This is a genomic window from Amycolatopsis ruanii (assembly GCF_003385175.1).
Classification (GTDB): Bacteria; Actinomycetota; Actinomycetes; order Mycobacteriales; family Pseudonocardiaceae; genus Amycolatopsis_E; species Amycolatopsis_E thermalba.
In genome coordinates, this window is the sequence record NZ_PQHY01000022.1 from 1 (window position 1) to 55,719 (window position 55,719).

60 protein-coding genes are annotated in these 55,719 nt (G+C 72.6%); 26 read left to right on the forward strand and 34 right to left on the reverse strand.

All coding sequences use genetic code 11. The features are described from left to right. Positions 1-248: 248 nt before the first annotated feature. The 4 genes from tatB to sigE form a co-directional block, all read right to left on the reverse strand. The gene (gene tatB, locus D0D28_RS14460) at positions 249-659 is read right to left on the reverse strand and encodes a Sec-independent protein translocase protein TatB (protein WP_094006870.1); all 411 of its coding nucleotides are present in this window, start codon (positions 657-659) and stop codon (positions 249-251) included. Between the two features lie 102 nt (positions 660-761). Beyond that, complete coding sequence (locus tag D0D28_RS14465; protein WP_094006871.1) at positions 762-2,285, reverse strand: S1C family serine protease; 1,524 nt, start codon at positions 2,283-2,285, stop codon at positions 762-764. Positions 2,286-2,366: 81 nt separating this feature from the next. Next, entirely contained in the window at positions 2,367-3,020 is a 654-nt protein-coding gene (locus D0D28_RS14470; RefSeq protein WP_116110919.1) for an anti-sigma factor family protein, read from the reverse strand. Then, positions 3,017-3,634 carry an RNA polymerase sigma factor SigE gene (gene sigE / locus D0D28_RS14475; protein WP_094006873.1) on the reverse strand — a complete coding sequence of 206 codons (618 nt, stop codon included), beginning with the start codon at positions 3,632-3,634 and terminating at the stop codon, positions 3,017-3,019. The genes D0D28_RS14470 and sigE overlap by 4 nt, the downstream gene beginning before the upstream one ends. 190 nt (positions 3,635-3,824) lie before the next feature. On the opposite strand from sigE, the gene D0D28_RS14480 reads away from it, so the two are divergent. The 3 genes from D0D28_RS14480 (at position 3,825) to D0D28_RS14490 (ending at position 5,762) form a co-directional block, all read left to right on the forward strand. After that, the gene (locus D0D28_RS14480) at positions 3,825-4,463 is read left to right on the forward strand and encodes an O-methyltransferase (protein ID WP_116110920.1); all 639 of its coding nucleotides are present in this window, start codon (positions 3,825-3,827) and stop codon (positions 4,461-4,463) included. Between the two features lie 129 nt (positions 4,464-4,592). Next, the gene (locus D0D28_RS14485; RefSeq protein WP_116110921.1) at positions 4,593-5,366 is read left to right on the forward strand and encodes a helix-turn-helix transcriptional regulator; all 774 of its coding nucleotides are present in this window, start codon (positions 4,593-4,595) and stop codon (positions 5,364-5,366) included. A 24-nt stretch (positions 5,367-5,390) separates the two neighbouring features. Next, entirely contained in the window at positions 5,391-5,762 is a 372-nt protein-coding gene (locus D0D28_RS14490; RefSeq protein WP_094006876.1) for a VOC family protein, read from the forward strand. A gap of 238 nt (positions 5,763-6,000) precedes the next feature. Here D0D28_RS14490 and D0D28_RS14495 read toward each other — a convergent pair whose 3' ends face one another. Beyond that, positions 6,001-7,158 (reverse strand): MFS transporter, encoded by a 1,158-nt coding sequence (locus D0D28_RS14495; protein WP_116110966.1) that lies wholly within the window; start codon positions 7,156-7,158, stop codon positions 6,001-6,003. Between the two features lie 108 nt (positions 7,159-7,266). On the opposite strand from D0D28_RS14495, the gene D0D28_RS14500 reads away from it, so the two are divergent. After that, the gene (locus D0D28_RS14500) at positions 7,267-8,196 is read left to right on the forward strand and encodes a LysR family transcriptional regulator (RefSeq protein WP_116110922.1); all 930 of its coding nucleotides are present in this window, start codon (positions 7,267-7,269) and stop codon (positions 8,194-8,196) included. Between the two features lie 158 nt (positions 8,197-8,354). On the opposite strand, the gene D0D28_RS14505 is transcribed toward D0D28_RS14500, so the two are convergent. Continuing rightward, complete coding sequence (locus tag D0D28_RS14505) at positions 8,355-9,776, reverse strand: leucyl aminopeptidase family protein (protein ID WP_116110923.1); 1,422 nt, start codon at positions 9,774-9,776, stop codon at positions 8,355-8,357. Positions 9,777-9,849: 73 nt separating this feature from the next. Continuing rightward, a complete protein-coding gene (locus D0D28_RS14510) occupies positions 9,850-10,017 on the reverse strand; it encodes a DUF3117 domain-containing protein (protein ID WP_081617745.1) in 168 nt (55 codons plus the stop codon). A gap of 168 nt (positions 10,018-10,185) precedes the next feature. Between D0D28_RS14510 and D0D28_RS14515 the strand changes: the two genes are divergently transcribed. Then, positions 10,186-10,980 (forward strand): enoyl-CoA hydratase-related protein, encoded by a 795-nt coding sequence (locus D0D28_RS14515; RefSeq protein ID WP_116110924.1) that lies wholly within the window; start codon positions 10,186-10,188, stop codon positions 10,978-10,980. Between the two features lies 1 nt (position 10,981). Here D0D28_RS14515 and D0D28_RS14520 read toward each other — a convergent pair whose 3' ends face one another. Genes D0D28_RS14520 through D0D28_RS14535 form a run of 4 tightly spaced genes read right to left on the reverse strand, consistent with a single transcriptional unit; the run spans position 10,982 to position 13,245 of the window. Further along, positions 10,982-11,548, reverse strand: a complete 567-nt coding sequence (locus D0D28_RS14520; RefSeq protein ID WP_116110925.1) for a DNA-3-methyladenine glycosylase I — start codon at positions 11,546-11,548, stop codon at positions 10,982-10,984. Then, the gene (locus tag D0D28_RS14525; RefSeq protein ID WP_116110926.1) at positions 11,545-12,000 is read right to left on the reverse strand and encodes an SRPBCC family protein; all 456 of its coding nucleotides are present in this window, start codon (positions 11,998-12,000) and stop codon (positions 11,545-11,547) included. Before D0D28_RS14525 ends, D0D28_RS14520 begins: the two co-directional genes overlap by 4 nt. Then, positions 11,997-12,299, reverse strand: coding sequence for a DivIVA domain-containing protein (locus tag D0D28_RS14530; protein ID WP_094006882.1), 303 nt, complete (start codon positions 12,297-12,299; stop codon positions 11,997-11,999). Before D0D28_RS14530 ends, D0D28_RS14525 begins: the two co-directional genes overlap by 4 nt. A gap of 1 nt (position 12,300) precedes the next feature. Next, positions 12,301-13,245 (reverse strand): glucosyl-3-phosphoglycerate synthase, encoded by a 945-nt coding sequence (locus tag D0D28_RS14535; RefSeq protein ID WP_094006883.1) that lies wholly within the window; start codon positions 13,243-13,245, stop codon positions 12,301-12,303. A 47-nt stretch (positions 13,246-13,292) separates the two neighbouring features. Here D0D28_RS14535 and D0D28_RS14540 point away from each other — a divergent pair, with 47 nt between their 5' ends. Next, on the forward strand, positions 13,293-13,964 hold the full coding sequence (locus D0D28_RS14540) for a lysophospholipid acyltransferase family protein (protein ID WP_094006884.1): 672 nt from the start codon (positions 13,293-13,295) through the stop codon (positions 13,962-13,964). A 241-nt stretch (positions 13,965-14,205) separates the two neighbouring features. Here D0D28_RS14540 and D0D28_RS14545 read toward each other — a convergent pair whose 3' ends face one another. From D0D28_RS14545 to dapE, 3 genes are read right to left on the reverse strand one after another with little or no spacing between them, the layout of a single operon-like run. Then, positions 14,206-14,772, reverse strand: a complete 567-nt coding sequence (locus D0D28_RS14545) for a TIGR00730 family Rossman fold protein (RefSeq protein ID WP_094006885.1) — start codon at positions 14,770-14,772, stop codon at positions 14,206-14,208. After that, complete coding sequence (locus tag D0D28_RS14550) at positions 14,773-15,543, reverse strand: TIGR00730 family Rossman fold protein (protein WP_094006886.1); 771 nt, start codon at positions 15,541-15,543, stop codon at positions 14,773-14,775. Between the two features lie 25 nt (positions 15,544-15,568). Next, complete coding sequence (gene dapE / locus D0D28_RS14555) at positions 15,569-16,645, reverse strand: succinyl-diaminopimelate desuccinylase (protein WP_094006887.1); 1,077 nt, start codon at positions 16,643-16,645, stop codon at positions 15,569-15,571. Between the two features lie 34 nt (positions 16,646-16,679). Between dapE and D0D28_RS14560 the strand changes: the two genes are divergently transcribed. From D0D28_RS14560 to D0D28_RS14570, 3 genes are read left to right on the forward strand one after another with little or no spacing between them, the layout of a single operon-like run. Next, positions 16,680-17,114, forward strand: coding sequence for a hypothetical protein (locus D0D28_RS14560; protein ID WP_094006938.1), 435 nt, complete (start codon positions 16,680-16,682; stop codon positions 17,112-17,114). 15 nt (positions 17,115-17,129) lie between these two features. Further along, entirely contained in the window at positions 17,130-18,110 is a 981-nt protein-coding gene (dapD, locus tag D0D28_RS14565) for a 2,3,4,5-tetrahydropyridine-2,6-dicarboxylate N-succinyltransferase (RefSeq protein WP_116110927.1), read from the forward strand. Positions 18,111-18,141: 31 nt separating this feature from the next. Then, positions 18,142-19,083, forward strand: a complete 942-nt coding sequence (locus D0D28_RS14570) for a CHAD domain-containing protein (protein ID WP_240323207.1) — start codon at positions 18,142-18,144, stop codon at positions 19,081-19,083. A gap of 369 nt (positions 19,084-19,452) precedes the next feature. On the opposite strand, the gene D0D28_RS14575 is transcribed toward D0D28_RS14570, so the two are convergent. Continuing rightward, a complete protein-coding gene (locus D0D28_RS14575) occupies positions 19,453-20,829 on the reverse strand; it encodes an FAD-dependent monooxygenase (protein ID WP_116110929.1) in 1,377 nt (458 codons plus the stop codon). Positions 20,830-20,899: 70 nt separating this feature from the next. Between D0D28_RS14575 and D0D28_RS14580 the strand changes: the two genes are divergently transcribed. Next, positions 20,900-21,496, forward strand: coding sequence for a TetR/AcrR family transcriptional regulator (locus D0D28_RS14580; RefSeq protein WP_116110930.1), 597 nt, complete (start codon positions 20,900-20,902; stop codon positions 21,494-21,496). Here the strand turns inward: D0D28_RS14580 and dapC are convergent. Both dapC and fdxA read right to left on the reverse strand, forming a co-directional pair. Continuing rightward, a complete protein-coding gene (dapC, locus tag D0D28_RS14585) occupies positions 21,490-22,584 on the reverse strand; it encodes a succinyldiaminopimelate transaminase (RefSeq protein ID WP_116110931.1) in 1,095 nt (364 codons plus the stop codon). The two genes, D0D28_RS14580 and dapC, sit on opposite strands and share 7 nt — an antisense overlap. Continuing rightward, on the reverse strand, positions 22,581-22,901 hold the full coding sequence (fdxA, locus tag D0D28_RS14590; protein ID WP_020420964.1) for a ferredoxin: 321 nt from the start codon (positions 22,899-22,901) through the stop codon (positions 22,581-22,583). The genes dapC and fdxA overlap by 4 nt, the downstream gene beginning before the upstream one ends. Positions 22,902-23,018: 117 nt before the next feature. Between fdxA and D0D28_RS14595 the strand changes: the two genes are divergently transcribed. The 5 genes from D0D28_RS14595 to D0D28_RS14615 are packed head-to-tail and all read left to right on the forward strand — an operon-like array spanning position 23,019 to position 26,967. Next, positions 23,019-23,765: a GNAT family N-acetyltransferase gene (locus D0D28_RS14595; RefSeq protein WP_116110932.1), complete on the forward strand. Its 747-nt coding sequence runs from the start codon at positions 23,019-23,021 to the stop codon at positions 23,763-23,765. Then, positions 23,762-24,757, forward strand: a complete 996-nt coding sequence (gene cofD / locus D0D28_RS14600; RefSeq protein ID WP_094006939.1) for a 2-phospho-L-lactate transferase — start codon at positions 23,762-23,764, stop codon at positions 24,755-24,757. The genes D0D28_RS14595 and cofD overlap by 4 nt, the downstream gene beginning before the upstream one ends. After that, positions 24,750-26,081, forward strand: coding sequence for a coenzyme F420-0:L-glutamate ligase (locus D0D28_RS14605; RefSeq protein WP_162831070.1), 1,332 nt, complete (start codon positions 24,750-24,752; stop codon positions 26,079-26,081). Before cofD ends, D0D28_RS14605 begins: the two co-directional genes overlap by 8 nt. Beyond that, positions 26,078-26,608: an NUDIX domain-containing protein gene (locus D0D28_RS14610; RefSeq protein WP_116110934.1), complete on the forward strand. Its 531-nt coding sequence runs from the start codon at positions 26,078-26,080 to the stop codon at positions 26,606-26,608. The genes D0D28_RS14605 and D0D28_RS14610 overlap by 4 nt, the downstream gene beginning before the upstream one ends. Further along, positions 26,605-26,967, forward strand: a complete 363-nt coding sequence (locus D0D28_RS14615) for a GntR family transcriptional regulator (protein ID WP_094006896.1) — start codon at positions 26,605-26,607, stop codon at positions 26,965-26,967. Before D0D28_RS14610 ends, D0D28_RS14615 begins: the two co-directional genes overlap by 4 nt. Positions 26,968-27,117: 150 nt before the next feature. Here D0D28_RS14615 and D0D28_RS14620 read toward each other — a convergent pair whose 3' ends face one another. Next, positions 27,118-28,014 (reverse strand): DNA-3-methyladenine glycosylase family protein, encoded by an 897-nt coding sequence (locus D0D28_RS14620; protein ID WP_116110935.1) that lies wholly within the window; start codon positions 28,012-28,014, stop codon positions 27,118-27,120. Then, a complete protein-coding gene (locus D0D28_RS14625) occupies positions 28,014-29,093 on the reverse strand; it encodes a sugar phosphate nucleotidyltransferase (protein ID WP_116110936.1) in 1,080 nt (359 codons plus the stop codon). The genes D0D28_RS14620 and D0D28_RS14625 overlap by 1 nt, the downstream gene beginning before the upstream one ends. Before the next feature lie 206 nt (positions 29,094-29,299). Here D0D28_RS14625 and D0D28_RS14630 point away from each other — a divergent pair, with 206 nt between their 5' ends. Beyond that, positions 29,300-29,578 (forward strand): hypothetical protein, encoded by a 279-nt coding sequence (locus tag D0D28_RS14630; protein ID WP_094006899.1) that lies wholly within the window; start codon positions 29,300-29,302, stop codon positions 29,576-29,578. Between the two features lie 7 nt (positions 29,579-29,585). Here the strand turns inward: D0D28_RS14630 and D0D28_RS14635 are convergent, their stop codons facing one another. After that, positions 29,586-30,458, reverse strand: a complete 873-nt coding sequence (locus D0D28_RS14635; protein ID WP_094006900.1) for a glycosyltransferase family 2 protein — start codon at positions 30,456-30,458, stop codon at positions 29,586-29,588. Between the two features lie 107 nt (positions 30,459-30,565). Between D0D28_RS14635 and D0D28_RS14640 the strand changes: the two genes are divergently transcribed. Next, a complete protein-coding gene (locus D0D28_RS14640; protein WP_116110937.1) occupies positions 30,566-31,099 on the forward strand; it encodes a hypothetical protein in 534 nt (177 codons plus the stop codon). Positions 31,100-31,212: 113 nt separating this feature from the next. On the opposite strand, the gene D0D28_RS14645 is transcribed toward D0D28_RS14640, so the two are convergent. Next, entirely contained in the window at positions 31,213-32,361 is a 1,149-nt protein-coding gene (locus D0D28_RS14645; protein WP_116110938.1) for a glycosyltransferase family 4 protein, read from the reverse strand. 42 nt (positions 32,362-32,403) lie between these two features. Continuing rightward, positions 32,404-33,453, reverse strand: a complete 1,050-nt coding sequence (locus D0D28_RS14650; protein WP_094006903.1) for a glycosyltransferase family 4 protein — start codon at positions 33,451-33,453, stop codon at positions 32,404-32,406. Positions 33,454-33,471: 18 nt separating this feature from the next. Between D0D28_RS14650 and D0D28_RS14655 the strand changes: the two genes are divergently transcribed. Genes D0D28_RS14655 through D0D28_RS14665 form a run of 3 tightly spaced genes read left to right on the forward strand, consistent with a single transcriptional unit; the run spans position 33,472 to position 37,996 of the window. Further along, a complete protein-coding gene (locus D0D28_RS14655) occupies positions 33,472-34,377 on the forward strand; it encodes a glycosyltransferase family 2 protein (protein ID WP_094006904.1) in 906 nt (301 codons plus the stop codon). Positions 34,378-34,413: 36 nt separating this feature from the next. Further along, complete coding sequence (locus D0D28_RS14660) at positions 34,414-36,918, forward strand: glycosyltransferase (protein ID WP_116110939.1); 2,505 nt, start codon at positions 34,414-34,416, stop codon at positions 36,916-36,918. Continuing rightward, positions 36,911-37,996 carry a glycosyltransferase family 4 protein gene (locus tag D0D28_RS14665; protein ID WP_116110967.1) on the forward strand — a complete coding sequence of 362 codons (1,086 nt, stop codon included), beginning with the start codon at positions 36,911-36,913 and terminating at the stop codon, positions 37,994-37,996. Before D0D28_RS14660 ends, D0D28_RS14665 begins: the two co-directional genes overlap by 8 nt. A 116-nt stretch (positions 37,997-38,112) precedes the next feature. Here D0D28_RS14665 and D0D28_RS14670 read toward each other — a convergent pair whose 3' ends face one another. Then, positions 38,113-38,853 (reverse strand): SDR family oxidoreductase, encoded by a 741-nt coding sequence (locus D0D28_RS14670; protein WP_116110940.1) that lies wholly within the window; start codon positions 38,851-38,853, stop codon positions 38,113-38,115. Positions 38,854-38,930: 77 nt separating this feature from the next. On the opposite strand from D0D28_RS14670, the gene D0D28_RS14675 reads away from it, so the two are divergent. Beyond that, positions 38,931-39,473 carry a TetR/AcrR family transcriptional regulator gene (locus D0D28_RS14675; RefSeq protein ID WP_094006908.1) on the forward strand — a complete coding sequence of 181 codons (543 nt, stop codon included), beginning with the start codon at positions 38,931-38,933 and terminating at the stop codon, positions 39,471-39,473. On the opposite strand, the gene rfbD is transcribed toward D0D28_RS14675, so the two are convergent. Beyond that, positions 39,445-40,344 carry a dTDP-4-dehydrorhamnose reductase gene (gene rfbD, locus D0D28_RS14680; protein WP_198958299.1) on the reverse strand — a complete coding sequence of 300 codons (900 nt, stop codon included), beginning with the start codon at positions 40,342-40,344 and terminating at the stop codon, positions 39,445-39,447. The genes D0D28_RS14675 and rfbD overlap by 29 nt on opposite strands. A gap of 2 nt (positions 40,345-40,346) precedes the next feature. Next, positions 40,347-41,339, reverse strand: a complete 993-nt coding sequence (gene rfbB / locus D0D28_RS14685; protein WP_116110941.1) for a dTDP-glucose 4,6-dehydratase — start codon at positions 41,337-41,339, stop codon at positions 40,347-40,349. Between the two features lie 107 nt (positions 41,340-41,446). On the opposite strand from rfbB, the gene D0D28_RS14690 reads away from it, so the two are divergent. Genes D0D28_RS14690 through D0D28_RS14700 form a run of 3 tightly spaced genes read left to right on the forward strand, consistent with a single transcriptional unit; the run spans position 41,447 to position 44,724 of the window. Then, complete coding sequence (locus D0D28_RS14690; RefSeq protein WP_116110942.1) at positions 41,447-42,751, forward strand: LCP family protein; 1,305 nt, start codon at positions 41,447-41,449, stop codon at positions 42,749-42,751. A 53-nt stretch (positions 42,752-42,804) separates the two neighbouring features. Further along, a complete protein-coding gene (locus D0D28_RS14695) occupies positions 42,805-44,016 on the forward strand; it encodes an LCP family protein (RefSeq protein ID WP_116110943.1) in 1,212 nt (403 codons plus the stop codon). A gap of 9 nt (positions 44,017-44,025) precedes the next feature. Then, complete coding sequence (locus D0D28_RS14700) at positions 44,026-44,724, forward strand: TIGR03089 family protein (RefSeq protein ID WP_094006940.1); 699 nt, start codon at positions 44,026-44,028, stop codon at positions 44,722-44,724. Here D0D28_RS14700 and D0D28_RS14705 read toward each other — a convergent pair. The 3 genes from D0D28_RS14705 to D0D28_RS14715 form a co-directional block, all read right to left on the reverse strand. Beyond that, positions 44,721-45,146, reverse strand: a complete 426-nt coding sequence (locus D0D28_RS14705; RefSeq protein WP_094006913.1) for a DoxX family protein — start codon at positions 45,144-45,146, stop codon at positions 44,721-44,723. The two genes, D0D28_RS14700 and D0D28_RS14705, sit on opposite strands and share 4 nt — an antisense overlap. Positions 45,147-45,267: 121 nt before the next feature. Further along, complete coding sequence (locus tag D0D28_RS14710; RefSeq protein WP_162831071.1) at positions 45,268-45,807, reverse strand: DUF3558 domain-containing protein; 540 nt, start codon at positions 45,805-45,807, stop codon at positions 45,268-45,270. Between the two features lie 250 nt (positions 45,808-46,057). Then, positions 46,058-47,227, reverse strand: a complete 1,170-nt coding sequence (locus tag D0D28_RS14715) for an acyl-CoA dehydrogenase family protein (protein WP_094006915.1) — start codon at positions 47,225-47,227, stop codon at positions 46,058-46,060. A 97-nt stretch (positions 47,228-47,324) separates the two neighbouring features. Between D0D28_RS14715 and D0D28_RS14720 the strand changes: the two genes are divergently transcribed. After that, positions 47,325-48,992: a class I adenylate-forming enzyme family protein gene (locus D0D28_RS14720; protein WP_116110945.1), complete on the forward strand. Its 1,668-nt coding sequence runs from the start codon at positions 47,325-47,327 to the stop codon at positions 48,990-48,992. On the opposite strand, the gene D0D28_RS14725 is transcribed toward D0D28_RS14720, so the two are convergent. Next, on the reverse strand, positions 48,989-50,023 hold the full coding sequence (locus tag D0D28_RS14725) for a F420-dependent hydroxymycolic acid dehydrogenase (protein ID WP_116110946.1): 1,035 nt from the start codon (positions 50,021-50,023) through the stop codon (positions 48,989-48,991). The genes D0D28_RS14720 and D0D28_RS14725 overlap by 4 nt on opposite strands. A 216-nt stretch (positions 50,024-50,239) precedes the next feature. Between D0D28_RS14725 and D0D28_RS36175 the strand changes: the two genes are divergently transcribed. Next, positions 50,240-50,515, forward strand: a complete 276-nt coding sequence (locus tag D0D28_RS36175) for a cutinase family protein (RefSeq protein ID WP_198958295.1) — start codon at positions 50,240-50,242, stop codon at positions 50,513-50,515. A 64-nt stretch (positions 50,516-50,579) separates the two neighbouring features. On the opposite strand, the gene purE is transcribed toward D0D28_RS36175, so the two are convergent. From purE to D0D28_RS14755, 5 genes are all read right to left on the reverse strand, one after another. Then, positions 50,580-51,053, reverse strand: a complete 474-nt coding sequence (gene purE / locus D0D28_RS14735) for a 5-(carboxyamino)imidazole ribonucleotide mutase (RefSeq protein ID WP_116110968.1) — start codon at positions 51,051-51,053, stop codon at positions 50,580-50,582. A 34-nt stretch (positions 51,054-51,087) separates the two neighbouring features. Further along, on the reverse strand, positions 51,088-52,269 hold the full coding sequence (locus D0D28_RS14740) for a 5-(carboxyamino)imidazole ribonucleotide synthase (RefSeq protein WP_116110947.1): 1,182 nt from the start codon (positions 52,267-52,269) through the stop codon (positions 51,088-51,090). A gap of 7 nt (positions 52,270-52,276) precedes the next feature. After that, positions 52,277-53,419, reverse strand: coding sequence for a glycosyltransferase 87 family protein (locus D0D28_RS14745; protein ID WP_094006919.1), 1,143 nt, complete (start codon positions 53,417-53,419; stop codon positions 52,277-52,279). Further along, a complete protein-coding gene (locus tag D0D28_RS14750; RefSeq protein WP_116110948.1) occupies positions 53,394-54,725 on the reverse strand; it encodes a glycosyltransferase 87 family protein in 1,332 nt (443 codons plus the stop codon). Before D0D28_RS14750 ends, D0D28_RS14745 begins: the two co-directional genes overlap by 26 nt. 65 nt (positions 54,726-54,790) lie before the next feature. Beyond that, the gene (locus D0D28_RS14755; RefSeq protein ID WP_116110949.1) at positions 54,791-55,612 is read right to left on the reverse strand and encodes a GGDEF domain-containing protein; all 822 of its coding nucleotides are present in this window, start codon (positions 55,610-55,612) and stop codon (positions 54,791-54,793) included. Positions 55,613-55,719: the final 107 nt, after the last annotated feature.

The following is a 55,719-nucleotide window of genomic DNA, read 5'->3' on the forward strand; positions in this document are numbered from 1 at the left end:
GCCGGGCGGGGGTTGTGCAGGGCTGCCGCGCGGCCCTTGGGGTAGTCGGTGCTGTTGCGTTGCCGGGCGGGGGTTGTGCAGGGCTGCCGCGCGGCCCTTGGGGTAGTCGGTGCTGTTGCGTTGCCGGGCGGGGGTTGTGCAGGGCTGCCGCGCGGCCCTTGGGGTAGTCGGTGCTGTTGCGTTGCCGGCCGGCGGTTTTCGGGCACGCTCCCAAAAAAAGAGCGCCCCGTCAGGGGCGCCTTCTTTGCTCAGGTGGCGTCGGGGTCCACCGGTGGCTTCTCGCCTGGCTTGAGTGGCTCCGGCTCCGCCTTGGTGGCCGGGCTGGCCGCCGCGGGGTAGCCGTTCGGCTTCACGCTTCCGCCCGACAGGCCGTTGATCCCGAGCGGGTCCGGGTCACCGTCGAAGAGGTGCTGCGTCACCGCCCGGCGCGGGTCGAAGTTGCGCAGCTGCCGCAGGTCCTCCAGCGGCTTCTGGAACTGCTCGAAGTCCGAGCCCATCTCGTCCTTCAGCTGCTGCCGCGCGCCGTTCGCGAAGTCGCGCACCTTCCGCACGCTGCGGCCCAGCCACGCGGCCGCCTCGGGCAGTCGCTCCGGGCCGAGGATGAACAGGCCCGCGACGATCAGGACGAGGATCTCGCCCCAGCCAACGCTTTCGAACATTCGCGAACCTCCGCCTCACACGGCCGTAGCTCTCCCAGGTTACCTCGGCGACAGCCCCGGTCCACCGCTGATCGAGGAGTTCACGTCTCGGCCACCGCGCCGTCAGTCCGAGCCCAGCGTCACGTCGACCATCAGCGTCCGCCCCTGCCGCACCAGCTGCACCGGCACCGTTTCGCCGATCTCGTGCTGCCGCACCGCCACCGTCAGCTCCGCGGCGTTGCGCACCAGCCGGTCACCGAGCTTGGTGATGACGTCGCCCTCCGCGATGCCGGCCCGCGCGGCCGGACCACCGTCGGCGACGTTGAGCACCTGCGCGCCCTCCGACGTCTCCGCCGCCACCGACGCCGCGTTCACCCCGATGTCGGCGTGCTTGACCTGACCACTGCTGATGAGCGTCCGCGCGATCTTGATGGCGTCGTCGGCCGGGATCGCGAACCCGATGCCGATGCTGCCGCCCGAACCGTCCTGACCACCATCGGTGCGGATCGACGAGTTGATGCCGACCAGCGCGCCCGTGGAGTCGACCAGCGCCCCGCCCGAGTTGCCGCGGTTGATGGGCGCGTCGGTCTGGATGGCGTCGTAGGTGACCGGCGGCTCGCCGTTCTCCCCCGCCGCGGTGACCGGCCGGTGCAGCGCGCTCACGATGCCCGAGGTCACGGTGTTCTCCAGCCCCAGCGGCGAGCCGACGGCGATCACCGAATCGCCCGGTTCGAGGCTGGCCGGGTCGCCGATCTGCAGCACCGTCGGATTGGACACGGCCACCTTGATCACGGCCAGGTCCGTCTTCGGGTCCGTCCCGACGACCCGCGCCTCGGTGCGGGTGCCGTCGGTGAACACCGCGGTGATCTTGGCCTGCGGATCGCTCGTGGCCAGCGAAATGACGTGGTTGTTGGTGATCGCGTAGCCCTGCGGGTCGATCATCACGCCCGAGCCGACGCTGCCGGACTGGCCGGACTTGACCTCGATCGAGATGACCGCGGGCGCGACGCGCTGCGCGATGTCGGCGATCGAGCCGGGCGCGCGTTCCTTGCCAGCCTCGGCCTCGGAAATCGTCGCCGAGCCGGTCAGCGAGTCACCCGCGCCGCCGAGCCACCAGCCGATCAGGCCGCCGACCGCGCCGATGAGCAGGCAGATCACCCCGAGCAGGCCCAGCGCGACCGGCTTGACCCGGCGGCCGAACAGCAGCTCCGGCAGCGACAGCTGGGCGCTGCGCGGACGGTCGGCGTCGGAGTCGTCGGAGTCGTCGGGATCGAGCGCCGGGCGGGACAGCACCGCGGCCGAACCCGGATCGCGCCACGGGTCGGTCATCCGGGACCACAGCGGCGGCTCCGGCTCACCGCCCGGGTGCCTGCCGTTGTCCCCGGCGGGCCGCTGGAGCCGCACGTCCTCCGCGCCGGGCGGGCGGCCGAAGGCCTCGGCCAGCGACTCCGGCGCCGGCGGCGTGGACGCGATCTTGTCGCCGTTGCGCGTGCCGGGGGTGTAGAGCTTGTCGAAGGCGCCGTCCACGCCGTGCGGGCGGCCGAACACACCGGCCTCCGCGGGATCCACCGGCGGCCGGTCCAGCGGGCGCGGCGCCAGCCGCGGTTCCGCGCCGGCGCTGTCCTGTGGTGGATTCGGCTGACTCATCGTTCCCCGGGTGGCTGGCTCGTCGTGCTGTCGGCGCGACCCTACGCCACCGATTGTCCCGCGCGGGCGGTGAAGGGCGCGTCAGCGACCGGCCACTGGGGCAGGGGTGGTGGTGGTCGTGGTGGTGGCCGGTGCGCTCGGCTCGCCGCCGAGCTGGGCACGCAGCACGCCGGGCGCGGGGGCCTGCCCCGGCTCCGGGTTGGCCTGGGTCGGATCGCCGCCGGTCGACGAGGTCACCACGAGCGCGAGCGCGCTCAGCACCAGGCCGGACACGGCCACCCCGGCACCCTGCGCGACCCGGCGCCGCACCGACGGTTGACGCTGCCCGCCCAGCACGGCGGAACCGCTACCGAAAGGCGCGCTCGACCCGAGCGGCGCCGACGACCCAAAAGGGGACGATTTGAGGCCGGCGACGCGGTCCGGCCGCTGGATCGCGACCAGCTGGCCGTCCTCGGTCACCGCGAGGTTGTCGGGACTGGTGGGCAGGTCGGTGTCCTGCGGGATGTTGCGCAGGCTCGCCAGCAGGCTGGCCGGCATCGACGGTGCTCCCGCGTGCCGGACGGCCGCGCGCACCTGGCGCTGCGACGTCACCTCGGCCGCGCAGATCGGGCAGCGCGCGACGTGCGACGCGGCACGCTCGCGGGCGCCCAGGCTCATCTCGCCGTCCACGAAGGCGACGACGGCGTCGGGAAGCAGGTGAGACTCGGGCAGGCCCCAGCCTCGCAGTTCGCTCATGCGGAAACCCCCACGGATTCCTCCTTGGCCGCCCGGCGCCGTTCGAGCGAGGCACGCAGCGCCTGCCGGCCGCGGTGGATCCGGCTGCGCACGGTGCCCAGCTTCACGCCGAGCGTCGCACCGATCTCCTCGTAGGAAAGCCCTTCGACGTCGCACAGCACCACGGCGGCGCGGAACTCCGGCGGCAGCTCGTCGAGCGCGGCCTGCAGGTCCGGGTCCAGGTGGGTGTCGCTGTACACCTGCTCGGGGCTCGGGTCGTCACCGACGATGCGGTCGGTGTCCTCGGGCAGCCCCTCCATGCGCACCCGCGAGCGGCGGCGCGCCATGTCCAGGAACAGGTTCGTGGTGATGCGGTGCAGCCAGCCCTCGAAGGTGCCCGGCTTGTAGGACGCCAGCGAGCGGAACACCCGGATGAACGTCTCCTGGGTGAGGTCCTCGGCGTCGTGGCTGTTGCCGGTCAGGCGGTACGCCAGGCGGTAGACGCGGTCGCCGTGCTCGCGGACGACCTCGTCCCACGACGGCGGGGTCCACGCGGACTCGTCGACCGTGACCGGGTGGCCCTCGACCTGCTCGTTCTTCAGGCTGTTCTGCATCGTGGGGGACGGCACCTCCATCAGGCTGTTCTCCCAACTGATCTGTCCAACGCGGGCCATCCGCACTGTGTTCCCGGGTACCCCTGGTGCCCGTTGAGACCCAGCTTGGCCTCTCTCCTTATGTGGGTAGTGAGACGAGACTGAGAGCCGCCTGAGAGAAGTGTGCACGTCTTCCGCGGGTTTGGTGACGACCAGCGCTAACCTTGCGCGCGTGACCTCCGAGACGCTCGCGGCGAGTGGCGGCGACCACGCCGAGGCCTACCTGCCCGACCACCCGGCCGACGCCGCGCTGCTCGCCGCACGGGCGCGCTCGGCGGAGCTGGGCTGCGCGGCGCTCGGACCCGCGACCGGGGCGGCGCTGTGCTTCCTGGCGACGAGCCTGCGGGCCCGCGCGGTGGTCGAGATCGGCACCGGCATCGGGGTCAGCGGGCTCTACCTGCTGCGCGGCATGGCGCCGGACGGGGTCCTGACCTCGATCGACATCGAGCCGGAGCACCACCAGGCGGCGCGGCGGACGTTCCGCGAGGCCGGGTACCCGCCCGGGCGGACGCGGCTGATCATGGGCCGGGCGCTGGACGTGCTGCCGCGGCTGACCAGCGGCGGGTACGACCTGGTGTTCGTGGACGCGGCGCGGGCCGAGTACCCGCGCTACTACGAGCACGGCGTGCAGCTGCTGCGGCCGGGCGGGGTGATCGCGTTCCACGGCGTGACGGACGCGGCCCGCGGCGAGCGGCGGGAGCCGGGCTCCCTCGCGGCGCGCGAACTGGCGCGGGCCATCCGCGAGGACGAACGACTGGTGCCGGCGCTGCTGCCGGTCGGCGGAGGGCTGCTGGTCGCCGCGGTGCAGTGATCGCCGCTGGTCAGCGCTGGTCTGCGCTGCGTCGCCCGGCGCTGGCAGCCGGTGACGCCCCTCGAAATTGTCGTACCCCTGGTGCAGGATCACCTCACGCGAAATGTCCGGATCGACGAGGGGGTCGTCATGCGCGAGGCAGTCGTCAGCGCCGCGCGGTTCATCACCACGCACGCGGCGGAACCGCTGGGGCTGGGGGACGTCGCCGACCACGTCGGCTACAGCCCGTTCCACCTGGCCCGCACGTTCACGCGGGAGCTGGGCATGCCGCCGTGCCAATACCTGACGGCCCGCCGGTTCGAGAAGGCCAAACAACTGCTCCTGCGGACCGACGAGCGGATCATCGACATCTGCAACGCGGTGGGGTTCTCCGCGGTCGGCACGTTCACCACCCGCTTCACCGCCGCGGTCGGCACCACGCCCGTCGAGTTCCGGCGGCTGCCGGACGTGCTCACCGGCTCACCGCCGCACCCGGTGTCGGTGCCGGGCGCGGGCGGCGGCACGGTCATGGGCACGGTCCGGCTGAGCCCGGCCGCCTTGATGGCGCTGGGCCCGAACCCGGCGGTCTACGTCGGGCTGTTCTCCAAGCGCGCCGCGCGCGGGTTCCCGGTCAGCGGCACGCTGCTGGCCGAACCGGGCGATTTCCTGCTCACCGGCGTCCCACCGGGCACGTACTGGGTGATGTCCTCGGCACTGCCCACCGGCACCGGCCCGGCGGCCCAGCTCATCCCGGGCCGCACCGTGCTCGGCGCCTGCCCGCGCGCGGTCCGGGTGTCCGCGGAGGCGCCGGTGCACCAGCGCGACGTGCACCTGGAGCTGGGTCAGGACTGGTCGCCGCCGGTCCTGATCGCCCTGCCCGCGCTGGCCTCGGCCGATGCGCAAGAACGGAGAAGACACCGGTGAGAGCGCCGCCGTAGCGTCCGGAGGGTGATCACCCACCTGCACTCGGCCACCATCCTGGTCGGCGACCAGGAGGAGGCTCTGCGCTTCTACGTCGGCACGCTGGGCTGGGAGAAGCGGGAGGACGTGCGGTTGGGGCCGGTCCACCGGTTCCTGACCGTGGCGCCGCCGGGCGCGCGGACGTCGATCGTGCTCGGGCAGCCGGAGGTCTACGAGCGCGCGGTGGCCCCGGGCGGCACCGGCATCACGGTGATCACGCCGGACGTCGCCGCCGCCTACGCCGAGATGACCGCCCGCGGCGTGCGGTTCGTGGGGGAACCGCAGGTCATGCCGTGGGGCGTGATGGCGACGTGGTTCGCCGACCCGTTCGGGAACGAGTACTTCCTGCTGGAGGGCTGACCACCGCTCGCCGGGTGGCGGCCGCCCGCAAGCTGACCACCGCCCCACCGGCCAGGGCGCGGCGCCGACCAGCCAGCGCCAGCCGAAGTGCCCGAAAACCACACTGCCGAACGTCCCGCCCGGCTCCAGCAGAAACCCCATCAACCGCCGACCCACACCCGGCAACCATCCGCTCCACGAACGCGCGACAGCCCGACCGTCCAGCACACCGAGCCCCGCCACACGCCCAGCCCACCGTTCAGACCGAAACGACCACTCGCCGAACACCGCGCCCGCGCAGGCCGACCACCGCCCCACCAGCCAGCACCAGCCACACCACCGCAGCCCCGACCAGCCAGCGCCAGCCGAAGTGCCCGAAAACCACACTGCCGAGCGTGCCGCCGACGCTGCTGCCCAGGTAGTAGGCCAGGGTGTACATCCCGGACGCCTGGCCGCGCGCGCCCTCCGGCGCCTCGGCCGCGGCCCAGCCGTTGGCCACCGCGTGCGCGGCGAAGAAACCGCCGGTGAGCACCACGAACCCGAGCACCACCAGCGGCAGCGAATCGGGCAGGGTCAGCAGGATCCCGCTCGCCATCACGGCCAGCCCGCCGAGCACCGCGCGCGGCCGTCCGAACCGGGCGACCAGCCGGCCCGCGTTCGACGACGACACCGAGCCCACCGCGTAGGCGAGGAACACCAGTGACGCGACCGCCGGGGACAGGCCGAGGTCCCCGGTCAGCCGGAACCCGGCCGCGTTGTACATCGCCACGAACGCGCCCATCGCGAGCAGCGCCACGCCGTACTGCGCCAGCAGCACCGGCCGCCGCAACGCCAGACCCATCCCGCTCAGCACGCCCCGCGACCGCTCCCCCGGCGCCCGCGCACCGGCGGGCAGCGACAGGACGGTGATCGCGCTGCACACCAGCGCCACGCCCGCGACCACGGCCAGCGCGCCGTGCCAGCCCAGCGCCTCCGCGCTGAACCCGGCGGACAACCGGCCGAGCATCCCGCCGACCGTGTTGCCCGCGATCATCGCCCCCACCGCCGCGGCCACCCCGGTCCTGCCGAGCTGCTCCACCAGGTACGCGGAGGCCACGCCCGGGAACCCGGCGATCGCGATCCCCTGCAGCGCCCGCAGCACCAACAGCACCGGGTACGAGGGCGCGAACGGCATCAGCAGGCCCAGCACGACCGACAGCGTCACCGACGCGATGATGATCGGCCGCCGCCCCACGATCTCCGACAGCGCCGCGATCGGCAGCACCGCGATCGCGAGCGCCGCGGTCGCCACCGACACCGCGAGCGACGCCGAGCCGGGGTCGAGGTGGTACTGCGCGGCGAGCTGCGGCAGGACCGGTTGCGGCGCGTAGAGCAGGGCGAACGACGAGATCCCCGCGGCGGCGACCGCGAGCTTCACCCGCCGCGTCTCCGGACGGACGGAGACGAGCACATCGACTGACACGCCCTCGAACGTAAGCCGCGCTAACAGATACTTCCAATGCGTAGAACTGGCACTATTCATACCGTGGCGTATGAAAATCCGGCTGAAGCGTCTGACCAGCAGCTGGCGGCGGAGCTGGCCCCCAGCCTGGCCCTGCTGTCCGCCCTGCGTGAGACGCGCAACATCACCCGTGCGGCGGAACGGCTGGGCGTCCCGCAGCCGACGGTGAGCCGGCGGCTGGCCGCGTTGGCCGAGATCGTCGGCGCGCCGCTGACCCGGCCGGACGGGCGCGGCGTCCGCCTGACGAGGGCGGGCGAGATCCTCGCGGCGACGGCCGCGCGGGCACTCGCCGCGGTCGAGACGGGCGTGCGGCAGACGCGGGAGGAGATCTCGCCGGATCGCGGGCACGTGGTGCTCGGATTCCTGCACCTGCTGGGCCGGTGGCTGGTCCCGTCGCTGCTGCGCGACTTCCGCGCCGACCACCCCGGGGTGCGGTTTTCGCTGGTCCAGGGCTCGCGGCAACACGTGCTGGACCGCCTCGCCGACGGTGAGCTGGACCTGGCGCTGGTGGCTCCGCTGCCGGAGACCGCGACGCTGGACAGCTTCGCCTTGTCGGAGCAGGAGCTGCTGCTGTCGGTGCCAGAGGCGCACCCGCTGGCCCGGCGGCGCCGCATCCGGGTGGCGGAGCTGGCCGGCGAGCCGTTCGTGACGCTGGAGCACGGCTACGGGCTGCGGCAGATCATCGACGACCTCTGCGCGGCGGCCGGTTTCGAGCCGCGGATCGCGTTCGAGAGCCAGGAGTCGGACACCGCGCGGGGCCTGGTCGCGGCGGGGCTGGGGGTGGCCCTGCTGCCGCGGTTCGGGCCGGTACCGCCGGCCGGGGTGGTGGAGGTGCCGCTGTCACCGCGGGTCAGCCGGACGATCGGCTTGACCTGGCGGGCGGGCGAGGAGCCGACCCCAGCGGTCGCCGCCTTCCGCGACCACGTCCGCACGAACGGCGCACGTTACGCCTGACGAGACCCGCGCGGACTCACCCGGCTACCGGCCACCGGCACTGCCACCGCCACGACGGCGCCCGGGAGCTACGCCTGATCCGAGCCCCACGACTGGCGCGAACGCCACCAGCGTCCGCGCCACGTGAGCAGGCCCATCGCCGCGACGGCGCCCCGGAGCTACCCCTGGTCCGAGCCCCACGACTCCGCGAACGCGACCAGCGTCCGCGCCGCGAAGCCCGTCGCGCCGGGGACGACCTCCGCGTAGGGCTTTTCGGCTCGGGCGGGGCCCGCGATGTCCAGGTGCGCCCACGGCAGGCCCTCGGTGAACTCGCGCAGGAACAGCGCGGCGGTGATGCCGCCCGGCCCGCCCGGCGCCTGCTTCACGTCGGCCAGCTCACCGCGCACCGCGTCGGCGTGGGCGTCCAGCAGCGGCATCCGCCACCAGGCCTCCCCCACGCTCGCGCCGGCCTCGCGGATCTCGTCGGCCAGCTTGTCGTCCGTCGCGAACAGCCCGCCGGTCCGCAGGCCCAGCGCGACCTTCATCGCGCCGGTCAGGGTGGCCACGTCGACCACGGCGTCCGGGCTGAACCGCCGGATCCCGTAGGCGAGCGCGTCGGCCATCACCATGCGGCCCTCGGCGTCGGTGTTGGACACCTCGGTGGTCCGCCCGCCGTAGTGCCGCACCACGTCGCCCGGCCGGTACGACGACCCGGACACGTGGTTCTCCGCCGCCGGCACCAGCGCCGTGACCCGCACCGGCAGCCGCAGCGACGCGATCGCCAGCGCCGCGGCGATCACCGCGCCACCACCGGCCATGTCGGTGCGCATCAGGTGCATCCCGTCGGCCGGCTTGATCGACAGACCGCCGGTGTCGAACGTGATGCCCTTGCCGACCAGCAGCAGGTGCCGCACCGCGCCGCGCGGCCGGTAGGTCAGCTCGATCAGCCGCGGCGGGCTCGCCGAACCGCCGCCGACCGCGAGCACCCCGCCGAAGCCCTGCGCGGCCAGCCACTGCTCGTCCCGGATCGTGGCGCTCAGGCCGGGCACCTCGCCGGCCAGGCGCGCGGCGGTGTCCGCCAGCCACTCCGGGTTCTTGACGTTGGACGGCGTGTTCGCCAGGTCCCTGGCCAGCGCCGACGCCCCGGCCAGCACCCGCACGCGCTCGACGATCCGCTGGTGACCGGCCTCCGGCGTGATCAGGCGCAGGGTGCGCAACGCGGGCTCGTCCACCTCCGCGGTGACCTTGAACCGGTACCCGCCGAGCAGGTCGCCCAGGGTCAGCTCCGCGACCTGCTCGCCGGTGACGTCGCCACCCAGCTCGACTTGCACGGCCTTGACGTCGGCGGCCTCCCGGGCCAGCGCCGCGCCCGCGGTGCGCCACTGCGCGGGCTCGCCCTCGCCGATCCCGACCAGCCAGCGCACGTCCCCGGCGGGGACCCGGCGGACCTCACCGGCCTTGCCGGAGTGCTCGACCCCGGCGACCGGCGCGGCCGCACCCGCGGGAACCAGGACGGCCAGGTCGGCGCCACGACGGCGCGCGTCGGCGACCTCGACGTCGATCAGGCGGCTGGGAACGGACGGCAGGGGGAACCGCGCCATCTGGCGACCTCCTGGAACTCAAGGGACTGCGGCCGCGCGTGACGTCAGCCGGTGACGACGGGACGGGACGTGCTCAGCTGGTGGCCTCCTGCAGGGCAACCCCCAGATCCTTGGCCTCTTCGGCCGACAGCTCGACGACAAGTCGCCCACCGCCCTCGAGCGGAACGCGCATCACGAGGCCCCGCCCCTCCTTAGTCACCTCGAGGGGACCATCTCCGGTCCGGGGCTTCATGGCCGCCATAGCGTGCTCCCTCCGTATCAACCGGCGCGCCCGGGTCGCGCTCCTCAAGCCAACCGGGTCAGGCCCCATTCTCCCTCATCAGGATGGGCGCGCGAACGCGGACCGATCTTTTCGTGTTTGCTTAGGTGCTGGTATCGCCCCGCACCCGAGTTTTCAGGAGGACCTCCGGTGACCACCGAGGACGTGCTGCTCACCGCCGACGCCGACGGCGTGCGCACCGTGACGTTGAACCGCCCCAAGGCTTACAACTCGCTCACCGTGGAGCTGAAGGAGCGCCTGCTCGCCGCGTTGCGCGAGGCTTCGGCGGACCCGGCGGTGCGCGCGGTGGTGCTGACCGGCGCGGGCAAGGCGTTCTGCGCGGGCCAGGACCTCAAGGAGCACGTCGGGCTGCTGCAGGCCGGCGACCCGGCCCCGCTGCGGACCGTGCAGGACCACTACAACCCGATCGTCCGGGCCATCGTCGAGATGCCGAAGCCGGTGATCGCCGCGGTGAACGGCCCGGTCGCGGGCGCGGGGGCGGCTTTCGCCTACGCCGCGGACCTGCGGGTGGCCGCGTCGTCGGCGAACTTCCTGATGGCCTTCGCCAACGTCGGGCTCGGTCCGGACTCGGGCGCGTCGTGGACGCTGCAGCGGCTGGTCGGCTACGGGCGGGCGGCCGAGCTGATGCTGCTGGCGCGCACGGTCGGCGCTGAGGAGGCGCTGTCGCTGGGCCTGGTCACGGAGGTCGTGCCGGACGAGGAGCTGGCCGGCCGGGCGCAGGCGCTCGCCGCGAAGCTCGCCGCCGGGCCGACGGTCAGCTACGCCAAGATCAAGCACGTGCTGACCGTGGCCGCGGAGGGCTCGCTGGAGGACGCGCTGGCCGCGGAGGACGCCGCGCAGACGGTGCTCGGCTCGACGGCCGACCACCGCGAGGCGGTGGAGGCCTTCGTCGCCAAGCGCAAGCCCGACTTCCAGGGCAAGTAGGTCAGGACGCGCGGAAGCAGGTCACCAGGTGGTCGTCGACCATGCCGGTGGCCTGCATCAGCGCGTAGCACGTCGTCGGGCCGACGAAGGCGAACCCGCGCTTCTTCAGCGCCTTCGCCATCGCCGTCGACTCCGGGGTGATGGCCGGGACGTCGGCCATCGTGCGGGGGCGCGGGCGCTTCCCGGTCGGCGCGAACGACCACAGCAGCTCGTCCAGCGGCTGATCCAGCTCCGCGATCGCGCGGGCGTTCGTGATCGCGGCCAGGATCTTCGCCCGGTTGCGCACGATGGACCCGTCGGCCATCAGCCGCTCCACGTCGTCGTCGCCGAACTCGGCCACCTTCTCCGGCACGAACCCGGCGAAGGCGTTCCGGAAGCCCTCCCGCTTGCGCAGGATCGTGATCCACGACAGCCCGGACTGGAACGCCTCCAGGCACAACCGCTCGTACAGCGCGTCCTGCCCGCGCAGCGGCACGCCCCACTCCGTGTCGTGGTACTCGGCGTAGTCCGGCGCCGAGTTCGCCCACGGGCACCGCGACACGCCGTCGGCGCCGATCGACTCCATCACACCTGCCCCACCGAGTAGCTCTCCGCGAACTTCGCGAACCGTTTCAGCGAATACCGCAGCCCGAGCACGAACGCGGGCTTCACGACCGGCCAGCCCAGCTGCCCCGCCGGCCCGAACGGCGGCACCAGGCTCTCCGACCAGACGAACGTGGACCGGTGCGCGCCCTTGGCGTGCACGTGGAAGGCACCGGTGCCCTTGACGACGCTGCCCAGGTGCCGGACCGTGCACCGCACCGGCGGCTCCCAGCTGGTGATCTCCATCGGATCGGTGACGCCCACCCCGCGCACCCCGGTGAACGCGCTCAGCTTCGACCCGACGCTGCGCCCGTCACCCTCGACGACCTCGACGTGCGTGCCGAGCATCCACTCGTGCTGCCGCTCCCAGTCGGTCAGCGCGAGCCACGTCGTGCCCGCGCCCGCGTGCACGTCCACGGACAGGACCAGGTCGATCATCCCGATGTCTGCCGTTCCGCCTCGAGCACGGCCACCCGGGCGCGCAGCTCGTCGATCTCGGTGCCCAGCCGCCGCATCACCCAGTCCACTTCGGACATCTTGTACCCGCGCAGGACCAGCTGGAAGCGCACCTTCTGCACGTCCTCGCCGGTGATGTCGCGGACCGGCAGGCGGGTCGGCGAGCTGCCCGGCGGCAACGGCGCGAGCTCCTCGCCGCGGCCGAACACGACGGCGGCCAGCAGGAACACCACCGCCGCCACGAGCAGCATGATCAGGAGGTAGATCAGGGCGGTCGTCACGTCAGAATCGTGACACACCCGGGCGCGGTTCGTCCCCCGAGCGCACCTGCCGCATCGGCGGCCGGTCGGCGACCAGGACCTCGGACTCCCGCGGCACCCACGTCCCGGCGTCGGCCACGAACTGGGTCAGCGTCCCGGAGCCGCCCGCGTCGATGCCGCACCGGGCCAGCGCGGTGCCGAGGATCTGCCGGGCCATGACGCCCAGCTGCAGCAGCGACCGGTTCCGGTGCTTGCGGACACCCAGGTTGACCTGGGCCAGCCCGGCCATGCCGTAGCGGGCCTCGGCGTCGAGCAGCAGCCCGATCTCCACGCCGTACCCCGCGGCGAACGGCACCGATTCGAGGAACTCGCGGGTGGCCGCGTACTCGCCGCCCAGGGGCTGGACGACCGCCGACAGCGCGGGCCGCAGCGCGGACAGCACCGGGCGGGCGAGCAGCTCGGTCACCCGGCCGCCGCCGTGGCCGGCCTCGGCCGACTCGACCCGCAGCGGCCGCCGGTAGAAGCCCTTGACCAGGTGCACGCCCTCGGTCAGCAGCAGCGGGCCGAGCAGCGCGGGCACGAACCCGGGGTCGGGGTCGACGAGGTCGGAGTCGAGGAACACGACGAGGTCACCGCTGGTCGCGGCCAGTGACCGCCACAGCACCTCGCCCTTGCCGGGCAGCGGTTCGAGGTCCGGCAGCACGTCCTCGCGGCGCACCACACGGGCCCCGGCCGCCGCGGCGACCGCGACCGTCGCGTCGGTGGAGCCGGAGTCGACGACCACCAGCTCGTCGACGAGCGTGCCGACCAGCGGCCGCACCGAGGCGACCACCCGGCCCACGGTCTTCTCCTCGTCGAGTGCGGGCAGCACCACCGACACGGTGCGGCCCGCTTTCGCCCGTACCAGGTCAGCGGGGTCGAAATCGGGCTCCTGCCACGTGCGCAGGGCGAACCAGCCGGTGTCCATGACCGCCGATCGTGCCATGCTGGAATCGACGACGAACTGGAGGAACCGTGCTTTACCAGCTGATCCGTCTCCTGGCCGTACCGGTGGTCAAGCTGATCTACCGGCCGGAGGTGCGTGGCGCGGAGAGGGTTCCGGCGTACGGCCCGGTGATCCTCGCGCCCAACCACCGGGCGGCCGTGGACACGACGCTGTTGGCGCTGGTCAGCCCGCGGCGGGTGCGGTTCCTCGGCAAGGCGGAGTACTTCACCGGCAAGGGCCTGCGCGGCCGTCTGATGGCCGCGTTCCTGGACGCGGTGGGGTTCGTGCCGGTGGAGCGCGGCAACGCGAAGGCCGGGCTGGCGGCGCTGGAGTCCGGCCGCCGGGTGCTCGACCAGGGCGGGGTGTTCGGCATCTACCCGGAGGGCACCCGCTCGCTCGACGGCCGCCTGCACCGCGGGCACACCGGGGTGGGCTCGCTGGCGCTGGCGACCGGCGCGAAGGTGGTGCCGGTGGCGCTGACCGGCACGGAGAAGCTGGTGCCGAACGGCAAGCTGTTCCCGCGGTTCGCGAAGGTGACCGTCGAGTTCGGGGAGCCGCTGGACTTCTCCCGCTACGACGGCCTGGACGCGTCGCCGGCGATTCGGCGCGCTGTTACCGACGAGGTGATGTACGCGATCGCGGAGCTTTCGGGGCAGGAGTACGTGGACAAGTACCACAAGCGTCCGGGTGAAGCTGCGTAGGCGCTACGCGCGTATCTCAAGCGCCGGCTTCGCTTCGCTACGCCCGGATGAGAAGTGCCCTCCCGAACCCGATCTTCAATTGTTCGGTTGCCGAGAAGTCGCGTCAAGGCGGGAAAGCGTGCCTTGACCCGACTGCTCGGCAACCGATTTGGCTGGGGATCGGGTTGCGGGAGAGGGGTGGCTCGGGCGGTGGGGCCGGTTTCGTTGCCGGGTGGCGGTTTGGGTCGTGGTGGTGGTGCTGTTATTGCCACTTGGCGATGTCGGGGGCCTCGTACCTCGCGAAGGCGTCCAGTAGTGCTGCTGGGTCCTCGTCCACGAAGACCAGGTCCCGGTGCTCGGCGCGCAGGAACTTCTCCGTGACCATGTGGTCGATGAAGTCGCGGAACGGGCGGTAGTACCCGCGCACGTCGACCAGGCCGATGGGCTTGCCGTGCAAGCCGAGCTGGGCCCACGTCCAGACCTCGGCCAGCTCCTCCAGCGTCCCGGCGCCGCCGGGCAGGGCCAGGAACGCGTCGGCGTACTCGGCCATCTTCGCCTTGCGTTCGTGCATGTCGGCGGTCACCACCAGCTCCGACAAGCCCGCATGCGCGATCTCGACCCGCTTGAGGTGCTCCGGGATCACCCCGATCACCTCACCGCCCGCCGCCAGCGCGCCGTCGGCGACCGCGCCCATCAGGCCGACGCTCGCGCCGCCGTAGACCAGGCCGATGCCCCGCTCGGCGAGCAGCTTGCCGAGCGCCGTGGCGGCGTCCACGTACACCGGGTCGCCGCCGCCGGAAGAACCGCAGAACACACAGATCCGCTTCACTTAGTGGGTGTCCTCCCAGGCCTTGTAGGCCTCCTCGACCATCGCCACCGCCTCGTCGACGTCGTCGGTGAGGTGCAGCAGCGCCAGGTCCTTGTCACTGATCTTGCCCTGGGCGTACACCGCGTCCCGGACCCAGTCGTAGAGCCCGCCCCAGTAGGACCGTCCGAACAGGACCACCGGGAACTTCGTCACCTTCTTGGTCTGGACCAGGGTGAGCGCCTCGAACAACTCGTCCAGTGTGCCGAAACCACCGGGCAGGCAGATGAACGCCTGCGCGTACTTGATGAACATCGTCTTGCGGGTGAAGAAATACCGGAAGTTCACCCCGAGATCGACCCACGGGTTCAGGCCCTGCTCGAACGGCAGCTCGATGCCGAGCCCGATGGACAGCCCGCCGGCCTCGGACGCGCCCCGGTTGACCGCCTCCATCGCGCCCGGCCCGCCCCCGGTGATCACCGCGAACCCGGCGTTCGCCAGCCCGGCGCCGATCTTGCGGCCCAGCTCGTACTCGGGGTGGTCGCGGGGCGTGCGGGCCGAGCCGAACACGGTGACCGCGCGCGGCACCTCGGCCAGCGCGCCGAAGCCCTCGACGAACTCGGCCTGGATGCGCATGACCCGCCACGGGTCGGTGTGCACCCAGTCGCTGGGCCCGCGCGAGTCGAGCAGGCGCTGGTCGGTGGTGGTCTGCTCGATGCGGCGCTCGCGGCGCAGCACGACCGGACCCCGCTGCTTCTCCCGCGGGTGCTCGGGATACTCGGACGCTTCGTCCACTTCTGGCCCTGTCACCCCGCCGAGCTTACTGGCCCAGGAAGTCCCGCAACACGCGCGTGACCTGCCGGATCTCCCGGGCCGCGACGTGCTCCTCACGGGTGTGCGCGAGGGTGGGGTTCCCGGGGCCGAAGTTCACCGCCGCCATGCCCAGCGCGGCGAACCGGGCGACGTCCGTCCACCCCAGCTTCGCCGCCACCTCGCCGCCCGCGGCCCGCACCAGCTCGGCCGTCGCCGGGGCGGTCAGGCCGGGCAGCGCGCCCGGCGAAAGGTCCACAACGGACAGTTCGTAGCCGTCGAACACCTCACGCAGGTGCTTTTCGGCCTGCTCCGGGCTGCGGTCCGGGGCGAAGCGGAAGTTCACCGCGAGCACCGCCTCGTCCGGCACGACGTTGCCGGCCACCCCGCCGGAGATCCGCACGGCCTGCAGGCCCTCGCGGTAGGTGAGACCGTCGATGTCCACCACCCGCGCCTGGTAGGTCTCCAGCCGCCGCAGCGGCTCGCCCAGGGCGTGGATCGCGTTGACGCCCATCCAGGCGCGCGCGGTGTGGGCGCGCTTGCCGGTCTGCCGCAGCTCGACCCGCATGGTGCCCTGGCAGCCGGCCTCGATGACCGCGTTCGACGGCTCCCCCACGATCGCCAGGTCGCCGGCCAGCCACTCCGGCATCTCCCGCTCGATCCGGCCGAGACCGTTGCGCACGGCCTCGACCTCCTCGTTGTCGTAGAAGACGAACGTGACGTCGTGGCGCGGCTCGGTGACGGTGGCGGCCAGGTGCAGGAACACCGCGTCGCCGCCCTTCATGTCGACCGTGCCGAGCCCGTGCAGCACCTCGTCGTCGCCGGAGCCCTCGCGGCGCACCGGCAGGTTCTCGTTGACCGGCACCGTGTCCAGGTGCCCGGCCAGCACCACGCGGGCGGGCCGGCCGAGGTTCGTCCTGGCCAGCACGGCGTCACCGTTGCGCACCACCTCGAGGTGCCCGGCCTGCGCGAGCAACGCGGCCTGCACCGCGTCGGCCAGCGCCGTCTCCTGCCCGGACACGCTCGGGACGTCCACCAGCGCGGCGGTCAGGTCGACGGGGTCGGCGTGCAGGTCGAGAGTCGTCATGTCCCGACTCTAGGGGGTGTCGTACCGTGGGCTGATGCGCACATGGAAGCCCCTGATCACGCTCGGTGCGCTGGCACTCGTGCTGGCCGGCTGTTCGAACGAGGCGGGCCCGACCCCGAAGGGCGGCGCCGGGCCGGCGGAAACCCCCTACGCGCTGTCGATCAAGCTCAACGCCCTGACCGCGGACACCTGCTTCCGCGACCCGGCCGGGCAGACCCCGCGCGGCTGCGGCAAGTACGTGACCGAGCTGGGCAGCACCCCGGGCCTGGTGCGCGAGCAGGCCGGCACCAAGCACCCGGACCTGGTCGCGGCGGCGAACGACCTGGAGAAGGGCATCGGCGCCTACCGCGGCAGCCACTGCGACGCCGTCGCCGAGCCGGGCGGGGCGTGCACCACGGCGCTCACCTCGATCGCCGACAGCCTCCGGTCGGTCAAGCAACTGGTGGACACCCAGCTCGTGACCGGCTGAGTTACGGTTAGGGCCGTGAGCGAGCAGAGCCCCAATCCCGAGACCACCGGTGCGCACGGCGTCGGCCTGGCCACCGTCACCACCGACGGGACCGTGCTGGACACCTGGTTCCCGCAGCCCAAGCTGGGCGAGCCCGGCACCAGCGGGACCGCGCGGCTGACCCGCGAGCAGGCCGCCGAGATCCTCGGCGAGGCCGCCGCCGCGCTGCTCGGCCCGGACGAGGCCCGCGGCGTCGAGGTGGTCGCGGTGCGCACCACGATCGGCACGCTCGCGAAGGCTCCGGCCGACGCGCACGACATCTACCTGCGCCTGCACCTGCTGTCGCACCGCCTGGTGCAGCCGCACGGGCAGAACCTGGACGGGATCTTCGGCCTGCTGGCCAACGTCGTGTGGACCAACCACGGCCCGTGCCCGGTCGAGGGCTTCGAGCAGACCCGGCTGCGGCTGCGGGCGCGTGGCCCGGTCACCGTCTACAGCGTGGACAAGTTCCCGCGCATGGTCGACTACGTGGTGCCCGCCGGGGTGCGGATCGGCGACGCGGACCGCGTGCGCCTGGGCGCGCACCTGGCCAACGGCACCACGGTGATGCACGAGGGTTTCGTGAACTTCAACGCCGGCACGCTCGGCGCGTCGATGGTCGAGGGCCGCATCTCGGCCGGTGTGGTGGTCGGCGACGGCACCGACGTCGGCGGCGGCGCGTCGATCATGGGCACGCTGTCCGGTGGCGGCAAGGAGGTCATCTCGCTGGGCGAGCGCTGCCTGATCGGCGCCAACGGCGGGGTCGGCATCTCCCTCGGCGACGACTCGGTGGTGGAGGCCGGGCTGTACGTCACGGCCGGCACGAAGGTCGTGGTCGAGGGCAAGACCGTCAAGGCCCGCGAGCTGTCCGGCATCTCCGGCGCGCTGTTCCGGCGCAACTCGGAGACCGGCGCGGTCGAGGCCGTGCCGCGCACCGGGGCCGGCATCGAGCTGAACGAGATGCTGCACGCGAACTGAACGCGGGTTTCGTTCACCTATCATTCATCTGGTGAGCACCGCTACGTTGCCCTCCCGGGTCGTGACCGTCGGTGACCTCGGCCTGCCCGGGCAACCGCTGGTCGCGGGTCCGCGGGACACCCCGGAGACGCTGCTCCGGGCCCGGATCGACGGGCAGCTGCGCGCGATGCTCAGGTACGAGCCGGGCACGCGGTCCGGGTCCGATCCCGAGGACCTGCACCAGATGCGCGTGGCCGTCCGCCGGCTCCGCAGCGCGTTGAAGCTGCTGGGGCCGGCGGGCGACGACGTGCGGGCCGAGCTGAAGTGGCTCGCCGCCGGGCTCGGTGACGTGCGCGACCACGACGTGCTGATCGGTCACCTGCGCGCGACGGTCGCGTCGCTCGGCGAGCCCGACCAGGCGGCCGGGGCGCGGCTGGTGCGGATCTTCGTGGCCGAGCGGGCGAAGGCGAAGCGGCGGCTCAACCGGTGCCTGGGCAGCGCCCGGTACGCGGCGTTGTTGCGGTCGACGGCGCGGCTGGTGCTGACGGAGCTGCAGCTGACCGCTGATCCGGCGCCGGGCCCGGTGGACGTCGGTGCCGTGGTGCGCAAGCCGTACCGGAAGCTGGCGAAGGCGGTGGCCGCCCTGCCGGCCGACCCGCCGGACGACGAGCTGCACGAGCTGCGGATCCACGGCAAGCGGCTGCGGTACGCGGCGGAGACGGCGCAGGCGGCGGCGCGGAAGAAGCAGGTCACGCGGGTGCGGGAGCTGATCAAGGCGACCAAGCGGCTGCAGGACGTGCTCGGGGACCACCAGGACGCGGTGGTGGCCGCCGCGCGGATGCGGGACCTGCTCGCGGTGGCCGACGAGCCCGCCGTGGGTTTCGTCGCGGGCCGCATCGCGGAGCGGGAACTGAGGCGCCGCGCCACCGCCCGGGCCGCCTGGCCGGCAGCACTGGCGAAGGTGAACGCGGCGGCGGCCAAGGTGTGCGGCTAGCGCCCCCACCGCCCGGCCCCCTGCACTGAGCGGCAGCTGCACCGGCCAGGCCACCGCGCGGCTAGCGCGGCCAGGCCGGCCGCCGGGGCGCCGCGCACTGACGGCACTTCACGGCCGCAGCCAGGCTGCGGCCAGCGGCCCCCACTGCCTGGCCCCCTGCACCAGGCAGCAGCCACACCGACCAGACCCCCACGCGCCCGCGCGCCGACGGCACCCACGACCGCAGCCAAAGGCTGCGGCCAACCCCCACCGCCCGGCCCCCTCCGCCAGACGGCAGCTGCACCGGCGGGCCGCCTGACCGGCGGCCCGCCGACCGCAGTCACAACCAGAACGACCACACCATCACCAGCCGCCCACGTCGGCGCGTCACTAGCGCACCAGCGTGCCCACGTACCCGTCCGGCCGCACGACCACCTCCTTCGCGGCGTACGCGGCGAAAGCGTGCCCCTCGGCGTCGACCACGTGCCGGCCCCTGGCGGACTCCCCCGGGCGCAGCACCGCGTAGGTGTGCGGCTCGTCCGTTGCCGGGCCGCCGAAGATCAGCCGGGTGGCGTGTGGGCCGCGGAACAGGTCGAACAGCCGGATCGCCTTGCCGCTCTCATCCACCAGCGGCGCGTCCGGCGCCCGGTCCCCCACCGCGAGCCCGGGCTCGTCCGAAGTCCGGTAGCTGATGTCCAGCTGCTGGGTCTCCTCACCGCGCTCGTGCGCCCGTTCGTCGCCCTCCAGGTACTTGCGCAGCAGCTCCGACGAGACGCCCAGCACCCGCTCGGCCACCCCCCGCCGCTCGGATTCGTAGCTGTCCAGCAGCTCCGGCGACCCGTCCGCGAGCTTCCAGCCCAGGTTGTACGCGTCCTGCACGCTCGTGTTCAGCCCCTGCCCACCGGTCGGCGGGTGGACGTGCGCCGCATCGCCGACCAGGAACACCCGGCCCACCCGGAACCGCTTCGCCAGCCGCACGTTCGGCCGCCACACCGTCGACCACGTCAGCTCCCCCAGCCGCACGCCGGCGCCGACTCCGTCCAGAATGGACTGCAAAGTCACCACGCTCGGCTCGACGTCCTCCTCCCCCAGCGGCGCACCGAACTGGAACAGCCCGATCCCCGGCAGCGGGCTCATCACGACCCCGCGCCCCGGATCCGCCGCCCGCGCGAACCAGTAACCGAACTCCGGGTCGAGATCGGCCTCGACGTCGCCCAGCAGCATCCGCGCCGACTCGTCCGTGACGCCCTCGAACTCGATCCCCAGCGCCTTCCGCACGAAACTGCGCCCGCCGTCCGCGCCGACCAGGTAGTCCGCCCGCACGGTCTCCCCGGTGGCCAGCTCCGCGGTGACACCGGAGGCGTCCTGCGTGAAGCCGGTCAGCGCCGCGCCCAGCTCTACGCGCACCCCGAACTCCGCCAGCCGGTCGCGCAGGATGCCCTCGATCTGCGCCTGCCCCAGCGTCCACCCGTTGGGGTAGGGCACGTCCGGCGTCGGCTCGCGCCGCTCGGCCATCCGGCGCTCCTCCACGAACTCGCCGTCCAGGTGCACCCGGAAGGCCGGTGTGTCCCGGCCCGCGGCCAGCACCGCGTCGATCACCCCGAGGTCGTCGAACACCTCCAGCGTGCGCGGCTGCAGCCCGTCGCCCCGGGACCCCCGGAAGAACTCGGTCGCTTTGTCGACGATTCGCACGCCCACCCCGCGCCGGGCGAGGTCGATGCCCAGGGCGAGCCCGGCCGGGCCGGCGCCCGCGATCAAAACATCCATGACTGAATCTCCATTCACTGAATTTAGATTCATAATGGACTTGCTAGCGTGCTCCCGTCAAGGAGGTGCGGTGAAGCGCAAGGAGAAGGCCGCGGAGACCGAGGCCGCGCTGAAGGCCGCCGCGCAGCGCCTGTTCGCCACGCGGGGCTACCTGAACACGAAGATCACCGACATCACGGCCGAGGCGGGCCGGGCGGCCGGGTCGTTCTACAACCACTTCGCCAGCAAGGAAGAACTGCTCGAGTCACTGCTGGCCGACCTGGAGGCGGCCGGCGACGAGACCGTGGACCACCCCGAGCACAGCCCGGACTTCACCGATCCCGCGGCGGTCCGGTTCCACGTCGCGGGGTACTGGCACTTCTACGCCGAGCACGCGGCGACCCTGCGCGCCCTGCGGCAGGCGGCCCAGGTCAACGAGGACTTCGCGCGCAAGCTCAACGAGTTCACGCGGGTGCAGAACGAGGAGATCACCGATCACGTGGACTACGTGACCGAGGCGGGCCACCGCCTGCCCGGCTCACCGCTGGCGAGCGTCACGTTGATGACCGCGGTCGTCGACAGCTTCGCCCAGCTGTGGCACGACGGGGTGACCGACCTCACCGAAGACGAGGCGATCGAGGCGCTCACCCGGTTCGTCTACCGGGGGATCAGCGGCCGCGACTACTGACCGAGGCGCTCGGCGGCGGCTTCGACGCGCTCGTCGGTCGCAGTGAGCGCCACCCGCACGTGCTCGCCGCCCGCGGGGCCGTAGAACGTGCCCGGCGCGACCAGGATCCCGCGCTCGGACAGCCACCGCACGGTCTGCCAGGCGTCCTCACCGCGGGTGGCCCACAGGTAGAGCCCGGCCTCGGAGTGGTCGATGCGGAAACCGTTGTCCTGCAACGCCTTCTGCAGCACCAGGCGACGGCGGGCGTAGCGTTCGCGCTGCAGCGTCAGCGCGCTGTCGTCGGCCAGCGCGGCGGTCATCGCCTCCTGGACCGGGCGCGGCACGATCATGCCGGCGTGCTTGCGCACCGCCAGCAGCCCGGCGACCAGCTCCGGGTCACCGGTGACGAACCCGGCGCGGTAGCTGGCGAGGTTCGCGGACTTGGACAGCGAGTGCACGGCCAGCAGGTTGTCGTGGCGCCCGCCGCACACCGACGGGTGCAGGATCGACACCGGATCGGCGTCCCAGCCCAGCGCGAGGTAGCACTCGTCGGAGACCACGATCACGTCCCGCTCGCGGGCCCACTCGACGATCCCGCGCAGGGCGTCGGCGCCCAGCACGCGTCCGGTCGGGTTGGACGGCGAGTTCAGCCACACGATCGCGGGCGTCTCGGCGAGACCGCGCGGGTCGTCGGCGCGCAGGATCCCGGCGCCCGCGAGCAGCGCGCCGACCTCGTAGGTCGGGTAGGCCAGCTCGGGGATCACCACGGTGTCGCCGGGCTCGGCGCCGAGCAGCCGCGGCAGCAAGGCGACCAGCTCCTTGGACCCGATCGTGGGCAACACCGCCGCCGGCTCGACGCCGGTGACGCCGTGCCGTCGGTTCAGCGCCTCGACCGCCGCCGCACGCAGCTGCGGCGTGCCGTGGGTGGCCGGGTACCCGGGGATCTCCGAGACCGACGCGAGGGCGGCCCGGATCGACTCGGGCACCGGGTCGACCGGCGTGCCGACCGACAGGTCGACGAGGCCGCCCGGGTGGGACTTCGCCCGTGCCGTGGGCTCGGCGAGCGAGTCCCACGGAAAGTCGGGCAGACCGGTACCGCCGCGGTTCATTCGCCCTGCGGGGGCAGGTCCTTGATCCACTGCGGATCGTTGCTGGTCTTGCCGACCTTGGAGGCGCCGCCCGGCGAGCCGAGGCTGTCGAAGAAGTCGACGTTGGCCTTGGTGTACTCGGCCCACTCGTCCGGCACGTCGTCCTCGTAGTAGATCGCCTCGACCGGGCACACCGGCTCGCAGGCACCGCAGTCCACGCACTCGTCCGGGTGGATGTAGAGCATGCGGTCGCCTTCGTAAATGCAGTCGACGGGGCACTCGTCGATGCACGCCTTGTCGAGCACGTCGACGCAGGGCTCGGCAATCACGTACGTCACTGCGATCTCCAGCTAGGTCCAAGGATCCACTACCAATCCTGGACATTACGCGCCGATGCGCGGACCTTCCAAAGTAAGGCCACCCTTAATCCGCCGATCGGCGAGCACAATGGGGGCGTGGACTCCTCCGAGACGCTCGAACTGCGCTGCGCCGACGCGTGGCCGGCGGTAACCGTGGACAAGATCGGTGACTGGCGGCTTCGCGCCGCCGGCGGCTTCACCGGGCGCGCCAACAGCGCATTGGCCGTCGGTGACCCGGGGATGCCGATCGGCAGCGCACTGGCGGCTGTTTGTGACTTCGCCCACGCCCACGCGATCCCGCCGGTCGTGCACGTGGTCGCCGGCAGCGCGAACGAGCGCGCGATCGAGGCCGCGGGCTGGGTGCCGAACACCGGTCACGCCGCCGGGCACCTGGTGTCCGTGCTCACCGGCCCGCTCGGCGAAGGCGCCGAAGAGGTGCCCGTCCTCCCCGAGCCGACCGACGGCTGGTGGGAGCTGACCGTCGGACGGCCCGATCCGACCGACGCCGAGCGGCACGTGCTCACCACCGGCGAGATCGGCTACGCGGTCGCCGAAGTGATGGGAGTCACAGCCGGCGCGGTGCGCGCGGCGGTGGCCGACGACGTCCTGCACATCGCCCGGCTGGCGGTCCGGCCGGACTACCGTCGCCGCGGCCTGGCCTCGGCGTTGATGGCCGCGTGCGGTCCGTGGGCGGCCGAGCGCGGCGCGACGCGGACCGTGCTCCAGGTCGCCGTGGACAACGCGGGAGCGCTCGCGTTCTACGAGCGGCTCGGGTTCACCGAGCACCACAGGTACCGGTACTGGGTTCCGGGCCCCCGGGCGTGCGAGGATCGCTCGCTGTGAAGGTTGTCGTAGTTGTCGGCGGGGTGGGCGGCGCCCGCTTCCTGCTCGGAGTGAAAGCCGCGCTGGGTCTGCCCCCGATCGGCCCTGGGGACTCGACGCACGAGATCACGGCGGTGGTCAACACCGGTGACGACGTGTGGATGCACGGTCTGCGGATCAGCCCGGACCTGGACACCTGCATGTACACGCTCGGCGGTGGCATCGACACCGAGCGCGGCTGGGGGCACCAGGGCGAGACCTGGGTGGTCAAGGAGGAGCTGGCGGCCTACGGCGCCGAGCCGACGTGGTTCGGGCTCGGCGACAAGGACATCGCCACCCACCTGATCCGCACGCGGATGCTGCGCGCGGGCTACCCGCTGTCCGCGGTCACCGAGGCGCTGTGCGACCGGTGGCAACCCGGTGTGCGGCTGCTGCCGATGACCGACGACCGGGTCGAAACCCACGTCGTCATCGACGACCCGGAGGACCCGGGCAACCGCAAGGCGATCCACTTCCAGGAGTGGTGGGTGCGCTACCGCGCCGAGCCGCAGGCGCATTCGATCGTGCCGGTCGGGGTCGAGGAGGCCAAGCCGGGGCCGGGTGTGCTGGACGCCATCGCCGAGGCCGACGCGGTCCTGTTGGCACCGTCCAATCCGGTCGTCTCGGTCGGCACCGTGCTGGCCGTGCCGGGCGTGACGGAGGCGCTGCGCAAGACCGAGGCCGGGGTGGTCGGGGTGTCGCCGATCATCAGCGGCAAGCCGGTGCGCGGCATGGCCGACGCGTGCCTGAGCGCGATCGGGGTGGAGACGTCGGCCGAGGCCGTCGGCATCCACTACGGGTCGCGGCAGACCTCGGAGGACGGCCTGCTCGACGGCTGGCTGGTCGCCGAGGGCGAGACCGTGCACGTGCCGGGCGTCGCGGTGCGGGCGGTGCCGCTGCTGATGTCCGATGTGGACGCCACCGCGGCGATGGCGCGTGCCGCGCTCGAACTCGCGGGAGCCGAAGTTGAGTGACCATTCCGCCGCGCGGCTGGACATCCTGCCGGTCGAGGGCCTGCCCGAGTTCCGGCCGGGCGACGACCTGACCGGCGCGATCGCGACCGCCGCGCCCTGGCTGCGCTCCGGTGACGTCCTGGTGGTCACCAGCAAGGTCGTGTCGAAGATCGAGGGCCGGCTGGTGCGCGTGCCCAGCGACCCGGAAGCCCGCGACGCGGCGCGGCGCGAGCTGGTCGAGCAGGAGTCGGTGCGGGTGCTGGCCCGCTTCAACCGGACCCTGATCACGCAGAACCGGATCGGCGTCGTGCAGGCGGCGTCCGGTGTGGACGCGTCCAATGTGGCCGGTGACGAGATCGCGCTGCTGCCCGCCGATCCGGACGCCTCGGCGCTGGCGCTGCGCAACGGGTTGCGCGAGCGGCTGGGCGTCGAGATCGCGGTGGTCATCACCGACACGATGGGCCGGGCCTGGCGGGTCGGGCAGACCGACAACGCCATCGGGGCCAGCGGGCTGCGCGTGCTGCACTCCTACGAGGGCGAGGTCGACGCGCAGGGCAACGAGCTGCAGGTCACCGAGATCGCGGTGGCCGACGAGATCGCGGCGGCCGCGGACCTGGTGAAGGGCAAGCTGACCGCGACGCCGGTCGCGGTGGTGCGCGGGCTGGAGATCACCGACGACGGCTCGGACGCGCGGAAGCTGGTGCGGCCGTCGGAGGAGGACATGTTCTCCCTCGGCACGCGCGAGGCGATCGCGCAGGGCCGTCGCGAGGCGGTGCTGGTACGCCGGTCGGTGCGCTCGTTCACCGACGAGCCGGTCGATCCGGACGCGCTGCGCCGCGCGATCGGCGCCGGGTTGACCGCGCCCGCGCCGCACCACACGCGGCCGGTGCGGTTCGTGTGGCTGCGCGACCGCGGGCTGCGGACGAAGCTGCTGGAGGCGATGCGCGAGGCGTGGCGGGCCGACCTGGCCGGCGACGCGTTCACCGAGGAGCAGATCGCCCGGCGCGTGGCGCGCGGGGACATCCTGTTCGAGGCGCCCGAGGTGGTGATCCCGTTCCTGGTGCCCGACGGCGCGCACACCTATCCGGACGAGCGGCGCAACGCGTGCGAACGGACGATGTTCACCGTCGCCGGGGGCGCCGCCGTGCAGGGGCTGCTGGTGGCGCTGGCGGCGGAGGACCTCGGATCGTGCTGGATCGGGTCGACGATCTTCGCCGCCGACGTGGTGCGTGAGGTGCTGGGGCTGGAGCCGTCGTGGCAGCCGCTGGGCGCGGTGGCGATCGGGCACCCGGCCACGGCTGCCCAGCCGCGCGAGCCGGTGACCGACGGGCTGGTCGAGCTGTGAGCCTGCACACCGACGTGGTGGAGACGCTGGAGAAGTGGCAGCCGGGCACGGCCGGGCAGGAGGCGCTGCAGCACGCGTTCCTGGGGTTCCTCGCCGCGCGGGAGGACGCGTGCCGCCGGTCGTGCGCGGCCGGGCACATCACCGCGTCGGCCGTGGTGCTGGACGCCTCGCGGTCGCACGTGCTGCTGACGCTGCACCCGCGCGTCGGGCGGTGGTTGCAGCTGGGCGGGCACTGCGAGGATTCGGACGCGTCGCTGGCGGCCGCCGCGTTGCGGGAGGCGTCGGAGGAGTCCGGGATGAGCGGGCTGACGATCTCGGCGGAGCCGGTGCACCTGGACGTGCACCCGATCACGTGTTCGCTGGGGGTGCCGACGCGGCACTTCGACGTGCGGTTCGTGGTGACCGCGCCGGCCGGTTCGGAGCCGGTGCGCAGCGACGAGTCGGACGACCTGCGGTGGTGGCCGCTGACCGCGCTGCCGCCCGGTTCGGAGGACCTGACCGAGCTGATCGCGGCGGCGTGCGAATGATCGTGTCGGTCGACCCGTCCTCGGCGGTGCCGCCGTACGAGCAGGTGCGGTCCGGGCTGGCGCGGCAGATCAACTCCGGCGCGCTCGCCGTGGGCACGAAGCTGCCGACGGTGCGCGGGCTGGCGGAGGAGCTGGGCATCGCGCCGAACACGATCGCCCGCGCCTACCGGGAGCTGGAGGAGGCGGGACTCATCGAAACGCGCGGCCGGGCGGGTTCGTTCGTGGCCGCCGCGGGGGACGAGTCGCTGGCGCGGGCGCGCGAGGCGGCCGAGACGTACGCCGCGGTGACGCGAGCTTTGGGCTTGTCCGGCGAGGAGGCGCTGAAGATCGCCCGCGCCGCGCTGCACATCACGCGGTAACGCAGAACTCACGCCCCGGAACGCAGAACTCGCAAGCAGGAACGTGGGACTCGCACCACGCGCGAGTCCCACGCTCACGCACGCGAGTCCCACGCTCGGGGGCGCGAGTTCTGCGTTCGAGCGCGCGAGTCCCACGCTCGGGGGCGTGTGTCACATCGCGCGGTAGTCGCGTGGCGAGAACCTGGGGCCGAAGCGTGGGCGCGAGAACCCGGCCGCCTCCAGGTACCGCACCGCGCGCTGCCGGTGTGGCGCGTAGGGCGCCAGCACCTCCGCCAGGCCCTCGTCGTCCAGGGGCTCGCCGAGCAGGGCGTACCCGACCACCGCCGGGATGTGGAAGTCGCCGAAGCTGACTGCGTCCGGATCGCCCCAGGCGCGCTGCGCGACCTCCGACGCGGTCCACACCCCGATGCCCGGCACCTTGCGCAGCCACGCGCGCCCCTCCGCACCGCGCAGCTCCACCGCCTTCTCCAGCCGATGCGCGACCTGCGCCGCGAAGATCAACGCCTTCCGCCTGCTGTGGTCCACGCCCGCGCGGTGCCAGGTCCAGTCCGGAATGGACATGATCGCCTCCGGCGTCGGCGTCACCCGCATCCCCGCCGGGGCCGGGCCCGGAGCCGGCTCGCCGAACCACCGGCACAGCTCCCGCCACGACCGGCGCGCCTCGTAACCGGTGACCTTCTGCTCCAGCACCGCCGGGACCAGCACGTCCCACACCCGCCCGGTCGCGCCGAGGCGCAGCCCCGGCATGCGGCGCCGCACCTCGGCGATCCGGTCGTGGTGCGAGACGAACTCGCTGTCGTCGTCCTCGGCGCCGACCAGCGCGGGCACGCCGTCGAGCAGCCGGTCCGCCCCCGGGCCCCACGCCGCGGCCTCGATCTCGCCGTCGGCGAACCGGCGCAGCACCAGCGTTCCCGGCCCGTCGGCGGTGTTGCCGGTGAGCCACGTCCGGCCGTGCTCGTCCGCCCGCAGGCACGGATCGCCCTTGCCCCGGCGCAGCGGCCGGAGGACCGCGTCGAGGTCGAGGGTGAACGGCGGGCGGTACCGCATCAGGCGTCGCTGGAGAACCGGATCGAACCGTCGGGCAGGGTCACGTCCGGCCACACCCGGGCGCCGTCGAGCAGCTCGCACCCGGCGCCGACGACCGCGCCGTCGCCGAGGACGACGCCCTTGAGCACCGCCCCCTTGCCGACGCGCGCGCCCACGCCCAGCACGGAGTTCTCCACAACGGCATTCTCCGCCACGGACACCCGGTCGAACAGCACCGACCCGCCGATCCGCGCCCCGGACGCGACGTGCGCCCCGGCGCCGATGGTCGAGCCGCCGGTGACGGTCGCGTCCGCGGCGACGTCCGCGCCCTCCAGGACCAGGGCCTCGCCGGCCGGGCCGGGCAGCGCCGAGGTGGGGGCCAGGCCGCGCACCAGGTCCGCGCTGCCGCGCACGAACGCCTCCGGGGTGCCGACGTCGAGCCAGTAGGAGGCGTCGACGAACCCGTGCAGGTGCGCGCCGCCCGCCAGCAGGCCGGGGAACGTCTCGCGCTCGACCGACACGCGGCGGCCGGCCGGGATCGACTCCAGCACCGGGCGGCGGAACACGTAGCAGCCGGCGTTGATCTGGTCGGTCGGCGGGTTCGGGGTCTTCTCCAGGAACGCGGTGACCCGCCCGTCGGCGTCGGTGGGCACCGAGCCGAAGCGGCTCGGGTCCTCGACGCGCTGCAGGTGGAGGGTGACGTCCGCGCTCGTGTCGAGATGGGTCTGGACCAGTGCCCGCAGGTCTGCGCCGGAGAGGATGTCCCCGTTGAAGATGACCGCGTGGTCGGCGCGCAGGTGGCCGGCCACGTTGCGGATGGCGCCGCCGGTGTCCAGCGGCTCGTCCTCGACGACGTACTCGACTTCCAGCCCCAGCGACGCGCCGTCGCCGAAGTGCTCCTCGAACACCTCGGCGCGGTAGGACGTGCCGAGCACCACGTGCCGGATCCCCGCGGCGCGGATGCGGGACAGCAGGTGGGTCAGGAACGGCACGCCCGCGGTGGGCAGCATCGGTTTCGGGGCGGACAGGGTCAACGGCCGCAGGCGGGTTCCCTTACCGCCCACGAGCACCACGGCATCGACATCAAGCTCCGATGTCACCTCGAAATCCTTCCCGTTATCACGCACCGGTGGGCGACAAGCCGCGGGAAACAATGACGGCGACGGCCCGGAGGGCCTACCCTAGACAGCACACGGAGGGCCCCGTTCGGAGAGGGCCCACGTCGAGTCGGGAGGCCTAGGGGATGGACCCCCGCGATCGAGCGGATGCTCTGCTGGCCAGGGCACAGTCCCGGGGTGCGTTCGTCGTGACGCCGGACGCCGCGACCTCGCCGATGGACGCTTCGACCACGCAGCAGATCCCCCGAGACGTGGTCGACGAGATCGACGCGGACGACCCGGACACGACGGCCGTGGTGCCGGCGTCGGTGATCGAGTCGGTGCAGGGCAGCCTGCCGGACTCGAAACCGGACACGCGGGTCGACCTGCGGCCGGTACAGCCGGAGGAGGAGGTCGACGGCCTGGTGCCGACGACCAAGACGCAGACCGGGAACTCCGATTTCGCGCGGCGGCTGGAAGGCCTGTAGGGCCGGGTTACCTGCCGCGCGTCTCGAACTTCAGGCGCACCTTCAGACCCAGCTTCACCGCGGCCAGCACCGGCTTCCAAGCGAGGCCCTGGTGGCGGTCGGCGAGGTAGCGGTAAGCGCTCTCGTGGTGGGCGGCCAGCATCTTCTTCGGCGCGCGGGACGTGGCCTTGCCACCGATGTGCGTGACCGCGGCGGAGGGCACGTACACGTTGTGCCAGCCGGCGCGGCCGATGCGGTCGCCGAGATCGACGTCCTCGAAGTACATGAAGTAGCGGGTGTCGAAGCCGCCGACCGAGTCCCAGGCCGCGCGGCGGATGAGCTGGCACGAGCCGGACAGCCAGCCGGAGGTGCGTTCGCTCGGGGCGGCGTGTTCCTGGCGGTAGGCGCGGGTCCACGGGTTGGCGGGCCAGATCTTGCCGAAGACGGCGTGGCCGACGCCGCGGCCGAGCGAGGGCAGCAGGCGGGCGGAGGGGTAGACGGTGCCGTCGGGGTCGCGGATGAGCGGGCCGAAGGCGCCGCCGCGGGGCCAGCGCTGGGCGGCTTCCAGGAGGGTGTCCAGCGAGCCGGGTTCCCATTCGAGGTCGGGGTTGGCGATGACGATCCAGCCGTAGCGCTCGTCGAGGGTCGCCACGCCGCGGTTGGCGCCGCCGCCGTAGCCGAGGTTCTCGCCGATGCGCAGGACGTGCGTGTTCGTGCGCTGCTCGGCCCGGTCGAGGGCGTCGTCGGTCGAGTCGTTGTCGGCGACGACCACGTGGACGTCGCGGGTGGTCGCCTTTTCGAGGCTGTCGAGGAAGCGGTCGAGGTCCTCACCGGGGAAGTACGTCACGACAACCACGGCGACCCCGTCGCCGTAACGGCTCGGCTCGGTCACGCGGGCCATTGTGCCCCCACTACGCAACGCAACAAGGCAGGCACCCCACGATCACGAACCGCGGCGGTCCGCTACCGCACGGAGTGACACGACTACACCCCGGCAGAATTGCGGGAATGTCGGTCCACGCCTTCATCGACGAGTCCGCCCGTGCGGGCACCTATCTGCTGTGCGTCACGCTCGTCGAGCCTGCCCACCTCGCGACTACGCGCCGGGCGTTGGCGAGGCTTCTGCTGCCTGGCGCCCGCGAGCTGCACTTCTGCAAGGAGAAGCCTCCGCGCCGGAGACAGCTGGCGGACCGGATCGCAGCCCTGCCCGTCTCGTCTCGCGTCTACTTCGGCAGATGCGATCGCAAGGAAGAAGAACGCACGCGGCAGCAATGCCTGAAGCAGATTGTGAACGACCTGCTGGAGCTACGAGCGCATCGAGTGGTGCTGGACAGCCGCGACTCGCGGGATGTGCATGACCGTTCAACGCTGCAGCGCTCGCTGGGTTCGCATCCGTCGAAGACGGAGCTGACCTACGAGCACCTCGACTCCGCCGTCGAGCCCCTGTTGTGGATCTCGGACGCCGTTGGCTGGTGCTACGGCGCCGGCGGGGACTGGCGGCGCCGGACGATCCCGGTCCTGCAGGATGTGATCGAGCTCTGAACAGCGCAAAGCCCGCGAGACGACCGTCCGGACGCGTCGCGGGCTCACTTCTCGGCCCCACCGGGGCCTCGCATCAACGACTATACCCCATCCGGCCGAACACCGTCCAACGGCTATTGCTCCCGCTTGTGCAGGTGCCACGCCTTGGCGTACGCCTCGCGGTGTTTCTCCGCGCTCGTGGCCCACGAGAACTCCTTCGCGCGCCTCTGGGCGGCCGAGGCGAGGAACGCGCGCCGTGCGGGGTCGTCCAGTAGCTCGCCCAGCGCGACGGCCACGTCGCCCGGGCCGACGCCGCAGTACGCGACCGCGTCGCCGCCCACCTCCGGTAGCGACAGGCGCCGCGTGGTCAGCACGCACGCCCCGCAGGCCATCGCCTCCAGGACCGGCAGCCCGAAGCCCTCCCCGAGGCTCGGGTAGGCCACCAGCTCCGCCCCGCCCAGGAACCCCGCCAGCGAACCGAACGGCAGGTACCCGGCCCGGATCACCCGCAACCGCAACGGCGCCGCCGCCAGCGCCTTCTCCACCTGCGTGTCCCAGCCCGGCTGCCCGGCCAGCACCAGCGCCGGCGGGTCGGGCCGGTGCTCCACCGCCTTCACGAAACCCCGGATCAGCGCCGGCACGTTCTTCCTCGGCTCCAGCGCCCCCAGGAACGCCACGTACGGCATCCGCTCCAGCCCGATCGCCGCCCGCGCGGCCCGCACCGCGTTCGGCGTCGGCGGGTGGAACCGCTCGACGTCCACCCCGTGCTCGATGATCGCCGGCTGCCGCCGCACCCGCGCCACCCGCGCCAGCTCCGACGCCGTCGCCTTCGACGGCACCACGCACAACGTCGCCCGCTGCAGCGCCGTCCGCGTCCAGCCGCGGAAGAACCGCGCCTTCACCGACGAGTGCAGCACCGCGTCGGTGAAGAACGTCGCGTCGTGCAACGTCACCACCGACGCCGACGGCCCCGCCAGCGGCATCGTGTAGTGCGGCGAGTGCACCACGTCCACACCCAGCCGCCGCGCCAGCGACGGCAGCGTCGTCTGCTCCCAGATCAGCCGCGCGGTGCGCGTCGCGGTGGACTGGACCGCCGGGACGACCCGCGAGTGCGGCGCGAGCCGGTCGAAGAGCCGGAAGTCCCGCGGCTGGCAGACCACGGTGATGCGCGCGCCGTCGTCGTCCAGGGCCGCCACCAGCGAGTCCACGTAGCGACCGACCCCGCCCCGGTCCGCAGGCACGGCCGTGGCATCGATCAGGACGCTGGGTTCGCCTCTTCCCACTCGTGCAGGGTACGGCTGATGAGGATCGCCGTGGTCGGGAACTCACGAAGTGGTGCGGTCGTGCACGACCCAGACGGCCCGCGCCGCACCCGCCCAGGAGAACGCCGCGGCCCGCGCCCGTCCACGACGTGCCAGGTCAGCCGCGCGTTCCGGGCTGGTCAGCACGTCGGTCAACGCCGCCGCCAGCGCCGCCGCGTCCCCGCGCGGGAACGCCACGCCCGCTCCCCCGGCGACCTCGACCAGCGCTGGAGCGTCCGAGTGCACCACCGGCACCCCGGCCGCCATCGCCTCCAGCACCGGCAATCCGAAGCCCTCCGCGACGCTCGGCGCGGCCAGCACGGACGCCCGCCGCAGCACCGCCGCCAGCGCCACGTCGGTCAACCGGCCCAGAACCCGCACGTCGGCCCGGTTTCCGGCCATCGCGACGGGGTCCAGACCACCCCAGCCCGGCTGACCGGCGAGCACCAGCGGCACCCCGACCCGCTCCATCGCCCGCACCAGGACGTCGATCCCCTTGCGCGGCTCGATGGTCCCGACCGCCAGCACATAGCGGTCCGGCACGTCCACCTCGGGCAGGTCGTCGCGGGTGAACACCTCCGCCACCCCGTGCCCGGCCACGGTCACCGGCACCGCCACGGGCACCCGCGTGCGGAGGTCGTCGGCCACCGCCCGCGTCGGCACGACGAGTCCCGAAGCACGCCGGGCCGCCCGCGCGATCATCGCCCGGTGCCAGCGCACCCCCCGTGGCGTCAGCGTTTCCGGATGGGTCCACGGCACGGTGTCGTGCACGGTGACCGACAACGTCCGCCCGCGCGGCACCCGCGCCGGGGCCAGCGGGGTCGGCGCGTGCACCGCGTCCCCGCCCGGCCAGTACGGCAGCCCGGCCTGCCACGCCGCGACGAGCGCCCGCGGCGGCAACGGCAGCATCCGCGCACCGGGCAGCCTCTCGGCGTGCCGCGCGGTGACGCTCGACACCGTCCACCCCGGCGGCGCGGTCTCGGCCAGCGCGCGCAGCAGCTCGGCGGTGTAGCGGCCCGTCCCGCCGGGCACGGGCGCGAGCAGCTGCTCGGCGATGACCACGAGTTCCGGCACGGCCCGTATTCTTCCGGTGTGCCGATCCGCAGCACCGTCGTGGTGGTCACCTGGCGCGGTGCCGCGCACATCACCGCCTGCCTGGACGCCCTCGCCGCCCAGACGCGCCCCCACCGGCTGCTCGTGATCGACAACGCCTCCGACGACGGCACCGCCCGCCTGCTGGCCACGCACCCGTCCGCGCCGGAGGTCCGCCGGCTGCCCCGCAACGCCGGGTACGCCGGCGCCACCGCCCACGCGATGTCCGAAGTGGACACCGAGTTCACGGTGTGGCTCAACGACGACGCGGCCCCCGCCCCGGACTGGCTCGCCGAACTGGAGGACCACGTCGGCGACGCCGCGGCCGCCGCGTCCCGCCTCGAACACGCCGACGGCCGGGTCCAGTCCCTCGGCGTGAACCTCACCCCGGACGGCCACGGCTACGACACCACGGAGACCCCGGCGTTCGCCTTCTGCGGCGGCGCCGCGCTGATCCGCACCCGCACGCTCCGTGACGTGGGCGGGGTGCCGTCGAGCTTCTTCTGCTACTACGAGGACACCGACACCGCGTGGCGCCTGCGGCTCGCCGGCCACGACATCGTGACGGTCCCCACGGCACGTGTCACGCACCGCCACGGCGCCAGCACGCACCCGGGATCCGCGAGGTTCCACCGGTGGAACGAACGCAACCGGCTGCTCACTCTCCTGCGCTGCGCCCCGGCCACGATCGCCGCTCGCGAGCTGGCCCGGTTCGCCGCGATCACCGCCCTGCTGCCGCTGAAGCGGAACGTGCCGGAGGCGCCCAATTTCCGCCTCGGCCTGCGGTGCCGCGTCCTGGGCGAAGTGATCCTCCGGCTGCCCGGCGCGCTGGCCGCGCGGAAGTCGATCACGCGCCGCTCGACGGTCCGCCGAGGCGCGGTCTGGGCGGCCTGGACCTCCCGATAGTCTCTGCCGGACACACGCGAGTACGGAGGTCGGGCGTTGGTCCAGGGGGACACACCACTGCCGCTGGTCTCGGTGATCTTGGTGAACTACCGGGGTGCGGCGCACACGATCGCCTGCCTGCGCGCCCTGCGCGAGGACCTCGACTACCCGAACCTCGAGGTGCTGGTCGTCGACAACGCCTCGGGCGGTGACGACGTCGCGCGCATCAAGGCCGCGGCGGGCGACGCGCGGGTGATCGAGTCGGACACCAACACCGGCTTCGCGGGCGGGTGCAACCTCGGCGCCCGGCACGCCCAGGGCAGCGTGCTCGCGTTCCTCAACAACGACGCCCGCCCGGACGCGGCGTGGGCGAAGGCGGCGGTCGAGGTGCTGCGCGCCGAACCGACCGTCGCCGCCGTGGCCAGCAAGGTCCTGGACTGGGACGGCACCGGCGTGGACTTCGTGGACGCGGGCCTGACCTGGTTCGGCATGGGCTACAAGCGGCACGCGGGCGGACCGCTGGCCGACGTCGCGCCCGGCGAGCACGACGTCGCCAAGGACGTGCTGTTCGCCACCGGTTCGGCGATGTTCGTGCGGGCCGACGTGTTCCGCGCGCTCGGCGGGTTCGACGAGCGCTTCTTCATGTTCTACGAGGACGTCGACCTGGGCTGGCGGCTCAACCTGCGGGGCTGGCGCGTGCGGTACGTGCCGGAGTCGATCGCCTACCACCGCCACCACGGCACGATGTCCGAAGTGGACGCCCCGGACACCGGCCGCGAGACCTTCCTGTTGGAGCGCAACGCTCTGGCCGCCCTCTACAAGAACCTCTCCGACGAGACGCTGGCGAAGGTGCTGCCCGCCGCGCTGGCGCTGGCCGTGCGCCGCGCCACCGCCCGCGGCGAGCTGGACCCGACGCAGCTGGACCTCGCCAAGGCCGGTCCGGTCGAGACCGCGCCGGTGCCGATCCCGCGCACCACGCTGGCCGGGGTGCTGGCCATCGACCAGTTCGTCGAACTGCTGCCGTCGCTGGCCGAGTCGCGCGCCGCCGAGCAGGCCACGCGCGTGCGCACCGACGCCGACCTGATCCCGCTCATGCGCAAGGCCCTGGAGCCGGCCTATCCCCTGCCGCGCTACCTCGCCGCGCACGACGTGCTCGCCGAGGTCTTCGGCATCGAGGCCGTGTTCGGGCAGCGCCGCAAGGTCCTGGTGATCACCGGCGACGCGATCACCGACCGCATGGCGGGCCCGGCGATCCGCGCCTGGAACATCGCCACGGTCCTGTCCGCCGAGCACGACGTGCGCCTGGTCACGGTCAACCCGCTGGCCGCGCCGCCGCCCGCGCCGTTCCCCGTCAGCGCGGCGAAGAAGCGGGACCTGACCGAGCCGGTCGCGTGGGCGGACATCGTGATCCTGCAGGGTCACGTGCTGGAGATGGCGCCCGCGCTGAAGGCCCAGGACTCGAACAAGATCGTGGTCTGCGACCTGTACGACCCGATGCACCTGGAGCTGCTGGAACAGGGCAAGAGCGCGCCGGACGACCGCCGCGCCGCCGATCTGGCCGGGGTGACGCGGGTGCTGGACGCGCAGCTGCTGCGCGGTGACTTCTTCCTGTGCGCGTCGGAGCGGCAGCGGTTGTTCTGGCTGGGCCACCTGGCCGCGCTGGGGCGCCTGTCGCCGCGGCTGTACGACGCCGACCCGACCACGCAGTCGCTGCTGTCGGTCGTCCCGTTCGGCCTGTCGCCGGAGCCGCCGGTGCGGACCGGCCCGGGCCTGCGGTCGACGCTGGGCATCGACGGCAGCGACCGGGTCGTGCTGTGGGCGGGTGGGGTCTACAGCTGGTTCGACCCGCTGACGCTGGTGCACGCGATCGACCGGCTGCGGCAGCGACGGCCTGACGTGAAGCTGGTGTTCCTCGGGATGAAGCATCCGAACCCCGAGGTCGCCGAGATGGACATCGGCGCGCGCACGATCCACCTGGCCGACCGGCTCGGGCTGACCGACAAGCACGTGTACTTCAACGAGCAGTGGGTGCCCTTCGGCGAGCGACAGAACTGGCTGCTCGACGCGAACTGCGGGGTGACGACGCACTACGAGCACGTCGAGACCACGTTCGCGTTCCGCACGCGGGTGCTGGACTACCTGTGGGCCGGCCTGCCGATCGTGACCACGGACGGTGACGCGTTCGCCGACCTGGTGCGCGACGAGAAGCTGGGTGTCGTGGTGCCGGCCGAGGACGTGGACGCACTGGCCGACGCGCTGGAGCGGGTGCTGTACGACGAGGACTTCGCCGCCGGGTGCCGCGCGCGGATCGAGGTCGTCGCGCAGCGGTTCGCGTGGCCGACCGCGCTGGCGCCGCTGGTGGAGTTCTGCCGCAACCCGCGCCCGGCGGCCGACCGGCTGATCGGCGCGGCCCCGCTGACCGCGGAGGAGCCGGTGCGTGGCGCGGAGGCGGTGCGGCGGGATCTGGCCCTGGTCAAGGAGTACCTCGCCGACGGCGGCCCGAAGGAGCTGGCGCGGCGGGTCGCGGGCCGGGTGCGGAAGGTTGCCCGCCGTCGTGGCTGAGCGAGCGCTTCGGGTCCTGCTGGACGGCACGCCGCTGCTGGGTGACCGGACCGGCATCGGGCGCTACACGGCGTCCCTGGCCGAAGAGCTCGCCTCGATGTCCGATGTGGACATGCGTGCGGTGGCGTTCACGTTGCGTGGCTGGCGCCGGTTGCGGTACGTGCTGCCGCACGGCGCGCGGGCTCGCGGCATGCCGGTCGCCGCGCGGATGCTGCGCAAGGCGTGGCTGCGGTCGGCGTTCCCGCCGATCGAGCTGTTCGCCGGCCGGGCGGATGTGGTGCACGGGACCAACTTCGTGCTGCCTGGCGCGGTGCGGGCCGCGGGTGTGCTGACGATCCACGACCTGGCGTTCCTGGACGCGCCGGGCGAGCTGCCGCCGAGTGACCGGGAGCTGCCGGAGCTGGTCCGCCGCGGCGCCGCCCGCGCGGACGTGATCTGCACCCCGACGGCGGCGGTGGCGGACGCGGTGGCGACGCGGCTGGACGTGGACCGGGCGAAGGTCGTGGTGACGCCGCTGGGCGTGGACGCGGCGTGGTTCACCGGACGCCCACCGGACGAGCCGATGCGCGAGCGCCTGGGGTTGCCCGAGCGGTACCTGCTGTTCGTGGGCGCGGCGGGTCCGCGCAAGGGCCTGGACTGGTTGCTGAAGGCCCACGCCGCGGCGGAGGACCTGCCGCCCCTGGTGTTCTCCGGTCCGGGGCCCGCGCCGGGGAGCCCGCGGAGCCGGCGGCTGGGGTACCTGTCCGAGCGGGACCTGCACAACGTGATGGCGGGGGCGGCCGCGCTGGTGCTCCCGTCCCGGGACGAGGGGTTCGGCCTGCCCGTGCTGGAGGCGCTGGCCTCGGACGTGCCCGTGGTGTGCTCCGACATCCCCGCGCTGCGCGAGATTTCGGGCGGCTTCGCGCACCTGGCGCCCTACGGCGAGGTGGACGCCCTGATCGCCGCCCTGCGCGAGGCGGTCGCGGAACCCCCGCTGGCATCGAGGTCCATCGAGCGACGCGCCCACGCGGCGAGCTTCACGTGGCGCCGGACAGCGGAGACGACGCTGGCGGCCTACCGGCAAGCCACGCAGCGCTAGCGCGAGCCCCGAACACAACCCAGCGACCACCCACCCAAGGCGACGGGCGTGCCCTTGGTCATCCCGGAGCCTGCCTGTCCGGCGAGGACATCTTTTGATCTTTTCCCGACCGCGCGTCATCCCTGCCGGGCGGGCCGGATCACCAGCTCCCCGATCTCCACGTCGTCCGGCTGCTCGATCGCGAACGCGATGGCGCGTGCCACCGCCTCCGGGCTGATGCCGAGGTCCGCCATCGCCCGCTGGGCCGCCTCCCGCCGCGCCGGATCCTCGACGTGATCGACCAGCTCGGTCCGCACGTAGCCCGGCGAAACAGCGGTCGTCCGCACCACCCCGTCGGTCGACTCCTGCCGCAGTGCCTCCAGCACGGTACGCACCGCGTTCTTGGTCCCCGCGTACACAGCCTGGGTCGGCACGATCTTCAACCCCGACGTCGACACCGTGGTGACGAAATGCCCCCGCCCCTGACGGCGGAAAACCGGCATCGCGGCGGCGATCCCGTACAGGACACCCCGCAGGTTGACGTCGATCATCGCGTCCCAGTCGTCCACGTCCAGATCGGCCACCGGCGCGAGACGGGCGACGCCGGCATTGCTCACCAGCACGTCGAGCCGCCCGAACCGGTCCACCGCCAAGGCCACCAGCTCCGCCACACCCGCCCGCTCGGTGACATCGACCGCCAGCATCTCCGCCCGGCCACCCTCGCCCCGGATGCGCGCCACCAGCGCGTCGAGCCGATCACCTCGCCGGGCCCCCAGCACGATCGCCGCGCCCCGACCCGCCAGCTCCAGTGCCGTTGCCTCACCGATGCCGCTGCTGGCTCCGGTGATGGCGACGACCTTGCCGTCCACTCCGCTCACGACGGACCCTCCCCCTAAGCTGACAACTGTCCGTTTACTGTACCGGACAGTTGTCCGCTCAGCGAAGGAGGAGTGCCGTGCCCGCTCGCCGATCGGACGCCGCGGCCAACCGGGACCGCATCGTCGAGGCCGCGCGCGCCGAACTGGACACCTCCGACGACCTGAAGCTCCACGCGGTCGCCAAGGCCGCGGGCGTGGGCCAAGGCACCCTCTACCGGCACTTCCCGACCCGCGAGCACCTGCTCGCCGAGGTGTACCGGCACGAGATGACCCAGCTCGTCGACGCCGTCGCACCGCTGCTGGCCGAGCACCCCCCGCTCCGCGCGCTGACCGGCTGGCTGGAGCGGCTGCTCGGCTACGCGCGGGTCAAGCGCGGCGTGATGGCGGCGATCGAGGCCTCGGCGTGGCAGGACCTCTACACCGACCAGCACCACCGGCTGGACGAGGCGCTCGGGATGCTGCTGGAACGTGGGAAGGCCGCCGGCGAAGTGCGCGAAGAGGTCGACGCCGCGGACGTCATCCTGCTGCTGGGCGCGTTGTCCCGAGTCCCCGAAGCCGAGTGGGACGCGCGGGCCCACCGGATCGTGGCGGTCATCGTGGACGGTCTGCGTCCCCGTTGAGGTAGGCGTGCAGCGCCTCCCGCCAGGGCCGCAGCGGCGTGAGCCCGGCCCGCTGCCACGCCTCGTTGGACAGCACCGAGTACGGCGGCCGCGGCGCCGGCCGGGGGAACTCGGCCGTCGTGCACGGCTCCACCCGCTCCGGGTCCGCCCCCAGCTCCTCGAAGATCGCCCGCGCGAAGCCGTACCAGGTGGTCTCGCCGGCGTTGGTGCAGTGCAGCACCCGCCGCTGCGGCCCGTGCCCGCTCACCACGGCCCGGCCGAGCTCCAGCAGCCCCGCGGCCAGGTCGGCGGCCGACGTCGGCGAGCCGCGCTGATCGTCCACAACGGACAGCGTGTCCCGCTCGCCTTCCAGGCGGCGCATGGTTTCCACGAAGTTCGACCCGCCCGCGCCGTACACCCACGCCGTCCGCACGACCCACGCCCGCGCCCCGGACCCCAGCACGGCGTCCTCACCGGCCGCCTTGGTCCGGCCGTACGCGCTGCGCGGCCCCAGCGGGTCCTCCGGCTCGTACGGCCGCGACGCGTCACCGGGGAACACGTAATCGGTCGACACGTGGATCAGCGGCACCCGCCGCGACGAACAGGCCGCCGCCAGCACCCGGGCGCCGTCGGCGTTGATCCGGAACGCGCGCGGCTCGTCGGTCTCCGCCGCGTCCACCGCGGTGTACGCGGCGGCGTTGATCACCAGCGGGCTGCGCCCGGCCTCCGCGGCTTCGGCGGCCAGCGCGTTGACCGCGGCGATCACCGAACCGGCGCTGGTCAGGTCGACTTCGCCCGACGACGGCGCGACCACCTGGACCTCGGACGAGGCGAGCGCGGACAGGGCGCTGCCGAGCTGCCCCGTTCCGCCGGGCACGAGCACACTGAGCATCGTCACTTCCCCACCAGCGCGGCGCGCCGCTTCAGCGGCTCCCACCACGCGCGATTGTCGGCGTACCAGCGCACGGTATCCGCCAGACCCTCGTCGAAGGAAACCCTCGGCGCGTACCCGAGCTCGGTGCTGATCTTGGTGATGTCCACCGAGTACCGCCGGTCGTGCCCCTTGCGGTCGGCGACCCGCTCGACGCGCTCCCAGCCCACCCCGACCGCGGCCAGCAGTCGCTCGGTCAGCTCACGGTTGGTCAGCTCCGTGCCACCACCGATGTTGTAGATCTCCCCCGGACGGCCGCCGTCGGCCACCAGCTGGATGCCGTGGCAGTGGTCGTCCACGTGCAGCCAGTCACGAACGTTCAGCCCGTCGCCGTAGAGCGGGACTGTGAGCCCGTCCAACAAGTTGGTAACGAAAAGCGGGATGACCTTCTCCGGGAACTGGTACGGCCCGTAGTTGTTCGAGCACCGCGTCACGCACACGGGTAGTCCGTGCGTCCGGAAGTAGGACCGCGCGATCAGATCGGAGGACGCCTTCGACGCCGAGTACGGCGAATTCGGCTCCAGCACGTGGTCTTCCGACCACGATCCGCTCTCGATCGAGCCGTACACCTCGTCCGTCGAGACGTGCACGAACTTGCCCACCCCGGCGTCCAGCGCGGCCTGCAGCAGGGTCTGCGTGCCCAGCACGTTGGTCAGCACGAAGTCGGCGGAGCCGAGGATGGAGCGGTCCACATGCGACTCGGCGGCGAAGTGCACGACCAGGTCGACGCCCTGCACGACCCGGGCGACCACCTCCGCGTCGGTGATGTCGCCCCGCACGAACCGCAGCCGCGGCGAGTCCGCGACCGGCGCCAGGTTGGCCTCGTTGCCGGCGTAGGTGAGCTTGTCGAGCACCACCACCTCGGCGTCGGCGAGCGCCGGGTAGGCCCCCGAGATCGCCTGCCGGACGTAGTGCGAGCCGATGAAACCCGCGCCCCCGGTCACCAGGACCCGCATCGCCTGCTCCTCCTCAAGATCGTCATGGACCAGCCCACGGCCGCTTCACTCACCCGAACAGTAATCTGGTGGCATTCACCCGGGTCGGGGGCTGGGAGGGAGCGAGTGTGACCGACGGGCTTACCACCCGCCTGGAGGCCGCGGACGAGGTCACGTGGCCCGCGCGGCCCATCCCGTCTCCCAGACGACGGCGCCACCGCATCGCCGTCATCGTCCGGCGCGGCGGCAAGCTCGTCGTCGCGCTCGTGTCGGTCGCGGTGCTCACCATCACCTGGTACGGCTGGCAGTTCATCGGCGACCCCAACTCCGGCCTGTCCACCACCCAGGTGTTCGACGAGGAACTGCACGCGGTGCCGCTCGACGGCGCGATCGACATCCTGCTGGTCGGCATGGACAGCCGCACCGACGCGCAGGGCAACCCGCTGCCCCGCGAGGTGCTGGACATGCTGCACGCCGGCGAGTCCGACGGCGAGAAGCAGACCGACACCATGATCCTCGTGCACATCCCGCAGGACGGGCGCCGCGCGGTGGCGATCTCGTTCCCCCGCGACTCGTGGGTCGAGCTGGCCGGCGGCTTCGGCAAGCACAAGCTCAACGGCGCGTTCGTCTACGCCTACAACGACAAGTTCAAGGAACTCCAGCAGCAGGGCGTCGACCTGGAAACCGCCGACGAGCAGGCCAAGGTCACCGGCCGGAAGAACCTGATCGCCACGCTGGAGACGTTCATCGGCAAGCCCGGCATGATCGACCGATACGCCGAGGTCAACCTGGCGAGCTTCTACGAGGTGACGCGGGCCCTCGGCGGCGTCGAGGTGTGCCTCAAGGCGCCGGTGCGGGAGCGCAAGTCCGGGGTCGACCTGCCCGCCGGGCGGCAGACGGTCGAGGGCGTGCAGGCCCTGGCGTTCGTGCGGCAGCGCTACGACCTGCCGGGCGGCGACCTCGACCGCATCGCGCGGCAGCAGGCGTTCCTGTCCGGGCTGGCCCGCAAGATGCTGTCCCGGGACGTGCTGGCCAACCCCGGCAAGCTCTCCGACGTCATCACCGCCGTCAAGAAGTCCGTGGTGCTCTCCGACAACTGGGACCTGCCCGAGTTCGCCGCCCAGATGCGCGGGCTCAACGGCGGCAACATCGAGTTCCGCACCATCCCGGTGATCGGCAACGCCACCATCGGCGGCGCGGACGTCGTGCGCGTCGACCCGCAGGCCGTGCACGCGTTCGTCGACCAGCTCACCTCCGACTCGGGCGCGCCGGCGTCGAGTTCGGCCACCCCCACGTCGCCGGCCCGGACGTCGTCCAGCGCGCCACCCACCTCGAGCCGGCGGCCCGCGACGACGACGAGCACCCCGGTGGTGACCTCCTCCTCCCCCGCGCCGCCGCCCATCACCGCGGGCGACGTGCCCTGTGTGAACTGACGCCCCGGTGCCTTAACCTGGTTCCAGGGGATGACGAGGGGGGAGACACGGGGATGGACGACGAGCCGAAACCGACGCCCTACCCGCGGTCGACGGCCCCCGCCGAGGAGCCGCCGGCCGAGGAAGCGCCGCGCCGCCGTCGTCACCCGTTCCGCGCGACCGGGAAGGCGGTGGTCGCGCTGGTGTGGGCGTTCGTGCTGGCCGCCACCGGGTACGCCTGGGCGACCTACCACGAGGTGCAGGGCAACGTGCACACCACGGATGCCCTCGACCTGCCCGAGGACAAGCCGGCGCCGCCTGCCGACGACGGGGGCGACGACATCCTGCTGGTCGGCGCGGACGCCCGCACGGACATGCAGGGCAACGCGCTGCCGCTGCAGGTGCTCAAGACGCTGCGCACCGAGCAGACCAGCGGGGTGAACACCGACACGATCATCGTCGTGCGGATTCCGAAGAACGGTGCGAAACCGTTCGCGGTGTCGATCCCGCGGGACACCTGGATCGACGTGCCGCGCGGCGGACAGGGCAAGATCAACTCGGTGTACGGCCTCGCCAAGCAGGCGAAGGCCGACGAGCTGCGGGGCCGGGGCAAGCGGGATTCGGCCGAGGTCGAGCGCGACTCCGACCAGGCCGGGCGGCAGGCGCTGGTGCAGGCGGTGCAGGACTTCACGCAGGTGCGGATCGACCACTACGCCGAGGTCAACCTGCTCGGGTTCTACCTGATCACCGAGGCCCTCGGCGGGGTCGAGGTGTGCCTGAACCACGCGACCGAGGACAAGGACTCCGGCGCCGACTTCCGAGCCGGGGTGCAGACCGTGTCCGGCGGCGAGGCGCTGTCGTTCGTGCGGCAGCGGAAGAACCTGCCGCGCGGGGACCTGGACCGGATCGTGCGGCAGCAGGCGTTCCTGTCCTCGGCGCTGCACCAGGTGCTGTCGGCCGGGGTGCTGGCGAACCCGGGCACGCTCGGCGACCTGACCGACGCGCTGCACCGGTCGCTGGTGCTCGACCCGGACTTCGACCTGCTGCAGTTCGCGGACAAGGCGAAGGGGCTGGCGTCCGGGGACGTCACGTTCACGACGATCCCGGTGATCACGATCAACGGCCGCAGCCCGGACGGGGAGCAGAGCATCGTGGAGGTCGACCCGGTGGCGGTGCGGCAGTTCTTCGCCGGGCTGGCCGGGCGGAGCCCCGGTTCGGGCGGCGGGGCGGCTCCGGGTGGCGCGGTGGTGCAGGCGGTGCCGGCGGGGGTCACCTGCGTCAACTAGGTTGATGTGGTGTCCCTGACCGATGCGTTGTTCCGTCCCCTGCTGGCCCAGCCGGGGAAGCCGCTGATCACCCACTACGACGACGCCGCGGGCACCCGGGTGGAGCTGTCGGTGGCGACGACCGCGAACTGGGCCGCGAAGACGGCGAACTGGCTGGTCGAGGAGTTCGACGTGGAGCCGGGCGATCCGGTGGCGGTGGTGCTGCCCGCGCACTGGCAGACGGCCGGGGTGCTGCTCGGGGCGTGGTGGTGCGGGGCGGAGGTGGTCGCTTCGCCGTCGGGTGCCCGGGTGGCGTTCGTCGCGCCCGGCGGTTCCGGCGAGGGCGCCGAGTCCACGGCGGTCGTGGCGCTGGACCCGATGGGGCGGGGGCTGACCGCACCGGTTGCGGGCGCGCTGGACTACCTCAACGAAGCACGCGCCTACGGCGACGACTTCAGCCCGATGATCCCCATCTCCGGCGACACCCCGGCGCTCGCTGGTTCCACTGTGGACGAAGTGCTGTCGGAAGCCCGTGGCCGGGCGGAAAAGCTCGGTTCCGGCGCACGGGTGCTGTCCACTGTGGAGTGGGCCGTGCCGGAGGGTGTGCTGGAGGGCCTGCTGACCCCGTTGTCAGCCGGCGCCCACCTGGTGCAGATCTCGAACCCGGACCCGGCGAAGCTGGACGACCGCCGAGCCGCCGAACGGACGACGGTCGACCTGCTCGCCTAGGCGGTCTGCAGTTCGGCCTTGCGTGCCCGCCGGCCGAGGAGCAGGTGGTCCAGCGAGAGGCGCCCACCGTTGAACCCGAGCGCGAGGGCCGCGGCGCCGAGGACGAGCACGAGTTCGTAGCCGCCCTGGCCGGTGAGGCCCGCGTCGAGGTGGACCCAGAAGATCGCGCCGACCATGTCCACGGCGAACAGCACACCCAGCACGGGCAGCGCGGCGCCCAGGATGAACGCGGCCGCGCCGATCGTTTCGAGGACGATGACGAAGAGGGCGGACAGGGTCGGCAGTGGTACGCCGATGCCGCTCATCATGGTGGTGACACCGTCCAGGCCGGTGTCCCATTTCTGCAGGCCGTGCGCGAGGAAGACCACACCCACCGCGACCCGGCCGACGAGCGCCGCCACGTCCTTGACTCGGTCGTACATCCCTGCTCCCCGTTCTTGTTGAAGTTTCAACTAGCGGCACCGACGGTACCGGAGCGAGGTGAGCGGGTGGTGAAATAACCACATTTTGGACATGAACAGGTGAGCAGGGCCACAGGCGTGGTCACTGCTTCGGCAGGAGGGGCTCCAGCTCGGCAGCCAACTCCCGCGCGGCGTCACAGGCGCGCGCACGCTGTTCCGCACGCAGCATCGTCGCGGTCGCCACGGCGCGCCCATGCGCACCGACCTTCAGCGCGAAGTCACACATACCCTGCCCCGCGCCGAACGGCTCCCCTTGGCGCGCTTCCCGGCCGTTGACGGTCGCCGGAGCGCTACCGGGTACTTGCCTTGAGTACTCCGAAAGCCCCTGAACGGGATCAAGCGCAAGGGAATACGTCCCGTAATCAGGCTTGGAAGCATGGCATTCGTTGCGCGCGGTCTTCCGCTCGCCGGGCGCGAATCCCTCACCTTCGAGCAACTGACCGAGGACGGTGCACGCGTCCATGTCGGCCAACGCTTCCTCGGGGGACCTGGCGGAAGGCGAGGCAGAGACTTCTTCGGCGGGCGATGGCATCCCGGCAACAGTTTCGGAACATCCGGCCATCGCCAGGAGGACGGCACCAGAACCGGCAAGAAGGCAGATGTACCGCGACAGACGAGTCACTCGACACTCATTCCTTGAATCGCCGGAGGTGCCTCTCGGCTTCATCATCGGCAGCATCAAAGTTGCGGATCGCCACGTCCAACGCTTGCCGCAGGTTGTCCAGACCGGCCGTCAGCATGTGGAACACCGGGACCGATGAGCGATCGTCCGAGTCCAGCGCTTGCCGAACCGTGCCTGGCTGCCGCAGGAAGCCCCCGCAAAAAGAAGCGGCGCGGCGCCCAACCCGGGCACCGCGCCGCCAAAAAACCTCTCAACCCTTCAACAGAGCCCGCGCCATCACCATGCGCTGGATCTGGTTCGTGCCCTCGTAGATCTGCGTGATCTTCGCGTCGCGCATCATGCGTTCCACCGGGAAGTCGCGGGTGTAGCCGGCGCCGCCGAACAACTGCACCGCGTCCGTCGTCACCGACATCGCCACGTCGCTCGCGTACGACTTCGCCGCCGAGGCCATGAAACCGGCACGCGCGTCGCCGCGTTCGGTGGCCGCCGCGGAGGCGTACACCAGGTGCCGGGCCGCCTCGATCTTCGTGCCCATGTCCGCCAGCATGAACTGCACGCCCTGGAACTCCGCGATCGCGCGGCCGAACTGCTTGCGCTCCTTCACGTACGCGACCGCCGCGTCCAGCGCGCCCTGCGCGATGCCCAGCGCCTGCGCCCCGATCGTCGGGCGCGTGTGGTCCAGCGTCCGCAGCGCCGTCTTCAAACCGGTCCCCGGCTCACCGATGATCCGGTCCGCCGGAATCGTGCAGTTCTCGAAGTAGATCTCCCGCGTCGGCGAGCCCTTGATGCCGAGCTTGCGCTCCTTGGGCCCCACCGAGAAGCCCGGGTCGTCCTTGTGCACCACGAACGCCGAAATCCCGTTCGACTTCTTCGGCGCGTCCGGGTCGGTCACCGCCATCACCGTGTACCACGTCGACTCGCCGGCGTTGGTGATCCACGCCTTCGTCCCGTTCAGCACCCAGTGGTCACCGTCCAGCCGGGCGCGGGTGCGCATCGACGCGGTGTCCGAGCCGGCCTCCCGCTCCGACAGCCCGTACGACGCCGTCGCCCCCGCCGCGATCTCCGGCAGGACCAGCTTCTTCAGCTCCTCCGACGCCGACAGCAGGATCGGCTGCGTGCCCAGCTTGTTCACCGCCGGGATCAGCGACGCCGACGCGTCGACGCGCGCGACCTCCTCGATCACGATGCACGCCGCGATCGCGTCCGCGCCCTGACCGTCGTAGGCCTCCGGGATGTGCACCGCGTTGAAGCCGGACGCGTTCAGCGCCTTCAACGCCTCGTACGGGTACCGCTCCTGCTCGTCCACCTCGGCGGCGTACGGCGCGATCTCCTTCTCCGCCAGCGCACGCACGGCAGCACGCAGCTCTTCGTGCTCCTCGGCCAGCTGGTAGAGGCCCGGGGTCTCCGACACCTGCGTCACCTTTCATCGAGCGGGTAAGAAGTCCGTCATCCATGTTAGTGCTCGTTCACTAGCCGGAATTGTGTTCTGGGCCGCACCTTCGCTCTATGGTGGGGTGATGCCGATCACTGCTGGGTCATGGCCGCCCCACCTCCCGAGATCGCTGGACTACCCCGACGTCCCCGCCGGATCGATCCTGGCCGGTGCCGCGAAACGCTACGGCGACCGAACCGCGTTCACCCACCACGACCGCTCCCTCACCTACGCCCAGACCTACGCCGCCGCGTGCCGGTTCGCCAACGCGCTCCGGGCACGGGGCATCGGGCCGGGCGCCACGGTCGCCATCCACCTGCCCAACTGCCTCGCCTACCCCGTCGCCTACTACGGGATCCTGCTCGCCGGCGCCACCTTCACCCCGGCGAACCCGCTGCTCCCGCCCGCGGACCTCGCCCACCAGCTCGCCGACTCCGGCGCCGTCGCGGTGGTCACGCTCGGCAAGGTCGCGCCGGTGGTCACCGCGGTCCGCGCCCAGACCGCCGTCGAGCTGGTCGTGGTCGTCGCCCCGGACGACCCGGCCGGGCTCGCCGAGGGCCAGGTGGAGTTCCAGGCCTTCGCCGACGGCCAGCCGGACACCCGTCCCGACCTGGACATCGACACCCGCACCCACCTCGCCCACCTCGCCTACACCGGCGGCACCACCGGCCGGTCGAAGGGCGTCCGGCTGCCGCACCGCAACGTCGTGGTCAACACGCTGCAGTACGCCTGCTGGGGCACCGGATCACTGCCGGCGCTGGACGACGACGGCGACCTCACGCTCGACCAGGTCGGCAGCCCCGACGAGTGGCCCACCCGGCTGGGCACCGGCTCGGGCATCAACCTCACGCCGTGGTTCCACGCGATGGGCACCATCGGCGGGCTCAACGTGCCGGTCATGGGCGGTGGTTCGACCACGCTGCACGACCGCTTCGACCCGGTCGCCTACCTGGCCGACGCCGAACGCCTGCGGGTCACCTCGATCGGCGGCGCGCCCGCCCTGTTCGCGGCCCTGCTGGCGAGCCCGGACCTGGCCACGCGCGACCTGTCGAGCGTGCGCGGCATCAGCTCCGGCGCCGCGCCACTGCCGCACGAGATGCTCAAGGCGCTGGCCGCGCGGTTCCCGGACGCGGTGATCACCGAGGGCTACGGCCTCACCGAGGTGACCATGGGCGCCACGATCAACCCGGCGTTCCGCTCCGGCCTGCGCAAACAGGGGTCGGTGGGCGTGCCGGTGTTCGACACCGAGGTCAAGATCGTGCCGCTGGAGGGCGGCGAGGACCCGGTGCCCGAGGGCGAGCAGGGCGAGGTGTGCATCCGCGGGCCGCAGGTGATGGCGGGCTACCACAACCGGCCCGACGAGACCGCCGCCGTGCTGGTGGACGGCTGGCTGCACACCGGCGACATCGGCGTGCTGGACAAGGACGGCTACCTGTCCATTGTGGACCGCAAGAAGGACATGCTGCTGTACAAGGGGTACAACGTGTACCCGCGTGAGCTGGAGGAGCTGCTGATCGCGCACCCGGGCGTCGCCGCGGCGGCCGTCGTGGGGCGCAAGCAGACCGACGTCGGCGAGCTGCCGGTGGCCTTCGTCGTGCGGGCGGACGAGAACGTGACCGAGGCGGAGATCCTGTCCGCGGTCAACGACAACGTCCTGCCCTACAAGCGGATCCGCGAGCTGCGGTTCGTCGACGAGATCCCGGTGTCGGCGGCGGGCAAGATCCTCAAGCGGGAGCTGCGGCAGCGGCTCTAGAGCAGCGGCAGGACCCGGGCGCGGTAGAACTCGATCGCCACGCCCGGGTCCTCCTGCGGGAGGTGCAGGAACGGCGTCACACCCGCGTCCAGCAGCTTCCGCAGGGCCGCGACGTGGACCGCCGGATCCGTGCCCACCGTCCAGCGGCCGGCCACCTCGGCCAGCGGGGTGGCCTGCGCGGCCTCCTGGATCGCGACCGGGTTGGGCAGGTCGGCCGGCTTGACCGTGAACCGCCACCGCTGCGCCGCCAGGTCGATCTCCCGCTGGTCGCCGACCACCGCGAACAGCTCGGCCCACTTCGGCATCGCGTCCGGGTTCTTGCCCGCCTCCCGCGCGCCCGCGGCGAACGCCTCCCGCAGCGCCGGGTCGAGGGACGCTCCGGCCTGGGTGATCCAGCCGTCGCCGTAGCGGCCGGCCAGCCGCGCGCTCTTCGGCCCCTGCGCGGCCACGTACACCGGCGGCGGCTTCGCCGGCAGGTCGTACAGCTTGAGCTGGTCGGTGGCGAAGAACCGGCCGCGGAAGGTGACCCGCTCCCCCGTCCACAGCCGCCGGATCAGCTCGATCGCCTCGACCAGCCGGTCGTGCCGCTCGGCGTAGCGGCCGTACTGGCCGGTGCCCGCCTGCTCGTTGACCGCCTCACCGGTCCCGAGACCGAGGAACGTCCGTCCCGGGGCGAGCAGTTCGAGGGAGGCAAACGCTTGCGCTACCTCGGTCGGGTGGTGCCGGTAGCTCGGGCAGGTCACCCCGGAGCCGAAGGTGACGCGCCGGGTGCGCTCACCGACCAGGGCGAGCGTGAGCCACGGGAACATCGAGTGCCCCTGGTTGTCCTGCCACGGCTGCAGGTGGTCACTGGCCCAGACGAACGCGAAGCCCGCCGCCTCCGCCTGCCGCGCGAAGTCCAGCAGCCGGTGCGTCCGGAACTGCTCGTGGGACAGCACCAGCCCGACCGGCGCTCGCGCCGCGGGCGGCTCGACGCGGACGAATCCGGCGGAAGCGGCGAACATGCCCAGGGTGCGGCGCGAGAACTCCATGATCGCCGGATACCCGGCGGAAACCGGACCGACCGAGAGTTCACCGACACTGGTGATCTCACCGATGCCCGGCCAACACGATGGCGGGACACTCGGTGAACGCTCCACACGAGACTCGGCACCCTGACCCTGCTCGCCTGCGCCGTCCTCGGACTGGCCGGCGCCGCGGCGACCGGCGCGGCCGCGACCACCGCGGCCTGCGCGGACCTCGAGATCGTGTTCGCCCGCGGCAGCGGCGAGGTCCCCGGCCTCGGCATCACCGGCACCCCGCTGGTGTCCGACGTGAAGTCCGCGCTGCCCTCGGCCTCGGTGTCGTCCTACGCGGTCGACTACGCCGCGAGCTACGACCAGACCAGCGCCGCGATCGGCATCCGGACCTACCTCGGCACCGGCCAGACCATCCCTGCCGAGCTGGCGCCCCGGGTGGTCGCGGTGATCGCGTTCGGCAACCCGCTCGGCCTGTACGGGCAGACGATCAAGACGGCCACCTGAGCTACGCCACGGACGGCAGCGTCGACCAGGCCGCAGCCTTCATCGCGAAGCAGTACACCGCGAGTTAGGACTCGATCTTCTCGCGGAGCTTGGCGTCCTTGTCGAGCACCAGCTGTTCCAGGTCGGCCTGGAAGGCGGCCATCTTCTCCCGCAGCGCCGGGTCCTGCGCGGCCAGGATCCGCACGGCCAGCAGCCCGGCGTTGCGGGCGCCACCGATCGACACCGTCGCCACCGGGACCCCGGCCGGCATCTGCACGATCGACAGCAGCGAGTCCATCCCGTCCAGGTACTTCAGCGGGACCGGCACGCCGATCACCGGCAGCACCGTGGCCGAGGCGACCATGCCGGGCAGGTGCGCGGCTCCCCCGGCCCCGGCGATGATCACCTTGATGCCGCGGTCGGCCGCGGTGCGGGCGTAGTCGAGCATCCGCTGCGGGGTCCGGTGCGCGGAGTACACGCCGACCTCGTAGGACACGCCGAACTCGTCCAGCGCCGTCCCGGCCGCTTCGAGCACGGGCCAGTCGGAGTCGCTGCCCATGATCACGCCGACGTCGGTCACGCGTGCTCCCCTCTCAGTGGATGTCGTAGCCGTCGGGCCATTCGGCGTGCGACAGCCAGTGCGCGGCCAGCTTGGCGCGGGTCCGCAGGCTCTCCAGGTCGCCGCCGACGAAGTTGACGTGCCCGAGCTTGCGGCCGGGCCGCTCGCCCTTGCCGTAGAAGTGCACGTGGGCGTCCGGGAAGCGGGCGAACAGGTGGTGCAGCCGCTCGTCGGGCGCCATCCGCGGGGTTTCCGGCGCGCCCAGCACGTTGGCCATCACCGTGGGCGCGATCAGGTCGGTCACGCCCAGCGGGTAGTCCAGGACCGCGCGCACGTGCTGCTCGAACTGCGAGGTCGCCGAGCCGTCCATGGTCCAGTGGCCGGAGTTGTGCGGGCGCATCGCGAGCTCGTTGACCAGCAGGCCGCCGTCGGTCTCGAACAGCTCGACCGCCAGGATGCCGACCACGTTCAGCTCGTCGGCCAGCCGCAGCGCCAGCTCCTGCGCCTCGTGCACCTGGCGCGAGGTCAGGCCCGCCACGGGCGCCAGCACCTCGGTGTTGATGCCGTTCTCCTGCACGGTCTCCACGACCGGCCAGGCCGCGCCCTGCCCGAACGGCGAGCGCGCGACCAGCGCGGACAGCTCCCGCTTCATCGTGACGCGCTGTTCGACCAGCAGCTCGGTGCCGGCGGCCCGCAGCTCGGGCACCAGCGTCCGGGCCTCGGCGTCGGACTCGACCATCCACACGCCACGGCCGTCGTAGCCGCCGGTGGCGGCCTTCAGCACGACCGGCCAGCCGTGCTCGGCGCCGAACTTGAGGATGTCCTCCACTTCGGACACCTCGGCGTAGGGCGGGCACGGGAAGCCGGTGGCGGACAGGTGGTCGCGCATCACCAGCTTGTTCTGCGCGAACGCCAGCGCGTCGGGCCCAGGGCGGACCGTAAAGCCCTCGTTGACCAGCGCGAACAGGTGCTCCCACGGGACGTGCTCGTGGTCGAAGGTCACCACGTCGACGGTCTTGGCGAACTCGCGCAGCGCGTCGAGGTCGGTGTGGTGCCCGAGCTGGACGTCCCCGGCGACCATCGCGGCCGAGTCGTTCGCGTCGACGGCGAGGATCCGCATCGACTGTCCCAGCGAGATCGCGGCCTGGTGTGTCATCCTGGCGAGCTGGCCGCCGCCCACCATCCCGACGATCGGGAGGCCTGTGCGCTTGTCCATAACGGCTCTAGATTACGGGGAGACGCAGCTCACGAGCCGTCAGGCCGAGGATTCCCAGCGCCGCGGCCAGCACGTAGGCGTTGCCGGGCACGAACAGCTCCGGTCCCCAGCCGAACTCGGTGTCGCCGCCGTTGGGCACCAGCATCACCACGCAGCTGGCGAAGAACACCGTCACCAGGCCCGCCCACACCCAGCGCGCCGTCGACGCGAGCAGGACGATCAGCGGCACCGCCCACACCCAGTGGTGCGACCAGGACACCGGCGAGACCAGCAGCCCGAGGAACGCGGTCACCAGCAACGCGGCCAGCGTCTCGCCACGCCGGTGCAGCCGCCGGACCAGCCACACCGCCGGTACCGCGAGCACCGCCCCGATGCCCAGCGCGACCGCGGTGGACCAGGACGCCTCGTGCGAGAGCCGGTTGACCAGCCCGCCGAGCGACTGGTTGAAGATCCACGACACCCCGCCGACGCGGTGCGGGTCGAACGCCGCCTCCGCCCAGTAACGCGCGGCGTCGCCGGGCATCAGCGCGAACATCAAGATCTGGAGCCCGGCGAACGTGCCCAGCGCGCGCAGCCCGTCCCGCCACCGGCCGGTGACGAACAGGTGCGCCACGAAGATCAGCGGCGTCAGCTTGACCGCGGCCGCGACCCCGATCAGCACGCCCGACCAGCGCGAGCCGGCCAGGACCAGCACGTCGAGCACGACCAGCGCGAGCAGCACCAGGTTGATCTGCCCGAGGAAGATCGTCTTCCAGACCGGCTCCAGCCCCAGCGCCGCCACGGTCAGCCCGGCGACCGCCCAGCCGCGGAACCGCCCGCTCACGCGGATCACCACGGCCAGCGACAGCACCGACGCGGCCGCCAGCACGCCCCAGGTCAGTCCGCTGGGCAGCGCGGCCAGCGGGACGAACAGCAGCGCCGCGGCCGGCGGGTAGGTGAACGGCAGCGACACCCAGGACGGCAGCGTGGACAGCCGCTCCGGCGTGTAGACCGCGTCGCCGTGCAGGAAGGTCAGCGCGCCGGCGCGGTAGACGGCGCTGTCCGCGCCCAGCTGCCAGCCCGCGAGCCAGCCGGCCACGCCGACCGCGAGCGCGCCCAGGACGAGGGCGCCGACCAGGGCGGGCTCAGCCCGCGACCGTAACGTCGTCACGCGCCCGCTCCCGCCGGCGCTGCAGCGCCCACCGCGTCACCAGCACCACGGTCAGCACCAGTGGCGTGAGGATGTAGGCGTTGCCCAGCACGGTCTGCCAGAACTTCCAGTGCAGCTCGATGTTGCGCCCGTTGGGCAGCGCCAGCAGCACGCAGCTGATGAACACCGCGACCACCGCCCCGGTGGCGACCCAGCGCCTCCAGGCGGTGGCGGGCGTGGTCTGCGGCAGCCGCGACACGAGCACCGCCAGCAGCGGCACGGCCCAGACCCAGTGGTGCGACCACGAGATCGGCGAGGCCAGCAGCCCGAAGAACGCGGTGACCAGCAGGGCGGCCAGCGCCTGCCCGCGGCGGTGGAAGCGCAGCATCAGCCACACGGCCGGGATCGCCAGCAGCGCCGCGACGCCCAGCGCGGCCTTCGACGCCCACGGCGCCAGGTCGGTGAGCCGGTTCATCAGGCCGTTGAGCGACTGGTTGCCCGCCCAGTGCACCGGGCCGATGCGGCCGGTGTCGGAGATGGTCTTGGTCCAGTAGCGGATCGTGTCGCCCGGGATCAGCGCCAGCATCAGCAGCTGCAGGCCGAGGAACACGCCGAACGCGCGGAACGCCTCGCGGCGGCGGCCGGTCAGGAACAGGTGCGCCACGAACACCAGCGGCGTCAGCTTCACCGCCGACGCGATGCCGACCAGCACCCCGCCCCAGCGGGTGTTCCGCGTGGTGACGACGAGGACGTCGAGCACGACCACGGCCATCAGGATCAGGTTGATCTGGCCGAGGAAGATCGTCCGCCACACCGGCTCCAGGCCCAGCATGACCAGGGAGAACACCAGCGTCGCGCGGGCCGGTGAGGACCACCAGCGGCGCACGGCGGGCGGGGTCGGCAGCGAGCCGATCGCCACGCGGATCACCAGCGCCATCGCCAGCACCGAGATCGCGGTCAGCACGCCCCAGGCGATCTGGACCGGCAGGATCGCCAGCGGCACGAACAGCAGCGCGGCCGTCGGCGGGTAGGTGAACGGCAGCAGCGCCCACCACGGCTCCGGCGGCAGGGTGTTCGCGTCGTAGAGCGGATCGCCGTGCAGGAGGGTGATCGCCCCGGCCCGGTACACCGCGCTGTCCACGCCGAGCCGCCAGTCGAACAGCCAGCCGACGATGCCGAAGACGAGTGCGAGCAGCGGGACGAGCGACAGCAGCAGGATCGAACGCGGCCGCACCGACAACCGGGCGAGCGAGGTGCGCAGGGCCAGGCGCGGGTGCGCCGGCTCGCCGGGGCGCTCGCCGCCGGTGGCGGGCACTGACTGGGTCACCCTTTCAGGAAATCACGAAACGACTACAGCGTGCGCGGAAGGGTCGGGTTCCGGCGGCCACAGGGTCAGGTTCGTGCGAGTCGCTGCAGCAGGTCGCACGCGGACTCGTGGGTCGCGGGCAGCCGGACCAGCTTGATCTTCGGCGGGCCGACCGGTTCGAGCTGGTCGTCGACCGAGAGCCGCTCGTGCAGCTCGCGCCGCAGCATCACGGCCTTCGCGGCGATCCGGCCGTCGCGCGGGACCGCGGCGGCGACCGTGGACGGCCCGAGCTTCGCGATGCTCTCGCCGCCGTCGAACACCACCCGCAGCGCCTCGGCGATCAGGATCATCGCGGTGAGCCGGGGCCAGCCGCTGACGGCGGACAGGTCGACCGAGACGACCAGCAGGGTGTGGTCGTCGGACACCTGGTGCCCGGGCCGGCGGTACAGCTCGCGCAGCCGGGTGCGCAAGTAGGACGCGGTGGGCAGGCCGGTCAGCGGGTCGACGACCTCGGTGGTGGCGAGCTTGTCCATCGCGACATCGGCCCACGCCAGCGCCGCCACCCGCAGTAGCCGGGCGGGCAGGGCGTCCACGTCCGGGCTCACCAGATCGCCGGACTCCCCCGGAGGGGTGGTTACCGCGTGCAACGCCGCCAGATCGGCGAGGGTCTCGCCCAGCCCGGCGCCGGCCGCGGCCCGCGCCCTGACCAGACTCGCGATGGGGATCTCCGCGGAGCCGTTCCGCAGCATCGCCGCGCACACCGTGTCGACCTCGGGAAGCGCCCAGTCGCTGGGGAAACGCCATCCCGCGGCCAGGCTCGCGGCCTGCCAGCGCGCCCGCAGCTCGCGCAGCGATCCGCCGCCGCCGGGCTCCGGTTCGAGCCGCAGCCCCATGGCCGGCACGTCCACTGGCAACCGTCCTCTCGTCCCGCGACCGCTGTTCCGGTGATGTGACGATCGAAGCGGCGCGTCGTGACGGAATTACACCGTGCGGGTCAATAGGGCCAGGTGTTGCG

Excerpts from the sequence above, each read along its gene's own strand:
- tatB (WP_094006870.1), bottom strand. The coding sequence starts at position 659 with ATGTTCGAAAGCGTTGGCTGGGGCGAGATCCTCGTCCTGATCGTCGCG.
- D0D28_RS14465 (WP_094006871.1), bottom strand. The coding sequence starts at position 2,285 with ATGAGTCAGCCGAATCCACCACAGGACAGCGCCGGCGCGGAACCGCGG.
- D0D28_RS14470 (WP_116110919.1), bottom strand. The coding sequence starts at position 3,020 with ATGAGCGAACTGCGAGGCTGGGGCCTGCCCGAGTCTCACCTGCTTCCC.
- sigE (WP_094006873.1), bottom strand. The coding sequence starts at position 3,634 with ATGGAGGTGCCGTCCCCCACGATGCAGAACAGCCTGAAGAACGAGCAG.
- D0D28_RS14485 (WP_116110921.1), top strand. The coding sequence starts at position 4,593 with ATGCGCGAGGCAGTCGTCAGCGCCGCGCGGTTCATCACCACGCACGCG.
- D0D28_RS14505 (WP_116110923.1), bottom strand. The coding sequence starts at position 9,776 with ATGGCGCGGTTCCCCCTGCCGTCCGTTCCCAGCCGCCTGATCGACGTC.
- D0D28_RS14510 (WP_081617745.1), bottom strand. The coding sequence starts at position 10,017 with ATGGCGGCCATGAAGCCCCGGACCGGAGATGGTCCCCTCGAGGTGACT.
- D0D28_RS14525 (WP_116110926.1), bottom strand. The coding sequence starts at position 12,000 with ATGATCGACCTGGTCCTGTCCGTGGACGTGCACGCGGGCGCGGGCACG.
- D0D28_RS14535 (WP_094006883.1), bottom strand. The coding sequence starts at position 13,245 with ATGGACACCGGCTGGTTCGCCCTGCGCACGTGGCAGGAGCCCGATTTC.
- dapE (WP_094006887.1), bottom strand. The coding sequence starts at position 16,645 with ATGACGACTCTCGACCTGCACGCCGACCCCGTCGACCTGACCGCCGCG.
- D0D28_RS14560 (WP_094006938.1), top strand. The coding sequence starts at position 16,680 with ATGCGCACATGGAAGCCCCTGATCACGCTCGGTGCGCTGGCACTCGTG.
- D0D28_RS14575 (WP_116110929.1), bottom strand. The coding sequence starts at position 20,829 with ATGGATGTTTTGATCGCGGGCGCCGGCCCGGCCGGGCTCGCCCTGGGC.
- dapC (WP_116110931.1), bottom strand. The coding sequence starts at position 22,584 with ATGAACCGCGGCGGTACCGGTCTGCCCGACTTTCCGTGGGACTCGCTC.
- D0D28_RS14615 (WP_094006896.1), top strand. The coding sequence starts at position 26,605 with ATGATCGTGTCGGTCGACCCGTCCTCGGCGGTGCCGCCGTACGAGCAG.
- D0D28_RS14620 (WP_116110935.1), bottom strand. The coding sequence starts at position 28,014 with ATGCGGTACCGCCCGCCGTTCACCCTCGACCTCGACGCGGTCCTCCGG.
- D0D28_RS14635 (WP_094006900.1), bottom strand. The coding sequence starts at position 30,458 with ATGGCCCGCGTGACCGAGCCGAGCCGTTACGGCGACGGGGTCGCCGTG.
- D0D28_RS14640 (WP_116110937.1), top strand. The coding sequence starts at position 30,566 with ATGTCGGTCCACGCCTTCATCGACGAGTCCGCCCGTGCGGGCACCTAT.
- rfbD (WP_198958299.1), bottom strand. The coding sequence starts at position 40,344 with ATGCTCAGTGTGCTCGTGCCCGGCGGAACGGGGCAGCTCGGCAGCGCC.
- rfbB (WP_116110941.1), bottom strand. The coding sequence starts at position 41,339 with ATGCGGGTCCTGGTGACCGGGGGCGCGGGTTTCATCGGCTCGCACTAC.
- D0D28_RS14695 (WP_116110943.1), top strand. The coding sequence starts at position 42,805 with ATGGACGACGAGCCGAAACCGACGCCCTACCCGCGGTCGACGGCCCCC.
- D0D28_RS14705 (WP_094006913.1), bottom strand. The coding sequence starts at position 45,146 with ATGTACGACCGAGTCAAGGACGTGGCGGCGCTCGTCGGCCGGGTCGCG.
- D0D28_RS14720 (WP_116110945.1), top strand. The coding sequence starts at position 47,325 with ATGCCGATCACTGCTGGGTCATGGCCGCCCCACCTCCCGAGATCGCTG.
- D0D28_RS14725 (WP_116110946.1), bottom strand. The coding sequence starts at position 50,023 with ATGGAGTTCTCGCGCCGCACCCTGGGCATGTTCGCCGCTTCCGCCGGA.
- purE (WP_116110968.1), bottom strand. The coding sequence starts at position 51,053 with ATGGGCAGCGACTCCGACTGGCCCGTGCTCGAAGCGGCCGGGACGGCG.
- D0D28_RS14740 (WP_116110947.1), bottom strand. The coding sequence starts at position 52,269 with ATGGACAAGCGCACAGGCCTCCCGATCGTCGGGATGGTGGGCGGCGGC.